The sequence below is a fragment of the Pseudomonas sp. 2995-1 genome, from assembly GCF_002742505.1.
GTDB lineage: Bacteria > Pseudomonadota > Gammaproteobacteria > Pseudomonadales > Pseudomonadaceae > Aquipseudomonas > Aquipseudomonas sivasensis.
Window position 1 is genome coordinate 283500 of sequence record NZ_LJSA01000249.1, and the last position, 57671, is coordinate 341170.

Annotated in this window: 44 protein-coding genes (2 of these 44 cut by a window edge); 28 read left to right on the plus strand and 16 right to left on the minus strand. The window is 61.8% G+C overall.

Translation table 11 applies throughout. The annotated features are described in order from the left end of the window. The 7 genes from lepB to tadA all read left to right on the plus strand — a co-directional run. On the plus strand, positions 1-793 hold the 3' portion of the coding sequence (gene lepB, locus AOA61_RS04105; RefSeq protein WP_032886444.1) for a signal peptidase I. It extends 62 nt beyond the left edge of the window; 793 of the gene's 855 nt are visible here — the last part of the coding sequence; the start codon falls outside the window, past its left edge; it ends in the stop codon at positions 791-793. Between the two features lie 161 nt (positions 794-954). Beyond that, on the plus strand, positions 955-1644 hold the full coding sequence (gene rnc / locus AOA61_RS04110; RefSeq protein ID WP_032886446.1) for a ribonuclease III: 690 nt from the start codon (positions 955-957) through the stop codon (positions 1642-1644). Further along, on the plus strand, positions 1637-2539 hold the full coding sequence (gene era / locus AOA61_RS04115; RefSeq protein WP_032886448.1) for a GTPase Era: 903 nt from the start codon (positions 1637-1639) through the stop codon (positions 2537-2539). The genes rnc and era overlap by 8 nt, the downstream gene beginning before the upstream one ends. A 156-nt stretch (positions 2540-2695) precedes the next feature. Beyond that, the gene (gene recO / locus AOA61_RS04120; RefSeq protein WP_095183914.1) at positions 2696-3379 is read left to right on the plus strand and encodes a DNA repair protein RecO; all 684 of its coding nucleotides are present in this window, start codon (positions 2696-2698) and stop codon (positions 3377-3379) included. Between the two features lie 51 nt (positions 3380-3430). Then, the gene (pdxJ, locus tag AOA61_RS04125) at positions 3431-4174 is read left to right on the plus strand and encodes a pyridoxine 5'-phosphate synthase (protein ID WP_032886456.1); all 744 of its coding nucleotides are present in this window, start codon (positions 3431-3433) and stop codon (positions 4172-4174) included. Positions 4175-4367: 193 nt separating this feature from the next. Further along, positions 4368-5750 (plus strand): multicopper oxidase family protein, encoded by a 1383-nt coding sequence (locus AOA61_RS04130; protein ID WP_095184314.1) that lies wholly within the window; start codon positions 4368-4370, stop codon positions 5748-5750. Beyond that, entirely contained in the window at positions 5750-6247 is a 498-nt protein-coding gene (gene tadA / locus AOA61_RS04135; RefSeq protein ID WP_095183916.1) for a tRNA adenosine(34) deaminase TadA, read from the plus strand. Before AOA61_RS04130 ends, tadA begins: the two co-directional genes overlap by 1 nt. Positions 6248-6341: 94 nt before the next feature. Here tadA and cmoB read toward each other — a convergent pair whose 3' ends face one another. From cmoB to AOA61_RS04165, 6 genes are all read right to left on the minus strand, one after another. Then, positions 6342-7298 carry a tRNA 5-methoxyuridine(34)/uridine 5-oxyacetic acid(34) synthase CmoB gene (cmoB, locus tag AOA61_RS04140; protein ID WP_032886458.1) on the minus strand — a complete coding sequence of 319 codons (957 nt, stop codon included), beginning with the start codon at positions 7296-7298 and terminating at the stop codon, positions 6342-6344. After that, entirely contained in the window at positions 7295-8038 is a 744-nt protein-coding gene (gene cmoA, locus AOA61_RS04145) for a carboxy-S-adenosyl-L-methionine synthase CmoA (protein WP_099601188.1), read from the minus strand. The genes cmoB and cmoA overlap by 4 nt, the downstream gene beginning before the upstream one ends. A 36-nt stretch (positions 8039-8074) precedes the next feature. Next, complete coding sequence (locus AOA61_RS04150; protein ID WP_099601189.1) at positions 8075-8731, minus strand: lysoplasmalogenase; 657 nt, start codon at positions 8729-8731, stop codon at positions 8075-8077. 1 nt (position 8732) lies between these two features. After that, positions 8733-9122, minus strand: a complete 390-nt coding sequence (locus tag AOA61_RS04155) for a protease inhibitor I42 family protein (RefSeq protein WP_032886463.1) — start codon at positions 9120-9122, stop codon at positions 8733-8735. Between the two features lie 250 nt (positions 9123-9372). Continuing rightward, on the minus strand, positions 9373-11793 hold the full coding sequence (gene lon, locus AOA61_RS04160) for an endopeptidase La (protein WP_032886465.1): 2421 nt from the start codon (positions 11791-11793) through the stop codon (positions 9373-9375). A 171-nt stretch (positions 11794-11964) separates the two neighbouring features. Beyond that, the gene (locus tag AOA61_RS04165; RefSeq protein ID WP_099601190.1) at positions 11965-12954 is read right to left on the minus strand and encodes a GntR family transcriptional regulator; all 990 of its coding nucleotides are present in this window, start codon (positions 12952-12954) and stop codon (positions 11965-11967) included. Between the two features lie 336 nt (positions 12955-13290). Between AOA61_RS04165 and AOA61_RS04170 the strand changes: the two genes are divergently transcribed. The 13 genes from AOA61_RS04170 to AOA61_RS04240 all read left to right on the plus strand — a co-directional run bounded on the left by AOA61_RS04170 (position 13291) and on the right by AOA61_RS04240 (position 28771). Further along, the gene (locus AOA61_RS04170) at positions 13291-14613 is read left to right on the plus strand and encodes an amidase (protein WP_099601191.1); all 1323 of its coding nucleotides are present in this window, start codon (positions 13291-13293) and stop codon (positions 14611-14613) included. 11 nt (positions 14614-14624) lie between these two features. Then, positions 14625-15503, plus strand: coding sequence for a polysaccharide deacetylase (locus AOA61_RS04175; protein WP_003210406.1), 879 nt, complete (start codon positions 14625-14627; stop codon positions 15501-15503). Positions 15504-15542: 39 nt separating this feature from the next. Beyond that, a complete protein-coding gene (locus AOA61_RS04180; protein WP_032886468.1) occupies positions 15543-16883 on the plus strand; it encodes an MFS transporter in 1341 nt (446 codons plus the stop codon). A gap of 10 nt (positions 16884-16893) precedes the next feature. Next, the gene (locus AOA61_RS04185) at positions 16894-17655 is read left to right on the plus strand and encodes an SDR family NAD(P)-dependent oxidoreductase (RefSeq protein ID WP_032886470.1); all 762 of its coding nucleotides are present in this window, start codon (positions 16894-16896) and stop codon (positions 17653-17655) included. 168 nt (positions 17656-17823) lie between these two features. Then, positions 17824-18573: an SDR family NAD(P)-dependent oxidoreductase gene (locus AOA61_RS04190; protein WP_099601192.1), complete on the plus strand. Its 750-nt coding sequence runs from the start codon at positions 17824-17826 to the stop codon at positions 18571-18573. 13 nt (positions 18574-18586) lie between these two features. Next, positions 18587-18886, plus strand: coding sequence for a hypothetical protein (locus AOA61_RS04195; protein ID WP_032886473.1), 300 nt, complete (start codon positions 18587-18589; stop codon positions 18884-18886). Then, positions 18883-19857, plus strand: a complete 975-nt coding sequence (locus AOA61_RS04200) for a GTP-binding protein (protein WP_032886474.1) — start codon at positions 18883-18885, stop codon at positions 19855-19857. Before AOA61_RS04195 ends, AOA61_RS04200 begins: the two co-directional genes overlap by 4 nt. Beyond that, positions 19854-21029, plus strand: a complete 1176-nt coding sequence (locus AOA61_RS04205) for a PotD/PotF family extracellular solute-binding protein (protein WP_099601193.1) — start codon at positions 19854-19856, stop codon at positions 21027-21029. The genes AOA61_RS04200 and AOA61_RS04205 overlap by 4 nt, the downstream gene beginning before the upstream one ends. Before the next feature lie 918 nt (positions 21030-21947). Then, complete coding sequence (locus tag AOA61_RS04220; protein ID WP_099601195.1) at positions 21948-24284, plus strand: bifunctional diguanylate cyclase/phosphodiesterase; 2337 nt, start codon at positions 21948-21950, stop codon at positions 24282-24284. 236 nt (positions 24285-24520) lie between these two features. Next, positions 24521-25153 (plus strand): methylamine utilization protein, encoded by a 633-nt coding sequence (locus AOA61_RS04225; RefSeq protein WP_163033162.1) that lies wholly within the window; start codon positions 24521-24523, stop codon positions 25151-25153. Continuing rightward, positions 25137-27485, plus strand: a complete 2349-nt coding sequence (locus AOA61_RS04230) for an EAL domain-containing protein (RefSeq protein ID WP_032891872.1) — start codon at positions 25137-25139, stop codon at positions 27483-27485. Before AOA61_RS04225 ends, AOA61_RS04230 begins: the two co-directional genes overlap by 17 nt. Before the next feature lie 9 nt (positions 27486-27494). Continuing rightward, positions 27495-28352, plus strand: coding sequence for a DUF3034 family protein (locus AOA61_RS04235; RefSeq protein WP_099601196.1), 858 nt, complete (start codon positions 27495-27497; stop codon positions 28350-28352). After that, positions 28352-28771 carry a group 1 truncated hemoglobin gene (locus AOA61_RS04240; protein ID WP_032891871.1) on the plus strand — a complete coding sequence of 140 codons (420 nt, stop codon included), beginning with the start codon at positions 28352-28354 and terminating at the stop codon, positions 28769-28771. The genes AOA61_RS04235 and AOA61_RS04240 overlap by 1 nt, the downstream gene beginning before the upstream one ends. A 185-nt stretch (positions 28772-28956) precedes the next feature. On the opposite strand, the gene AOA61_RS04245 is transcribed toward AOA61_RS04240, so the two are convergent. Beyond that, positions 28957-31368, minus strand: coding sequence for a glucose/quinate/shikimate family membrane-bound PQQ-dependent dehydrogenase (locus AOA61_RS04245; RefSeq protein WP_032891870.1), 2412 nt, complete (start codon positions 31366-31368; stop codon positions 28957-28959). Positions 31369-31813: 445 nt separating this feature from the next. Further along, complete coding sequence (locus AOA61_RS04250; protein ID WP_099601197.1) at positions 31814-33832, minus strand: TonB-dependent receptor; 2019 nt, start codon at positions 33830-33832, stop codon at positions 31814-31816. A gap of 150 nt (positions 33833-33982) precedes the next feature. On the opposite strand from AOA61_RS04250, the gene AOA61_RS04255 reads away from it, so the two are divergent. Then, positions 33983-34216: a VF530 family DNA-binding protein gene (locus AOA61_RS04255; protein ID WP_016977534.1), complete on the plus strand. Its 234-nt coding sequence runs from the start codon at positions 33983-33985 to the stop codon at positions 34214-34216. A 4-nt stretch (positions 34217-34220) separates the two neighbouring features. Continuing rightward, positions 34221-34844, plus strand: coding sequence for a Pr6Pr family membrane protein (locus AOA61_RS04260; protein ID WP_032891866.1), 624 nt, complete (start codon positions 34221-34223; stop codon positions 34842-34844). A 1-nt stretch (position 34845) separates the two neighbouring features. Here AOA61_RS04260 and AOA61_RS04265 read toward each other — a convergent pair whose 3' ends face one another. Further along, entirely contained in the window at positions 34846-35613 is a 768-nt protein-coding gene (locus AOA61_RS04265; protein ID WP_032891864.1) for a siderophore-interacting protein, read from the minus strand. Then, positions 35610-36149 carry a PadR family transcriptional regulator gene (locus AOA61_RS04270; protein WP_032891863.1) on the minus strand — a complete coding sequence of 180 codons (540 nt, stop codon included), beginning with the start codon at positions 36147-36149 and terminating at the stop codon, positions 35610-35612. The genes AOA61_RS04265 and AOA61_RS04270 overlap by 4 nt, the downstream gene beginning before the upstream one ends. A gap of 494 nt (positions 36150-36643) precedes the next feature. Here AOA61_RS04270 and AOA61_RS04275 point away from each other — a divergent pair, with 494 nt between their 5' ends. From AOA61_RS04275 to AOA61_RS04295, 5 genes are all read left to right on the plus strand, one after another. Continuing rightward, on the plus strand, positions 36644-37144 hold the full coding sequence (locus AOA61_RS04275) for a CS1 type fimbrial major subunit (protein WP_099601198.1): 501 nt from the start codon (positions 36644-36646) through the stop codon (positions 37142-37144). 119 nt (positions 37145-37263) lie between these two features. Further along, complete coding sequence (locus AOA61_RS04280; protein ID WP_099601199.1) at positions 37264-39783, plus strand: CS1-pili formation C-terminal domain-containing protein; 2520 nt, start codon at positions 37264-37266, stop codon at positions 39781-39783. A gap of 5 nt (positions 39784-39788) precedes the next feature. Continuing rightward, positions 39789-41033: a hypothetical protein gene (locus AOA61_RS04285; RefSeq protein ID WP_241089526.1), complete on the plus strand. Its 1245-nt coding sequence runs from the start codon at positions 39789-39791 to the stop codon at positions 41031-41033. 62 nt (positions 41034-41095) lie between these two features. Beyond that, positions 41096-41857, plus strand: coding sequence for a pilus assembly protein (locus AOA61_RS04290; RefSeq protein WP_032891860.1), 762 nt, complete (start codon positions 41096-41098; stop codon positions 41855-41857). 5 nt (positions 41858-41862) lie between these two features. After that, positions 41863-42345: a CS1 type fimbrial major subunit gene (locus tag AOA61_RS04295; RefSeq protein WP_032891885.1), complete on the plus strand. Its 483-nt coding sequence runs from the start codon at positions 41863-41865 to the stop codon at positions 42343-42345. A gap of 4 nt (positions 42346-42349) precedes the next feature. Here AOA61_RS04295 and AOA61_RS04300 read toward each other — a convergent pair whose 3' ends face one another. Together AOA61_RS04300 and AOA61_RS04305 are read right to left on the minus strand one after the other, a co-directional pair. Beyond that, positions 42350-47344 carry an NEL-type E3 ubiquitin ligase domain-containing protein gene (locus AOA61_RS04300; protein ID WP_099601201.1) on the minus strand — a complete coding sequence of 1665 codons (4995 nt, stop codon included), beginning with the start codon at positions 47342-47344 and terminating at the stop codon, positions 42350-42352. Positions 47345-47443: 99 nt separating this feature from the next. After that, positions 47444-50566 (minus strand): transglycosylase domain-containing protein, encoded by a 3123-nt coding sequence (locus tag AOA61_RS04305; protein ID WP_099601202.1) that lies wholly within the window; start codon positions 50564-50566, stop codon positions 47444-47446. A 375-nt stretch (positions 50567-50941) separates the two neighbouring features. On the opposite strand from AOA61_RS04305, the gene AOA61_RS04310 reads away from it, so the two are divergent. Continuing rightward, positions 50942-52360 (plus strand): amino acid permease, encoded by a 1419-nt coding sequence (locus AOA61_RS04310; RefSeq protein ID WP_099601203.1) that lies wholly within the window; start codon positions 50942-50944, stop codon positions 52358-52360. A gap of 39 nt (positions 52361-52399) precedes the next feature. Here AOA61_RS04310 and AOA61_RS04315 read toward each other — a convergent pair whose 3' ends face one another. From AOA61_RS04315 to bglX, 4 genes are all read right to left on the minus strand, one after another. Next, positions 52400-53530, minus strand: coding sequence for an OpgC family protein (locus AOA61_RS04315; RefSeq protein ID WP_099601204.1), 1131 nt, complete (start codon positions 53528-53530; stop codon positions 52400-52402). Between the two features lie 282 nt (positions 53531-53812). Then, positions 53813-54097 (minus strand): putative quinol monooxygenase, encoded by a 285-nt coding sequence (locus AOA61_RS04320; protein ID WP_099601205.1) that lies wholly within the window; start codon positions 54095-54097, stop codon positions 53813-53815. Between the two features lie 11 nt (positions 54098-54108). Further along, on the minus strand, positions 54109-55728 hold the full coding sequence (locus AOA61_RS04325) for an FMN-binding glutamate synthase family protein (RefSeq protein ID WP_095183934.1): 1620 nt from the start codon (positions 55726-55728) through the stop codon (positions 54109-54111). A gap of 81 nt (positions 55729-55809) precedes the next feature. Beyond that, on the minus strand, positions 55810-57671 hold the 3' portion of the coding sequence (bglX, locus tag AOA61_RS04330) for a beta-glucosidase BglX (protein WP_099601206.1). The gene runs 403 nt beyond the window's last position; 1862 of the gene's 2265 nt are visible here — the last part of the coding sequence; the start codon falls outside the window, past its right edge; it ends in the stop codon at positions 55810-55812.

The window sequence follows — 57671 nt, forward strand, 5'->3', positions numbered from 1 at the left end:
GCTCGATCTGGTGTTCTTCGCCCCGCGTCGGCGGGCGGCTATCGCGTCCTATCAGGGCAGCGTCAGCCAGCCCGATGTCGTGGTGATCGAGAAACTGAACAAAGAGCCTTTGCTGGTTGAGTACGGCAAGTCGTTCTTCCCGGTGTTGTTCATCGTGCTGGTGCTGCGTTCGTTTCTGGTGGAGCCGTTTCAGATCCCTTCGGGTTCGATGAAACCTACCCTGGACGTGGGCGACTTCATCCTGGTGAACAAGTTTTCCTACGGGATTCGCCTGCCGGTGATCGACAAGAAGGTCATCGAAGTCGGTGATCCGCAGCGCGGTGATGTGATGGTGTTCCGCTATCCAAGCGACCCGAACGTCAATTACATCAAGCGTGTGGTGGGGCTGCCGGGCGACGTGATTCGCTACACCAGCGATAAGCGCCTGTTGATCAATGGCGAGTCGGTGGCCGAGAAACTGCTCGGTTCCGAACCGAACAGCCTGGGCAGCGCCGAGCTGTACCAGGAAAAACTCGGTGCGGTAGAGCACGAAATCCGCAAGGAAATGAGCCGCTACCGCGCCATGCCTGATGGAGAGTGGAAAGTGCCAGCCGGGCACTATTTCATGATGGGCGACAACCGTGACAACTCCAACGACAGCCGCTACTGGGATGACCCGAGCATTCCCAAGGAGCTGCTTGGCATGGTTCCCGACCAGAATATCGTCGGCAAGGCCTTCGCGGTCTGGATGAGCTGGCCGGAACCCAAGCTCAGCCACCTGCCGAACTTCTCGCGTGTCGGGCTGATCAAGTAATACAAGCGGCGCTGTGAACACAGCGCCGACTGCTTTTCTGGGGCTTGGACAATTCCGGCTCCAGGCTGTAACCATCAGGATTTGAATTTGAACACTGCGTCAATCGTCGATGGCCGCCGGTGCCACCCACTAGATATGCAGCAACTAGGTATGGATAAACCGTGACCGTTTCGCTAAGTCGTTTAGAGCGCCAGCTCGGCTACACCTTCAAGGATCAGGAATTGATGATCCTTGCCCTCACACACCGCAGCTTTGCAGGGCGTAATAACGAGCGCCTGGAATTCCTCGGTGACGCCATTCTCAATTTCGCCGCCGGTGAGGCGCTGTTCGAACGCTTCCCGCAAGCGCGCGAAGGCCAGCTGTCGCGATTGCGCGCACGTCTGGTAAAGGGTGAGACCCTGGCCGTACTGGCCCGTGGTTTCGGCCTGGGTGAGTACCTGCGCCTGGGGTCGGGCGAATTGAAAAGCGGTGGCTTCCGTCGCGAGTCGATCCTGGCCGATGCCCTCGAAGCCTTGATCGGCGCGATTTACCTCGATGCAGGTATGGAAACGGCCAAGGAGCGCGTGGTCGCCTGGCTGGCTTCGGAGATTGAAAGCCTTACGCTGGTCGACACCAACAAAGATCCCAAGACCCGCCTGCAGGAATACCTGCAGTCCCGTGGTTGCGAACTGCCACGCTACGAAGTGGTGGATATCCAGGGTGAGCCCCATTGCCGCGTGTTCTTCGTGGAATGTGAAATCACCTTACTGAATGAAAAAAGCCGAGGTCAGGGTGTGAGCCGTCGTATTGCCGAACAGGTAGCGGCCGCTGCAGCACTGATTGCCCTGGGCGTGGAGAATGGCCATGACTGATTCAACCGCAACACGCTGTGGCTATGTTGCCATCGTTGGCCGCCCGAACGTGGGCAAGTCCACGCTGCTGAACCACATCCTCGGTCAGAAGCTCGCGATCACCTCGCGCAAGCCTCAGACCACTCGCCACAACATGCTGGGCATCAAGACCGAAGGCGCCGTGCAAGCGGTCTACGTCGACACCCCGGGTATGCACAAAGGTGGCGAGAAAGCCCTGAACCGCTACATGAACAAGACCGCTTCGGCGGCGTTGAAAGACGTCGACGTGGTGATCTTCGTGGTCGACCGCACCAAGTGGACTGACGAAGACCAGATGGTCCTTGAGCGTGTGCAGTACGTCACCGGCCCATTGATCGTCGCGCTGAACAAGACCGACCGCATCGAAGACAAAGCCGAACTGATGCCGCACCTGACCTGGTTGCAGGAGCAACTGCCGAACGCCCAGATCATGCCGATCTCGGCCCAGCACGGTCATAACCTCGAAGCCCTGGAGCGCGTGATCGCTGGCTACCTGCCGGAGAACGAGCACTTCTTCCCGGAAGACCAGATCACCGACCGCAGCAGCCGCTTTCTCGCCGCTGAACTGGTCCGCGAGAAAATCATGCGCCAGATGGGTGCTGAGCTGCCGTACCAGATCACCGTCGAAATCGAAGAGTTCAAGCAACAGGGCAAGACCCTGCATATCCATGCGCTGATCCTCGTCGAGCGTGACGGCCAGAAGAAAATCATCATTGGCGACAAGGGCGAGCGCATCAAGCGCATCGGCACCGAGGCGCGCAAGGACATGGAATTGCTCTTCGATTCCAAGATCATGCTCAACCTGTGGGTGAAGGTGAAAGGCGGCTGGTCCGATGACGAGCGCGCTCTGCGTTCCCTCGGTTACGGCGACCTGTAAGAACACCGCAGGGCAAAAAATGTGGGAGGGGGCTTGCTCCCGATGGCGGTGAGTCAGTTAATAAATAAGTGACTGACACACTGCCATCGGGGGCAAGCCCCCTCCCACATTAGGTTTGTGTAGTTTTCAAAAAATGCATTCCAGCAGTGAGCACCCATGTCCCAACCCCCCAGCCAACTCGCCTACGTCCTGCACAGCCGCGCCTACCGCGAGACCAGCGCGCTAGTGGATTTCCTCACGCCCCAAGGCCGCCTGCGCGCGGTGTTGCGTAGCGCGCGGGGCAAGGCGGGGACATTGGCGCGGCCCTTCGTGGCGTTGGACGTGGAGTTTCGCGGCAAGGGCGAGCTGAAAAACGTCGGCCGCCTGGAAAGCGTCGGCACTTCCGCCTGGCTCAATGGCGATGCGTTGTTCAGTGGGCTCTACCTCAATGAGCTGCTGATCCGTCTGTTGCCCGCCGAAGACCCGCACCCGGCTGTCTTCGATCACTATGCTGCCACTTTGTTGGCCCTGGCCGAAGGTCGCCCTCTGGAGCCGCTGCTGCGTGCCTTCGAATGGCGTCTGCTCGATGACCTGGGCTACGGCTTCGAGCTGAGCAACGACCTGCACGGCGACCCCGTCGCCGCCGACGGCATGTACCGCCTGCAAGTCGACGCGGGTCTTGAGCGCGTCTACCTGCTGCAACCCGGCCTGTTCCAGGGCACCGAACTGCTGGCCATGAGCGAGGCCGACTGGAGCGCACCCGGTGCGTTATCCGCCGCCAAGCGCTTGATGCGTCAGGCCTTGGCCGTGCATCTGGGCGGACGGCCGTTGGTCAGCCGCGAGTTGTTTCGAAAGCCCTGACCTCCCCGTGTATGCTGTGCACCGTTTCTTTCCCTTTTCAGGAGCGCTTCCGTGACCACCAGCAATCGCATTCTTCTTGGCGTCAACATCGACCACGTCGCCACCCTGCGCCAGGCCCGGGGCACCCGTTACCCTGACCCGGTCAAGGCCGCGCTGGACGCCGAAGAAGCAGGCGCCGACGGCATCACCGTGCACCTGCGAGAAGACCGCCGCCACATCCAGGAACGCGATGTGTTGCTGCTCAAGGACGTGCTGCAAACCCGCATGAATTTCGAAATGGGCGTCACCGAAGAAATGATGCTCTTCGCCGAGCGCATTCGCCCAGCGCACATCTGCCTGGTACCGGAAACCCGCCAGGAACTGACCACCGAAGGCGGCCTTGACGTGGCCGGCCAGGAAGCGCGGATCAAGGCCGCGGTGGAGCGCCTGTCGAAAATCGGCAGCGAAGTGTCGCTGTTCATCGACGCCGACGAGCGCCAGATCGAAGCGTCGCGTCGTGTCGGCGCGCCGGCCATCGAACTGCACACTGGTCGTTACGCCGATGCCACCACGCCGACCGAAGTGGCGGATGAACTGCAGCGCATCATTGAAGGTGTGAACTGCGGCCTCAATGAAGGCCTGATCGTCAACGCCGGCCATGGCCTGCATTACCACAACGTCGAAGCCGTGGCTGCGATCAAAGGCATCAACGAGCTGAACATCGGCCACGCGTTGGTAGCCCACGCGCTATTCGTCGGTTTCAAAGGCGCTGTGGCCGAGATGAAAGCCCTGATCCTGGCGGCCTCCAAGCCCTAAAAAACAATGAAGAACCAATGTGGGAGGGGGCTTGCTCCCGATAGCGGTGTATCAGCCATAAATGTGGTGGCTGACACACTGCTATCGGGAGCAAGCCCCCTCCCACATGAGAAGCCTTACTGTTTAGCCGATGCAGGTGTATCGTATCTGCCCTTTGCAGGCCTTGGGCCTGCGGCAGATACGTGAGGTTGTTGTGTCCCGATCCTTTTCCCGTCGACAAATCCTGGGTGGTCTTGCAGGCCTGGCCGTAGTGGGCGTCGGTGCCGGTGGCGCCTACCGCTACTGGCTGGGGAAAGTCGCTGAATCCGAAGCGGGTCACGACTACGAGCTGATCGCTGCACCGTTGGACGTGGAGCTGGTGCCGGGGCACAAGACCCAAGCCTGGGCGTTCGGCCCCTCGGCACCCGGCACCGAGTTGCGTGTGCGTCAGGGCGAATGGTTGCGGGTGCGCTTTATCAACCACCTGCCGGTCGCGACCACCATCCACTGGCACGGCATCCGCCTGCCGCTGGAAATGGACGGCGTGCCCTATGTCTCGCAACTGCCGGTGCTGCCGGGCGAATACTTCGACTACAAATTCCGCGTGCCCGACGCCGGCAGCTACTGGTATCACCCGCATGTGAACAGTAGCGAAGAACTCGGCCGAGGCCTGGTCGGCCCGCTGATCATCGAAGAGCGTGAACCCACCGGTTTCAAACACGAACGGACCCTCAGCCTGAAGAGCTGGCATGTGGACGAAGAGGGTGCGTTCGTTGCCTTCAGCGTTCCCCGTGAAGCGGCGCGTGGCGGTACGGCCGGGCGGCTGTCGACGATCAATGGCGTATCCCAGGCGGTGATCGACTTACCCGCAGGGCAGATCACCCGCGTGCGGCTGCTCAACCTCGATAACACCCTGACCTATCGCATCAACATCCCCGACGTCGAAGCGCAGATCTATGCGCTGGACGGCAATCCCATCGAACCGCGTCCATTGGGCAAGGAGTACTGGTTGGGGCCGGGTATGCGCATCTGCCTGGCGATCAAGGCACCGCCGGCGGGCGAAGAGCTCTCGATTCGCAACGGCCCGGTGCGCCTGGGCACTTTCCGCTCAGTCGCCAACACCGATGCACCGACCGAATGGCCCCCGGCGCTGCCCGCCAATCCGATTGCCGAACCGGACCTGGCCAATGCCGAGAAACTCAACTTCAATTTCGAGTGGGTCGGCTCGGTCTCGGTCAACGTCGACAATGGCAAGCCGCCGAGCCTGTGGCAGATCAACGGCCAGGCCTGGGACATCACCGACAAGACCTGCGCCGACCGACCGATTGCCAAGCTGGAAAAGGGCAAGAGCTACATTTTCGAATTGAAGAACATGACCCAGTACCAGCATCCGATCCACCTGCACGGCATGAGCTTCAAGGTGATCGCCTCGAACCGCCACAAGGTGATCCCGTACTTTACCGACACCTATTTGTTGGGCAAGAACGAGCGCGCCCGCGTGGCCTTGGTGGCGGATAACCCTGGAGTGTGGATGTTCCACTGCCACGTCATCGACCATATGGAAACCGGCCTGATGGCCGCCATCGAGGTGGCGTGATGCGCCAGATTCGCCCCGCGGCAATCATCGACCGCAGCCGCGACCAAGACTTCATGCGTGAAGCCCTGGCACTTGCCGCCCAAGGCGCCGCACTGGGCGAAGTGCCCGTGGGTGCGGTGTTGGTGCAGGACGGTGAAATCATCGGTCGCGGTTTCAACCGTCCCATCAGCGGCAACGATCCCAGCGCCCATGCCGAGATGGTCGCCATACGCGACGCCGCCCAGGCCATCAGCAACTACCGGCTGGTGGGCAGCACGCTGTATGTGACGTTGGAGCCGTGCAGCATGTGCGCGGGGTTGATCGTGCATTCGCGAGTCGCGCGGGTGGTTTATGGCGCGTTGGAGCCGAAGGCGGGGATTGTGCAAAGCCAGGGGCAGTTTTTTACCCAGGGCTTTCTGAATCATCGAGTGATGTTTGAAGGCGGTGTGCTGGCCGAGGAGTGCGGCACGGTATTGAGCGAATTCTTCAAGGCTCGCCGGGCCAAGCCTCAGATCTAACCAACACCGAATATCAAATGCGGGAGGGGCGGTGCGACGATTCGACTTGCCCCTCCCACATTTTTGATCTTCATTTTTTCAGGGAGATTAGCGGTTACTTCTTGGCGATGATGACCGCCCGCATCGGTGCCGGCAGCCCTTCAATCGTCTTGCTGTGATCCTCGGGATCGAGGAAGTCACTCAGGGACTGATACTTCATCCATTCCGTCCCGCGCTGTTCCTCCACCGTGGTCACGCTCACATCCACGCAACGCACATCGCTGAAACCTGCGCGGCGCAGCCACAGCATCAGCGCCGGCACCGACGGCAGGAACCACACGTTACGCATCTGCGCATAACGGTCTTCCGGCACCAGCACCTGTTGCTGGTCGCCTTCCACCACCAGGGTTTCCAGGACCAGCTCGCCGCCCTTGACCAAGGTGTCCTTCAGCGCCAGCAAATGCTCGATGGGCGAGCGACGGTGGTAGAACACGCCCATGGAAAACACCGTGTCGAAGCCTTCCAGGTTGGCCGGCAAGTCTTCAAACGGAAATGGCAGGTGCCAGGCTTTCGGTTCGGACAGATACCGCTGTACCGCTTGGAACTGGCAGAAGAACAGCCAGTTAGGGTCGACACCTATTACGCTGTCGGCACCGGCGCCGAGCATGCGCCACATGTAGTAACCGTTGCCGCAGCCGACATCGAGGATGCGCTTGCCTTTCAAGTCCAGGTGCGGTGCGACGCGTGACCACTTCCAGTCCGAGCGCCATTCGGTGTCGACGTGCACGCCGAACAGGTGGAACGGCCCCTTGCGCCATGGGCTCAGGCCCATCAATGCGGTGCGCATCTGTGCGCGGGTTTCGTCGTCACAGTCGGTGTCCAGCACCAGGTCATTCAGTAAGTCGACGTCGCTGGGCATGATCTTCGGCAGTGCATCCAATGCACTCTGCCAGCGCTCCAGGTCGCCATGTCCTTTTTCCATTTTGCTGTCGAGCTGCGCTTGCAGGCCTTGGGCCCATACGGCCAGAGGAGTGCCGACCAAATGGCGGGCGAGGGGAGACAGATCAATCATGGCAGGGCAATCAACGAGGCAAAGTTAAGACACTGGAACCACGGCACGACTTTCGAGAACCCGGCTGCCAGCAGGCGTTCGCGGTGTTCTTCGAGGCTGTCGGGCTTCATGACGTTTTCGATGGCGCTGCGCTTCTGGGCAATTTCCAGTTCGCTGTAGCCGTTGGCGCGTTTGAACGCGATATGCAGGTCGGTGAGCAGCGCGTGTTCTTCAAGGTCATTGAAGCGCAGCTTTTCCGAAAGGATCAGCGCACCGCCCGGTAACAGCGCCTGACGAATTCGCGACAGCAAGCTCAGGCGCTCCTCGGGCGCGATGAATTGCAGGGTGAAATTCAACGCCACCACCGAAGCCGGCTGGAATTGCAGCGCGAGGATATCGCCCTCGATCACCTCGACCGGCAGCAACTCCTGGAACATCGAGTCCTGGCCAGTGAGGTATTCGCGGCAGCGCTCGACCATGGCGGCGGAGTTATCCACCGCGATCACTCGGCAGCCGTCGGTACGCACGTGTCGGCGCAGGGCTTGGGTGACAGCGCCAAGGGATGAACCCAGGTCGTAGAGCACGCTGTTGGGTTGGGCAAACTGCGCCGCGAGCACACCGAGGTTTTCGACGATAGTCGGGTAGCCTGGCACCGAGCGCTTGATCATGTCCGGGAATACCCGCACCACGTCCTCGTTAAAGGCGAAGTCCGGCACCTGGGGCAGGGGCTGGGCGAAAAGGCGATCGGGTTCTTTGCTCACGGTTGTTCCGGCGACGAGGGGGGAAAGGCCGGCATTTTAGCCAAGTTGGCCCTCGTGTGCGCGGGTTGTCTGATGGAAAGCAGAGGCGGTGATGCCCCACTGGCCAAGCCAATACGTGGTGATCAGCAAATACGGCGCGGCGTCGAACGCCACCACGAACCGATTGATGCCGATCAGGGCGTCTGAAAACACAAACGACACCGCGCCCGCCGCAGCCAGTAAGGCCGAGCGTTTTGGCACGTCACTGCCCAGCCGCGCGAGCGCGCGCCAGAGCATTGTGCTGATCACCAAGGCGTAAACCACGACGGGAATCAACAAGTCGCCAAGGCCATGGGAAATCAGGATGCTCAGCAGGACGACGCCTACACCAAGCGCCAATACCAACGGTAATACCGCCAAACGACGGCAATCGCTGAAATAGGCCTTGAGGTATGCCAGGTGCGCAATCAGAAACGCGCCGAGGCCGAAGATAAACAAGTCGCCAGGCCAAGCGAGCAACACGTCGCCCACCAGTGAGAAAATCAGCCCGAGGCTGATCCAGCGTCGATAGTCGGTGGGCGGTGCGTCATGCAGCCAGCCCAGCAACGCCAGTACCGGCAGCGGTTTGACCAGCAGGCAGAGCAACATCGCGTGAGTGCTCAAACCGTAGATAAAAGTGGCGGCGCCCATCAACGCGAGTATCAGCCATGGCATATCAGTTCACCGTAAGGGTGCAGTCGAAGGTCTCCACGGGTTCGGCTTCCGGCTCCCACGGCTGCTGGGACGTCAGGCGTAAACGACCCTGGCCGGCGGCAAACGCCTGGAAGCGCCAGGTGGATTGACCACCGCCCCCGATCACGCCGGACTCAGTGCTGCTGTAGACCTCAGGGCTCAGCGCACGCAGCACGCCGCCGGCGGAATCCTGGATGGCCCAGCGGTAGCCGGTGGTGGGGTTGCTCGGCAGGGTGAGGATCAGGTTTTGCCCGGTTTTAAGCTGGAGCGGGCAGGCGCTCTGGTTTTCCACGGTGACGTTTTGCTTCGGCGCACTGGCGCACGCGGTCAGCAGGCAAAGGCTCAGGGGGAGAAGCAGGCGGGCAGCAGTCATGGAGACTCCGTTTATACACGACGAAGGGCGAGCATAACCGAAGATGAGACAAGGTGTGACAAGAGGGATGCGACAGACGTGGGTGCTTGTTGTAGTGAGCGGGCTTGCCCCGCGCTGGGCTGCGAAGCAGGCCCGATACTGACGACCCCATTCCTTCTGAAGGAATGGGGTCTTTTCAAGAGGGCTGCTTCGCAGCCCAGCGCGGGGCAAGCCCGCTCACCACAGAAGCCCTGTTCAGGGACAAGGCGAATTAGAAAAGCACTTTAGCCACATCCGCAAACCGCTTGGCAAAGTGCACCGTCATGCCCTCTTTAAGATACTCCGGCAACTCTTCAAAACTGCCGCGATTTGGCTCCGGCAATATCAGCTCGTGAATCTTCTGACGTCGCGCAGCAATCACCTTCTCGCGCACGCCGCCGATCGGCAATACATGCCCGGTCAGCGTCAGTTCGCCGGTCATGGCCACGCCTTTTTTCGGCGCTTGGTTACGGGCCAGGGACAACAACGCACTGGCCATGGTCACGCCAGCGCTCGGGCCGTCCTTCGGCGTGGCACCTTCCGGCACGTGCAAGTGCACGAAGGCTTCGTCGAAGAACTTCGGATCGCCGCCAAACGACTTCAGGTTGGAGCTGATGTAGCTGTAGGCAATTTCGGCAGACTCTTTCATCACCTCGCCTAACTGCCCGGTGAGCTTGAAGCCGCGGTTCAGTGTGTGGATGCGCGTCGCCTCGATTGGCAGGGTCGCGCCGCCCATGCTGGTCCAGGCCAGCCCGGTGATCACACCGGTACCGGACAGCACTTGCTCATTGCGGAACACCGGCATGCCGAGGGAGCTTTCCAGGTCCTTGTTGCCGATTTTGATCACCGAGTTCGGCGCATCCAGCAACTTGACCACGGCTTTGCGTACCAGTTTGCCCAGTTGTTTCTCCAACTGGCGCACCCCTGCCTCACGGGCATAACCGTCGATCAATGCGCGCAGGGCGCCGTCGCTGATGGTCAGGGTGTTTTTCGATACGCCGGCTTTTTCCAGCTGTTTTGGCCACAGGTGGCGCTTGGCGATGGCGACTTTTTCTTCGGTGATATAGCCCGACAGGCGAATCACTTCCATCCGGTCCAACAGCGGGCCGGGAATTGAGTCAAGGGTGTTGGCGGTGCACACGAACAGCACTTTGGACAGGTCCAGGCGCAGGTCGAGATAGTGGTCGAGGAATTCGACGTTCTGTTCCGGGTCGAGGGTTTCGAGCAGGGCCGAGGCCGGGTCGCCCTGGAAGCTTTGGCCCATCTTGTCGATCTCGTCGAGCATGATCACCGGGTTCATCACTTCAACATCTTTGAGCGCCTGCACCAGCTTGCCCGGCATGGCGCCGATGTAGGTACGGCGATGGCCCTTGATCTCGGCCTCGTCGCGCATGCCGCCGACGCTGAACCGGTAGAACGGCCGGCCCAGGGACTCGGCGATGGATTTACCCACGCTGGTCTTGCCCACGCCCGGCGGGCCGACGAGCAGCACGATGGAGCCGGCGACTTCGCCTTTGTAAGCGCCCACCGCCAGGAACTCGAGGATACGGCTCTTGATGTCGTCCAGGCCGGCATGGTGCTTATCCAGCACCTTGCGCGCGTGTTTCAGGTCGAGCTTGTCCTCGCCGTACACGCCCCACGGCACCGAGGTTGCCCAATCCAGATAGTTGCGGGTGACCGCATATTCCGGCGAGCCGGTTTCCAGGATTGACAGTTTGTTCAGTTCTTCATCGATGCGTTTTTTCGCCTGGGCTGGCAGCACTTTGTCTTCCAGGCGTTGCTCGAATTGCTCCACGTCCGCGCTGCGATCGTCCTTGGTCAGGCCCAGCTCCTGCTGGATCACCTTGAGCTGTTCTTTAAGGAAGAACTCGCGTTGGTGTTCGCCGATCTTGCGGTTCACCTCGGCGGAGAGCTCCTTTTGCAGGCGCGCGACTTCGACTTCCTTGCGCAGCATCGGCAGGACTTTTTCCATGCGTTTGAGCATGGGGACGCAGTCCAGCACTTCCTGCAGCTCGTTACCGGTAGCCGAGGTAAGCGCGGCGGCGAAATCGGTGAGGGGCGACGGGTCGTTGGGGCTGAAGCGGTTGAGGTAGTTCTTCAGCTCTTCGCTGTACAGCGGGTTAAGCGGCAGCAGCTCTTTGATCGCATTGATCAGCGCCATGCCGTAGGCCTTGACCTCGTCGGTCGGCTCGGTGGGCTGGTGTGGGTATTCGACTTCCACCAGATACGGTGGACGATGGTGCTTGAGCCAGGTCTTGATGCGCACGCGGGTCAGGCCCTGGGCCACGAATTGCAGCTTGCCGTTCTCGCGGCTGGCGTGATGCACCTTCACCAGGGTGCCGTACAGCGGCAGGGCGGAGGTGTCGAAGTGGCGTGGATCTTCCGGCGGCGTGTCCATGAAGAACAGAGCGAGTGAGTGGTGGTCGGATTTGCTCACCAGCTCAAGGGTCTCAGCCCACGGTTCTTCGTTGACAATCACCGGCAGCACTTGCGCCGGGAAGAAAGGCCGGTTGTGGATCGGGATGATGTAGACCTTGTCCGGCAGGTTTTGCCCTGGAAGAGCCAGGCCGGTATTGGACGAGGAGGTTTTAGCGTTTTCGGGGTCTGCGTAGTCGTTGAGGTCGTAATCAGGGAATTCTTGCTGGTCGCTCATGGGGCACCTGCATAAGGAAGTATGGAGGTTAGATGGGGCGAGGCAGCAGTGGTTTCAATGGGGGGCGTGAGATAGCAACATATTGCATGAAATTCCTGCGGCGACTTGGTCAATGTGTGAGAGGGCAAGTCAATCGTCGCACCGCCCTGCCAACATTGGCTCCGTGTTGCGTCAGCTGATTTTGTGGAGGTAGGCGGGGAGTGGCTGTTCTGGCAGCACCGATAGCACTTTCAAACGCTGCAACATCCGCTGCCGTGCCCGTTGCAAATGCTCGCGCAGATTCAACGCCGCCGCGTCAAACGCGCCATGCAGCAGCAACTCCAGAATCAAGCGATGTTCGGCGAGCATGGCTGGATCCGCGCCGATCCCCAGCAATCGGTAAAAAATCCGGCTGATGATCATCGGGCTTTGGCCCTGGCGAATCAGCGCGGCAATCTTACGATTCTGCATCCCGGCCAGGCAGCGCTGGTGCAAGTCTTCTTCGATCTGCTCGATGGCTTCCAGGCTGCACTCGGCGCTGTTCTGGGCATCCAGTACCCGCTGCAGCATGGCTTCAAGGACCTCGCGGTCCAGGTTCGGTGCGCTCTGGCGCAGCGCCTCGGGCTCCAGGCAGGCACGTAGTTCGTAATCCTCGGTGACTTCCCGCGCGGTCAACGGCCCGGCCAACCATTGGGAGTAGGGCTCTTTTTCCACCAGGCCACGGTCACGCAGGCGCATCAGCGCTTCACGCACCACCGCTCGGCTGACGCCGTAGTGGTCGGCGGCGGCTTGTTCATCCAAGCGGTAATGGCCGAAGGCAATGCAGGTGGACAGTGCCGCGCCGATCTCCTCGACGATCCGCTCGCCCAGCGGCCGGGTGTCCACCAGTTCAGCCTCGCCGTTGAGACCCAGGTGCGCATGGCTCAGGGGCAGGCGCAGCGGCTCCATGACCAAGCCTTCGGGGTTGATCAGATAACCCCGGCCGTTGAAGCGGCAGATCAAGCCTTCGGCATGCAGCAGGTCCAGCGCCTTGCGCACCGGCACGCGGCTGGTGCCGAACAGTTCGGCCAAGGGCGCTTCCAGTAAAACCAAGCCCTGACGGGCGGTGCCATTGACGATCGCGTCGCGCAACACCTGGTGAATCATCGCGTAACGGGAGGCCGAGGCGGACACTGCTTTCATCACTTTCTCTGGGGCTTGTAGGACGGTGGCCGGGGATTCTCTCATAAGTTGCGCCTGTCACTCTGTGCTACGTCGGTGGCACTTTTTTGGGGCCTGAAAGGTGTGACTGTTACTTTTCTGCACCAAAATGTACTTATTAATAAAAGATACATTATTTCATTGGAGGTGGATCCCAGGTGTGATGCAAGACATTTTTCCATCGATCAAAACCATCTATCCCGCTGCTATGGGCGAAAAACCTTAACCGCGTAAACAGCGCTACGTAGAGACTGGCACGAAAGCTGCCTTTGTAAAATGTACATTTTATGAATATGTACGTTTTATGAGGTTCTCCTGATGTCAGACGCCACATCAATGGCCGAGGATTTCGCCAGCGGTCGCAGCGACCCGGTGCAAGCCCTCGAACAGGCACTCGATCAAGCGAGCCGCTCGGCCAGCGTTTTCATTTCCCTGACCGCCGAGCGCGCCCGCCGTGAAGCCGAAGCGTCCGCGGCCCGTTGGCGAGCTGGCCAGCCCTTGAGCGGGTTCGATGGTGTGCCCGTGGCCTGGAAAGACCTGTTCGACGTGGCTGGCAGCGTCACCACAGCCGGCGCTGCTTACCGGCGCAACGCGCCTGCGGCCTTGCTCGACGCACCGAGCGTGGGCCTGCTTTGCCGCGCCGGGATGTTCAGCATCGGCAAAACCAACCTCAGCGAACTCGCTTATTCAGGGTTGGGCCTCAACCCGCATTTCGGCACGCCGCACAACCCCCATGGCACGGACCAACCGCGCATTCCCGGCGGCTCGTCCTCGGGTTCGGCCGTGGCCGTGGCCGCCGGCATTGTGCCGATTGCCATGGGCACCGACACCGCAGGCTCCATTCGCATCCCGGCGGCGCTCAATGGTGTGGTGGGTTACCGCAGCAGCAGCCGACGTTACAGCCGTGACGGCGTATTTCCCCTGGCTCGTTCCTTAGACAGCCTCGGCCCGCTGACCCGCAGCGTGCGTGATGCGCTGGCCATCGATGACCTGCTCCATGGCCGCACACAGACCCACAGTGCCCGCAGCCTCAAAGGCCAGCGCTTTGTACTGGCGCAGCAGGACGTCGAGCCCGCTGTGCGCAACAATCTGCTGAGTGCCGTGGCGCAACTCAAGGCCCAAGGCGCGCTGATCGAAGATCGTGAATGCCCGACCTTCCAGGCCACTCTGGATCTGATCAAACACCACGGCTGGCTCGGTGCCTTCGAAGCGTTCGCCCTGCACCAAACCCTGCTTGACAGCGCCGATGCCGAGCAACTCGACCCCCGCGTGCGCCGCCGCCTCGAAGCCGCCCGCGCGCTGCCGGCCAGCCAACTTATCCACCTGACCGATGCGCGCCGTCGTCTGCAACAGCAACTGCTCGACGACCTTGACGGCGCGATCCTGATCACCCCCACCGTCGCCCACGTCGCGCCCGCTTTGGCGCCCCTGGAAAACGACGACGACCTCTTCGTGAACACCAACCTCGCCACCCTGCGCCTGACCATGCCCGGCAGTTTTCTGGACATGCCAGGCGTGACCTTGCCCAGCGGCCGCGATGCCCAGGGCCTGCCCACCGGGCTGCTGCTCAGCGCCCCGACAGGAGAAGACGCACGCCTGCTGCGCGCAGCGTTGTCCGTCGAAACCGTAATTAACGTTTAAGGAGACACACCATGGCTAAAGACATCCTCTGTGCATTTGGCGTCGACGTGGACGCCGTCGCCGGCTGGCTCGGTTCCTACGGCGGCGAAGACTCGCCCGACGATATTTCCCGTGGCCTGTTCGCCGGTGAAATCGGCGCGCCGCGCCTGCTCAAATTGTTTGAACGTTACGGCCTGCGCACCACCTGGTTTATCCCTGGCCACTCGATGGAAACCTTCCCTGAGCAGATGAAGGCCGTGGCCGACGCCGGTCACGAAATCGGCGTGCATGGCTACAGCCACGAAAATCCGATTGCGATGACCGCCGAGCAGGAAGAAATCGTCCTCGATAAATCCATCGAGTTGATCACCCAGGTGACTGGCAAACGTCCCACCGGCTACGTCGCGCCTTGGTGGGAATTCAGCAAGGTCACCAACGAACTGCTGCTGAAAAAGGGCATCAAGTACGACCACAGTCTGATGCACAACGACTTCCATCCGTACTACGTCCGCAAGGGCGACACCTGGACCAAGATCGACTACAGCCAGCACCCCGACACCTGGATGAAACCCTTGGTGCGCGGCGAAGAAACCGACTTGGTGGAGATCCCGGCCAACTGGTACCTGGACGACCTGCCGCCGATGATGTTCATCAAGAAAGCCCCCAACAGCCACGGTTTCGTCAACCCGCGTCACCTCGAAGAAATGTGGCGCGACCAGTTCGACTGGGTCTACCGCGAACACGAACACGCGGTGTTCACCATGACCATCCACCCCGACGTGTCTGGCCGCCCGCAAGTGCTCTTGATGCTTGAGCGCCTGATCGAACACATCCAGAGCCATGCCGGCGTGCGCTTCGTCACCTTCGACGAAATCGCCGATGACTTTATCCGCCGCCAACCCCGTACCTGACCCTTAGAAAAAAAGCCCCCCACCTCCGAGGCGCGACTCATGTCCATCTACAACAAGCTTGACCTGACTGGCTGGAAACCCCGGCAACTCACCTCCAAGGAAGTGCGGTTTGCGACCTGGATTGCGTTTTTCGCCTGGGTGTTTGCGGTGTATGACTTCATCCTGTTCGGCACCTTGCTGCCGGAGATCGGCCGGCACTTTGGCTGGGGTGAAGTGGAGCAAGCTGAAATCGCGACGTGGGTGGCGGTGGGCACGGCAGTAGTCGCCTTTGCCATCGGCCCTGTGGTCGATAAGTTGGGCCGTCGCAAGGGCATTATCTTCACCGTGGCCGGTTCCGCGCTGTGCTCGGCGCTGACCGCGATTGGTGGGGCGTGGGGTAAGTCACCGCTGATTCTGATCCGTTCGTTGGGCGGCCTGGGCTATGCCGAGGAAACCGTCAACGCCACGTACCTGAGTGAGCTGTACGGCGCCTCGGAAGACCCGCGACTGACCAAACGTCGCGGTTTCATCTACAGCCTTGTGCAGGGCGGCTGGCCGGTCGGTGCATTGATCGCCGCTGGCTTGACTGCACTGTTGCTACCGATCATCGGCTGGCAAGGCTGCTTTATCTTCGCCGCGATCCCGGCGGTGGTGATTGCGATCATGGCGCGCAAGCTCAAGGAGAGCCCGCAGTTCCAGATCCATGAACGCATCAGCCAACTGCGCAAAAACGGCGCGGTGACAGAAGCACAGAACGTGGCGGCAACCTACGGCGTGGATTACGACGAACACAGCAAGGCCGGCCTGAAAGCTGCGTTCCGTGGCCCGGCCCGCCGCGCCACCCTGGTGATCGGCGCTGCGTTGTTGCTCAACTGGGCGGCGATCCAGGTGTTCAGCGTGTTGGGCACTTCCGTGATCGTCAGCGTGCACCACATCTCGTTCGAGAACTCGCTGATCATCCTGGTGCTGTCGAACCTGGTGGGTTACTGCGGTTACCTCAGCCACGGCTGGATGGGTGACAAGATCGGCCGTCGCAACGTGATCGGCCTGGGCTGGATGCTGGGCGGCCTGTCGTTCGCCGGTATGCTGTTTGGCCCAAGCAACATGGCCATGGTGGTCGGGCTTTACAGCCTGGGCCTGTTCTTCCTGATCGGGCCGTACTCGGCGGCTTTGTTCTTCATCAGCGAAAGTTTCCCCACCAGCATCCGCGCCACCGGTGGCGCGATCATCCACGCCATGGGGCCGATTGGCGCAGTAGTCGCCGGTTTCGGTGCAACCCAGGTGTTGTCCGCCGGCAGCGACTGGCAGACCGCCGCGCTGTGGTTCGGCGCCTTGCCGTGCTTTTTGTCCGGTGTCCTGATGTTTGCCGCGCGCCATGTGCGTCCGGAAACCGTTCAGTAAGGAGTGATTGATGAGTCGTAAAGTTGCCTTGATTACCGGTGCCGCCAGTGGCATCGGCCAAGCCCTCGCCGTGGCGTATGCGCGCAACGGCGTGGCGGTGGTGGGCGGGTACTACCCGGCCGATCCCCATGATCCACAGACCACCGTTTCCCTGGTGGAAGAGGCCGGTGGCGAATGCCTGATGTTGCCGCTGGATGTCGGTGATACCGCCTCGGTCGACGAGCTGGCCGCACAGGCCGTGCAGCACTTCGGCCGATTGGATTACGCGGTCGCCAACGCCGGCTTGCTGCGTCGCGCGCCACTGCTGGAAATGACCGATGCACTCTGGGACGAGATGCTCAACGTCGACCTGACGGGGGTGATGCGCACCTTCCGTGCGGCGACGCGGCACATGAAGGAAGGCGGCGCGCTGGTGGCGATTTCCTCGATTGCCGGCGGCGTGTATGGCTGGCAGGAGCACTCGCACTATGCCGCCGCCAAGGCCGGTGTGCCGGGCTTGTGCCGGTCGCTGGCGGTGGAATTGGCCGGTTTGGGAATTCGCTGCAATGCGGTGATCCCAGGCTTGATCGAGACGCCGCAGTCCCTGGATGCGAAGAACTCGCTGGGCCCGGAAGGTTTGGCGAAAGCCGCGCGGGCGATTCCGCTGGGGCGGGTAGGGCGCGCGGATGAAGTGGCGTCGCTGGTGCAGTTCTTGACCAGTGATGCGTCGAGTTATTTAACCGGGCAAAGCATCGTCATCGACGGCGGCCTGACCGTGCGCTGGCCTGACTGACTGATGTACTTGATCCAAATGTGGGAGGGGCGGTGCGACGATTCGACTTGCCCCCGATGGCGGTGGTTCAGTTAGCCCATCTGTGACTGACCCACTGCCATCGGGGGCAAGTCGAATCGTCGCACCGCCCCTCCCACATTGGAAGTGGAATTTTTCAGGAGTTTTTGCATGAACCAACTGACCAACCGCCGGGCCGTGATCACCGGTGCCGGCAGCGGCATCGGTGCCGCCATCGCCCGCGCCTACGCCGTTGAAGGCGTGCGTCTGCTATTGGCCGACCGCCACGCCGCCAGCCTCGCTGAAACCGCAATCACCTGCCGCAACCTCGGCGCCGAAGTGGTCGAGTGCGTGGCCGATGTGGGCACCGTCGAAGGCGCCCAAGCCAGTGTTGACCGCTGCGTCGAGCACTTCGGCGGCATCGATATTCTGGTCAACAACGCTGGCATGCTTACCCAGGCGCGGTGCGTCGACCTGTCCATCGAGATGTGGAACGACATGCTGCGCGTCGACCTCACCAGCGTGTTCGTCGCCAGCCAGCGCGCTTTGCCCCACATGGTCGCGCAGCGCTGGGGGCGGATCATTAATGTGGCCTCGCAACTGGGCATCAAGGGCGGCGCCGAACTGACTCACTACGCGGCGGCCAAAGCGGGTGTGATTGGTTTTACCAAGTCCCTGGCGCTGGAAGTGGCCAAGGACAACGTGCTGGTCAACGCCATCGCCCCTGGCCCGATCGAAACCCCTTTGGTCGGTGGCATCAGCGACGACTGGAAACGCGCCAAGGCCGCCGAACTGCCCTTGGGCCGCTTTGGCCTGGCGGACGAAGTCGCGCCTACCGCCGTGCTGCTCGCCAGCGAGCCGGGCGGCAATCTGTTCGTCGGCCAGACCCTGGGCCCGAACTCCGGCGATGTCATGCCATGAGTGAGGTGTAGCCATGTGCGGACTCTGCGGATTGCTCGGCGAAGACCTGCACTGGAGTGATCCTCTGGGCGACGAATTGCCCCGGCGCCGCGAGCGCCTGCGCCGTATCGCTGCGATCAACCAGGTGTTGGCGGTGTTCCGACTCAAGGTCGAAGATTTCCAGGGCGCCTCCTATCTGCTGTTGGGCGCCACCGGTAAACAGGAACTGGCGAGCGGCCTGGATCAACTCTGGCAGGCGGCCGAAACCATGCTCGGCCGCCCGCTGGATCCTCTCGATCCACGGCTGTTGGATCACTTGGAGTCAACCCCATGAGCATCGCGCTGAATGTCATTACCGGCTTCCTCGGCAGCGGCAAGACCACCTTGCTCAAACGCCTGCTGCAAGGCGAAAGCCTCGGCGATACTGCGTTGCTGATCAACGAATTCGGCGACGTCGGCATTGATCATCTGTTGGTGGAAGAAGTCGCGCCAGACACCGTGCTGTTGCCCAGCGGCTGCATCTGCTGCTCGATCCGTGGCGAACTCAAGGACGCGTTGCTCGGCCTGTTGCAGCGCCGCGAGCGTGGCGAAATACCAGCGTTCAAACGCGTGATCCTGGAAACCACCGGCCTGGCCGACCCAGCACCGATCCTCGCCACCCTGAACAACGATGTGCAATTGCGTGGACGTTTTCATATCGGTCTGGTGATCACGCTGGTCGATGCCAGCCACGCCGCCCTGCAAGAGCGCCTGCACCCGGAATGGCTGGCCCAGGTGGCGGCTGCGGACCGTTTGCTGCTGAGCAAGACGGACTTGGCGGGCGAGTGCGAGCCCCTGCGCGCGCATCTGCGGGCACTCAATACCGGCACGCCGATCCTCAATACCCATGACATTCACAGCGGCGATCAATTGCTGCTGGGCGAAGGCTTGCGCAGCGCCGAGCCGGCGATGGAAGTCAGCCGTTGGCAACTGCATCAAACCACCACCGCCACCCACGGTGCAGCGCAAGTGTGCAGCCTGACCTTCGACCAGCCGCTGGACTGGGTCGGCTTCGGGGTGTGGTTGTCGATGCTGTTAAGATGCCACGGCGAACGAATCCTTCGCGTCAAAGGACTGCTCAACGTGAACGCCAGCAACGCCCCCATCGTCATTCATGGCGTGCAGCACTGCCTGCATGCCCCGGTCCATCTGCCTGCGTGGCCGGGCACAGACCGGCAATCGCGCCTGGTGTTTATCCTGCGTGGTCTTGACCCTGCGCTGTTGCGGCGTTCTTTTGATGTGTTCTCGCGGCGGTTCGCCGGATGATCACTTTACGCGTCCTCGGCACCTCCGTGACCTTGCTCGAAACCCTGCGCGTACGTGCCGAACAGGAGCTGGGCATTCGCCTGGTGTACCAGGTGCACGACGTTGAACAGGCCCAACGCATTGCGGTGATGCAGCCCGACAGCTACGACCTGTACGACCAGTGGTTTCATAACGTCGACTTCGTGTGGCCGGCCCGGGCGATCCAGCCCATCGACACACGGCGCATCGCGCTGTGGCATGAGATCAACGACCTGCCCAAACGCGGGCGATTGTCGCCCAGCGACCGCCTGGGCAGCGGCAGCGTGCCCAGTGAGCGTTTATTTGTGCAGCACGACGGCAGCCTCGGCAGCACCGTCACCGACCGCATCAGCATGCTGCCCCTGACCCACAACGCCGACAGTTTCGCCTACCGCCCCGAGCGCCTGCCCGAAGGTTTTTGCCACGGCAACGAAAGCTGGGGCTGGCTGCTGGACCCGGCCTGGCGCGCGCGCACAGCGCTGCAAAGTGACGCCGCCATCGGCGCCCTGGACGCCGCACTGGCGGTCCAGGGCGCGGGGCTGGCCCGCTTTAACGACATCGGCAACATGAGCATCGAAGAGATCGACGTGCTTGCTGACATTCTGGTGCGCAAACAGAAAGAAGGGCATTTCGCTGCGTTTTGGTCCGACGATGAAGAGGCTGCGCAACTGATGCTCAGCCCCAGCATCGATATCCAGAGCCTGTGGTCGCCGACCCTGATGCGCCTGCACCGCGCCGGAGTGAAATACCGCCTGGCCGTGCCCCGCGAAGGCTATCGCGCCTGGTTTGGCGGTTTGTCACTGTCGCGCCATGCCCAAGGCCCGGTGCTGGATGCGGCCTATGCCTACCTCAATTGGTGGTTGTCCGGCTGGCCCGGCGCGGTCATGGCCCGCCAGGGTTACTACATCGGCAACCCGGCGCGCAGCCGCGATCACCTGAGCAGCGCCGAGTGGGATTACTGGTACGCCGGCAAGCCTGCGCGGGAGGAATTGTTGGGGAGTGACGGGCTACCGCTGATTGATATTGGCGAAATGCGTGATGGTGGTTCGTATGAGCAACGGATGGGGCATATTGCGGTGTGGAACTCGGTGATGGATGAGCACAACTACCTGGTGCGCAGGTGGGGGGATTTCATGCGGGCGCGTGGTGTTTGATTGAGTGCGTGGGTTGGGGGGCATATCCGTTGCTGCGGTAACGACCGCCTTTGGTTCCGCTCTTACAGCGGGTCACTTTTGGAAAGGCCGGAATGCTGGCCCAGCGTGGTTGACGGGGCGATTCCAGATCAAAAGCAACAGCGCGGCGGCCTTAGAGCCGACCGGGTTCTTAAGCCGAACTCATTCCAAATGTGGGAGGGGGCTTGCTCCCGATGGCAGTGGGTCAGTCACAGCTGCATCAACTGACACACCCTCATCGGGAGCAAGCCCCCTCCCACATTTTGATCTCCACATATCAGATAAGTCCCAGCCTGCTTTAGATCTGCTTTAGATCTGCTTTAGATCTGCTTTAGATCTGCTTTAGATCTGCTTTTGCTTTTGCCTTTGCTCTTACATCCTTTTCGCTGACGAAGTCAGCGGTCTTTTGATCTGCGCTTTTGATCGTGATCTTAGGCGCCCCGTCAAACACGCTGGCCGAACGCAGGCTTGAATCCGTGGGTAACCCGGCAGGACGCCGGGTTAGCCGCACTGGGCCATGGATGGCCCATTGCGGCGGCCCACGGATTCAAGCCGGAGTGCGGGCACACCGAGCCTAGGCGAGGTGCCGAGTGTTGGGGCAAGAGCCCTTTGGTTACTTTGGGGCTTTTCCAAAGTGACCCGCCGTAAGGGCGGAACCAATACCCGCCGTTACCCAAATAACGGATATGCCCCCCAAGCCAACCCTCTGTCGCCAATAAACCGCCACCTAAATCCCCACGTTTATTGAATGCACACCCCCCAACTCCCAGCTAATCTCCTCACACCCAATATCCAACGAAAATGGATATTTTTTTGACGCCAGGTCAGCTGTCGCAAGGAATGCACATGACAAAAGGACGTAGTGGCAGAGAGAGGCGAACACTGCCAGAGGGCACCGCCATGACGTGGCGCCATACGTTCCAAACTCGCATCGCCGGGGTGCTGGCACTGCTGCTGCTGGTGGTCGTCGCCGCCACCTATTTTGCCGTCAAGGCCGCCACCACCCGCGCGGTGGAGAACCAGGCGCAAGTCCAGTTGAAAACCGGAACCCAGGTGTTCGAGCGTCTGCTGGACCTGCGCGGGCGTCGCCTGCAATACGGCCTCGATTGGCTCACCGTCGACGGCCCGTTCAAGCAAGCCGTGGCCGAAGGCAACACGGTATCGATTCTGGCTGCACTGCGTCGGCATGGCTCCGGCGTCCGTTCCAGCGAGGTGTTTGTGCTGGGGCTGGATGGCAAGGTCGTGGTCAGCACGTTGCCCATCCTCACGCGCGGGCAGCTTTTTCCCTATGACACTGCCTTGCGCCATGCGCGGCGCGACGGCCTGCAAATGGTGATTGTCGCCTTGGACGGGCGGCCTTACTTGCTGGTGCAGGATGAAGTCCTCGACCCCCTGCCTATCGCCCGCGTCGTCATGGGCTTTGCCATGGACCAACTGTTCGCCAACGAACTGCGTTCCATGAGCAACCTGGAGGTGTCGTTTCTCAGCGTGCAGGACGGCAGGCCCGGTCCGTTGTTCAGTACCCAGCCTGTCGATTATCAGGCCGGCACCCTCAGCCTGCTCCACGATGCGCCTTTGAACCCAGAGGCACAGATCCGTCCGTTTTACGGTGAGCGTGTGCTCAGCCAAGTGTTGCCGCTGGCCAACACCGGTGACGGCAACGAGGTGCGCGTATTGCTGCAAAGCCCGCTGGACCACGCGCTGGAATCTTTTGCGCCGCTGGACCGGCAGTTCCTCGGGATCGCCCTGGCCGTGCTGGTGGTCTCGTTGGCCGGTGCGTTGTTCCTGGCGCGGCGGGTGTCGCGCCCGCTCAATGCGTTGGTGGAGGCGGCCGGGCGCATTGGCGCGGGGGATTACCGCACGCCGGTGCGGGTGCGCAGCCACGATGAATTCGGCCTGTTGGCCCGTGCGTTCAATGCCATGCAAAGCCGCATCGCCGTGCGCGAACGGCAACTGGCCCATAACGCCCTGCATGACGCTCTCACCGGGTTGCCCAATCGCGCGCTGGCGATGGAGCGCCTGGGCAGCGCGATCAGTGCGCGTCGGCCAGTGGTGTTGCTGTACCTGGGCATCGAAAACTACCGGGTCATCAACGAGGGCTTCGGTCCCGAGGGCGTCGAAGAGATGATGCGCGAGGCCAGCCGGTGTCTGTCCATGAGCCTATTGGCCAGCGATACCGCCGCGCGCATCACCAGCAGCGAATTCCTGTTGTTGCTGGAAAATACCGAGGTTGACCGCGCCGTAGCCCGCGCCGACCGCCTCTACGCGCTGCTTACCGAACCCCAGCGCATCGGCAATGACGAAGTGCGCCACGAGGTGAGTATCGGCATCGCCGCGTACCCCGCCGACGGCCAGTATGTGGAAGAGTTGATCAGCCGTGCGGCCATCGCGCGTCACGATGCAACGACGCTGCCCGGTTATCTACAGATCTACCAGCAGGACCGCGATCTTGCGCACCAGCGCCAGATCAGCCTGATCCGCGACCTGCGCCGTGCGGTCGTCGAAGGTGAGTTGCACCTGTGTTATCAGCCCAAGCTCGACCTCCTGCATGGCCATGTTCGCCAGGCCGAGGCCTTACTGCGCTGGCAGCATCCGACGCTGGGGCTGGTATCGCCCGCCGAGTTCATTCCCCTGGCTGAACGCACTGGCAGCATGGGTGGCCTGACCCAGTGGGTGATCGAAGAGGCTATTCGTCAGATCGGCGAGTGGGCGCAGCGCGGATTGCATATCCAGTTGTCGGTGAATATTTCGGTGGACGACCTGGCCGATGATGACCTGGCGATTCGTGTGACCACCTTGCTGGAACACTACGACGTGCAGGCCCAGCAACTGATTTTCGAGATCACCGAAAGCGCGATCATGCACAACCCGAAGCAGGCCCTCAGCGTGCTGGAGCAATTGCGCGGGTGTGGCATCAGCCTGTCGGTGGATGACTTCGGCACGGGCTATTCGTCGCTGGCGCAATTGCAGCGCTTACCAGTACAGGAATTGAAGATTGACCAGTCGTTTGTGCGCAACCTCGACAGCGCCACGGGCGACGGCGTGATCGTGCGCTCCACCATCGAAATGAGCCACAACCTGGGGCTCAAGGTAGTGGCCGAAGGCGTGGAGTTCGAGCCCAGTCTCAAACTCCTCAAACAGTGGAACTGCGATACGGCCCAGGGCTACCTCATCAGTCGGCCGCTCAATGCCATGGCGTTCGAGATGTGGATGCGCCGCGAGCGCGCGCCGGTCTGAAGCCCGCGTCTATAGTTTTTAGGCCCCAGGCCGATACGCTCTACAAGGCTTGACCGTTTGCACAGTTATTTACCGACCAACGGTCAAGTATCCAGCGCTATTGCATGATGGCATTGTGCCTTGTTTGCGGCATCATGACCGTAACCCACTGTGCCAGGGCTGGCCGCTCATTTTCCATTTTTTGCGGATCGACCATGGCCCGAACTCCTCCCTTGCTCTCCCTGACGCTGATGCTGATGTTGGCCGGCTCTGCGTCGGCGGCCACGCTGGACCTGGTGTTCAAGCGGGCCGATGGCAGCCCGGTGGCGGATGCGGTCGTGACCCTGCAAGGCCCGCCCGGCGCATCGTCGGCCGTGCTCAAGGCGAATATGGACCAACGCGGCCAGCGCTTTGCGCCCCATGTGCTGGCGGTACACACCGGCACTCAGGTGCGCTTCCCCAACAGCGACAACATCCGGCATCAGGTATATTCGTTCAGCGCCGCCAAACGTTTCGAACTACGCCTGTACGAAGGCACTCCCGCCGAGCCGTTGCTGTTCGACAAACCCGGCGTGGTGGTGCTGGGCTGCAATATCCATGATTGGATGCTCGGTTACATCTACGTCACCGATGACCCGCTCTTCGCTGTCAGCGATGCCCAGGGCCAAGTGCACCTGGAGCAGCTGGCGCCCGGTGATTACCACGCCACCCTTTGGCACCCGCAGTTGGCGGATATGCAGCCCTTGGACGGCGGCACCCTGCATGTGCCTGCCGCTGGCCTGAGACACAACGTGGTGCTGGCCCTGGAGCCGGCGTCCGAGGATCTTCCGCCGACGCCAAGTGCCTTTGGCGATGCCTTCAATCGAGCCGCCCGTGAAACTGCGCAGTAGTTTCCAGGCGCGGGTCGCCAGCGTCCTGATCCTGCTGTTGCTGGTGGTGATCGGCGCACTGTATTTCAGCGTCAAGGCTGCCACCAATTCAGCGGTGCGCAGCCAGGCGCTGGCCCAGTTGGATGTGGGCGCGCGGGTTTTCGAGCGCTTGCTGGACGTACGCGGGCGGCGCCTCGCTGACGGCGTGCAACTGTTGGCGGCCGACTTCGGTTTTCGTGATGCGGTGGCCAGTGGCGATTCGGCGACGATGCGCTCGGTGCTGCTCAACCACGGCAAGCGCATCAACGCCAGTGACATGATCCTGCTCGGCATGGACGGCAAAGTCCTGGCCAGTACCCTCAGCGAAGTGCCCGAAGGCTCGACCTTCAAGTATGACCAGTCGCTGCGCGAGGCCCGGCGCAATCGCCAGGTCATGTTGATTGTGCCGCTGCAAGGCAAACCGCACCTGTTGGTGGAAGCCTCGGTGCTGGCGCCGCTGCCGATTGCGCGGGTGGTGATGGGCTTCAGCATGGACGGTGCGTTCGCCGATGAGTTGCGCTCGTTGAGCAACCTGGAAGTGTCGTTCCTGGCGATTGAAAAAGACCAGCCTGGCGAGTTAGTCACCACCCAACCCCAAGAGCTGCGCAGGAGCATCCTTGCATTGATGCAGGGCGATTCCACGCGCCGTGGCGTGTCCACCACCGATCACCTGGAGCAGCGTTTCCTCAATCAGTCGTTGGTATTGGCCAGCGATGAAAACGGCAAAGTCCTGGCGTTGCTGCAAAGCCCGCTCGATGCGGCGATGCAAGCCTTTGTGCCGTTGGATGAGAAGATCCTCGCCATCGCACTGGTCGCGTTGCTGGCTTCGTTGATCGGTGCCTTGCTGCTGGCGCGCACCGTGTCGCGCCCAGTGCAGGCGCTGGCCCTGGCGGCCGAGCGCATTGGCCAGGGCGACTATCAAACGCCCGTGACCCTGGCCCGCAGTGACGAACTGGGGTTACTGGCCCATGCGGTCAATTCCATGCAAAGCGGCATCGCCGAGCGCGAACAGCAGCTTGCCCACAATGCTTTGCATGATCGCCTCACCGGCCTGCCGAACCGGGCACTGGCCATGGAGCGTCTGGGCAGCGCCATTGCGTTGAATCGGCCGGTCGCGTTGATCTACCTGGGCATCGACAACTTGCGCGTCGCCAGCGAAACCGCCGGGACGGATGCGGTGGACCAATTGCTGCTTGCCGTCAGCCGTCGCCTGGAAGCCGTGCTGCGCCCCGGCGATACCCTGGCGCATCTGATCGCCGACGAGTTCCTGCTATTGCTCGAAGGCGCAGGCAGCGACGAGGCGGTGGGCATGGCCGACAAACTCCAACAACTGTTGCTGCGGCCCCAGCGCATCAACGGCCATGACCTGGCGCTGGACTGCCGTTTGGGCATCGCCGCATTCCCAGCCGATGGCGAAAGTCCGCACACCTTGCTTGAACGCGCGGCCATCGCCATGAAAGACGCCGCGCAAATGCCCGGTCGCCTGCAGGTCTATGAACATGGCCGTGACCTCGCGCACCGCCGCCAGATCACGCTGATCCGCGACCTTCGCCACGCGCCCAACCAAGGCCAATTGCTGCTGCATTACCAGCCCAAGCTGGACATTCGCGAGGGCCACGTACGTCAGGCCGAAGCCTTGCTACGCTGGCAGCATCCGCAGTTCGGCATGGTCTCGCCGGCGGAGTTCATTCCCTTGGCCGAGCGCTCCGGCAGTATTCAGTTGCTGACCCACTGGGTGATCGAAGAGGGCATTCGTCAGTTGTGTGAGTGGAACCGCCGTGGCCTGTACCTGCAGTTGTCGTTGAACATCTCGGCGGACGATTTGCTCGGCGATGAACTGGCCCACCGCGTCTCGGCGTTGCTGCGTCGCTACGGTTTGCCGGCTGAGCAACTGGTGTTCGAAATCACCGAAAGCGCAGTAATGCGCGAGCCGGAAAAAGCCCTCAAAGTCCTGCACCTGCTGCGTGATTGCGGCATCAGTCTGTCGGTGGATGACTTCGGCACCGGCTATTCGTCCCTCGCGCACCTCAAGCGTCTACCGGTGCAAGAGTTGAAGATCGACCAATCCTTTGTGCGCAACCTCGATGAAACCAGTGAGGACGCGGTGATCGTGCGTTCCACCATCGAAATGAGCCACAACCTGGGCCTCAAAGTGGTTGCCGAGGGCGTTGAATATGCCCATAGCCTGCGCCTGCTGGAGCGCTGGCAGTGCGACACGGCCCAGGGTTATCTGATCAGTCGGCCTTTGAGCGCCGACGCTTTCGAAGCCTGGGTGGCATTGCCACTCAGTGCGCAAACTTCCCTGGTTCATTGAGTGGCTGACGTGCGTCTTTCTCTACTGATCGGCTGCCTGGCCGCCCTGACTGTGCAAACCACCCTGGCCGACAACGGCCGCCTGATCGCCACTGGCGGTGCCAGCAGCATCGAGGGCACGGCGGGCGGCGGCATCACGCCGTGGGCGGTGCTGGCCGGCTATGGCGAACAGCACGAGTGGGGCGCCACGGCGTTCGCCACCAGCGTCAACCTGCCGGACTATCGGCTGGATGTGGCGGGGCTGGCGTTGGCCTATGACAACCGCGTCGAAGTCTCTTTCGCCCGCCAGCGCTTTGACCTCGGCAGCCTGGTGCACAAGCTGAATCTGCCGGAAGACAACCTTGGCCAGGATGTGCTCGGTGTGAAGGTCCGCCTGTTCGGTGACGTGATTTACGACCGCTTGCCGCAGGTTTCGCTGGGCCTGGAATACAAACACCAGACCAACTTCGACATCCCCCGCCTGGTCGGCGCCAAGCGTGACAGCGACGTGGAGGGCTACCTCGCCGCCAGCCGTTTGTTCATGGGCGCGGCGTTTGGCTACAACGTGCTGGTCAACGGTAACCTGCGTTACAGCCGCGCCAATGAAACCGGCCTGCTTGGCTTCGGCGGCGACCGCCGCGACCGTCGCAGCCTGCTCAAGGAAGGGTCGGTGGCCCTGCTGTTCAACCCGCGCTGGGCGGTGGGCGTGGAGTACCGCGAGAAGCCCGATAACTTGTCGTTCGCTGGCGAAAGCGACTGGGCGGACGTGTTTGTCGGCTACTTTCCCAACAAGCATGTGTCGTTTGTGCTGGCCTACGCGCGCCTCGGCGAAATCGCTACGTTGGATAACCAGAACGGCACCTACCTGTCCGTACAGGGGAGTTTCTAATGCGCCTTTTACCGATTGCGCTGGTACTGCTGCTCAGCGCCTGCGCCCAGCAACCGCCCAAGGACGACAGCCTGTACCGCGACCTTGGCGCCATGCCCGGCATCACGCGGATTGTCGAAGGCATGCTGCTCAACATTGCCCGGGATCAGCGCATCGTCGAACGCTTTCGGCGCGTCGATATCCAGCGCCTGCGCAACAAGTTGATCGAACAGTTCTGTGTTGAAGCAGGCGGGCCGTGCACCTACACCGGTGACAGCATGGCCGAGAGTCACAAGGGCCAGAATGTGAGCCGCAGTGACTTCAATGCGTTGGTGGAGGATTTGATCAAGGCGATGGACAGCGAAGGGATCTCGGTGCCGGTGCAGAATCGGTTGATTGCACGGTTGGCGGTGATGCGCGGTGAAGTGATCGAGCACTAGTTTCATGAGCGCCGGCGGCAAGCGTGGGAGGGGGATTGCTCCCGATAGCAGTGCGCTAGTGACATGAGCATTGGCTGACCCACTGCCATCGGGGGCAAGCCCCCTCCCACATTTTGATCTGTGTTGTTTATGAAAAAGGCGGCTACCTGTGAGGGTAGCCGCCTTTGTTTTGCCGCCGGTAACGCTTAATCCGGCAGTTTGAACGCCATTACGTAGTCACCCTGTTTGGTACCCAGGGAACCATGACCACCCGCCACGACCAGCACGTACTGCTTGCCGTCCTTGCCGGTGTAGGTCATCGGTGTGGTTTGCGCACCCGCTGGCAGGCGGCCTTCCCACAGTTGCTTGCCGTTTTTCACGTCATACGCACGCAGGTACTGGTCGAGGGTACCGCTGAGGAAGGACACGCCACCGGCGGTGGTGAAGGTGCCGCCCAGGCTAGGTACGCCCATGCTCAGTGGGATCGGAACCGGCGAGCTGTCGCGCACGGTGCCGTTCTTGTGCATCCAGATGGTTTTGTGGGTGGTCAGGTCGACCGCTGCCACATAACCCCACGCCGGTGCCTGGCACGGCAGGCCCATTGGCGACAGCATCGCTTCCAGGATCACGCCGTACGGCGCGCCTTTGTTCGGCTGCACGCCTTCGGTTTCGCTGACGCGTGGACCTTGCTTGGCGATGTCGGCAGCTGGGATCAGCTTGGACTTGAACGCCATGTAGCTTGGGTTCACGAAGGCGATCTGGCGCACTGGATCGACAGAAATGCCACCCCAGTCGAACACGCCGAAGTTACCTGGGTAAACGATCGAGCCTTGCAGCGATGGCGGGGTGAACGGACCGTCGTAGCGCATGGATTTGAAATCGATGCGGCACAGCAGTTGGTCGAACGGCGTCACGCCCCACATGTCGCGCTCTTTGAGCGGCGGCGGCATGAAGTTCAGTTCGGACTTCGGTTGGGTAGGGGAGGTACGGTCGCCCGCCACTGCGCCCTGCGGAACAGCCACTTCATGGATCGGCACGACCGGCTGACCGGTTGCGCGATCCAGCACGTAGATGCTGCCTTGCTTGGTCGACGCCATGACGGCCTGCTTCACGCCGGCTTCGGTCTTGATGTCGATCAGCGACGGCTGGCCGCCTACGTCCATGTCCCACAGGTCATGGTGAGTGAACTGGAAGGTCCACTTCACATGGCCGCTGTCGATGTCCAGGGCGGTCAGGCCAGCGGCGTATTTTTCGGAATCGTCGGTACGGTCGCCGCCGTATTGGTCGGGCATCTGGTTGCCCATCGGCAGGTAAAGCATGCCGAGTTTTTCATCCACGGCGAACATGGACCACATGTTCGGCGAGTTACGGGTGTAAGTCTTACCCTCGGCCAACGGGGTGGTGTCGTCCGGGTTGCCGCTGTCCCAGTTCCACACCAGCTTGCCGGTGTGCACGTCGAACGCGCGGATTACGCCGCTTGGCTCGTCGACCGAAACGTTGTCGGTGACGTGACCGCCGATCACGACCAGGTTCTTGGTCACGGCCGGTGGCGAAGTGGAGTAGTAACCACCTGGGGCGAAGCTGCCGATGTTGGCACGCAGGTCGACCTGGCCTTTGTCGCCGAAGTCTTCGCACATCTTGCCGGTGTCGGCGTTCAGGGCGATCAGGCGGGTGTCGGCGGTCGGCACGAAGATGCGTTTCGGGCAGGCATTCGGCGCAGCGGCCGGGCTGGCGCTGCCGGTTGGGCTCTGCTCGGAAGCGTAGACGGCGTCATCGTGATACGACACGCCACGGCAGGTCATGTGCGCCCAACCTTTGAAGTTCTCAGCGCCTTGGCTGCTGATCTTCGGATCGAAGCGCCAGATTTCCTTGCCGGTGTCCGGGTCCAGGGCAATCACTTGGCTGTGCGGCGTGCACACGTACAGCATGCCGTTGACTTTCAGCGGGGTGTTTTCCGCGGTGGTCTCGCCTGGATCGTTCGGGCCAGGGATGTCGCCGGTGCGGTACGTCCACGCCGGAACCAGCTTGTGGGCGTTTTCCGGGGTGATCTGCGCCAGTGGCGAGTAACGATCACCAAAGGCCGAACGACCGTAGGAATTCCAATCGCCATCAGCCTGGGACGGCGCAGCATTGGCCATGCCCGGCACCGCGTCGCGGTCCAGTTGGCCTTTGATCTCACCGGGGTTGGTGAATTGGCTGGCAAGGGCGGCAGCGCCGGCCAACACCACGGCCACGCTCAGCGCGCCAGTGCCCAGCGGGGCAGGTTGGCCACGCAGCAACGGACGGCGAAACCACGGGAGCAGCATGACGATGCCGAGGGCGAACAGCAGTGCCAGACGTGGCACCAACTGCCACCAGTCCAGGCCGACTTCCCACAATGCCCACACGGTACTGGCGAACAGCACCAGCGCGTACAGGCCAAGCGCTGCGCGGCGGGTAGCCAGCAGCAGGACGCCGGTGAGGGCGATGCCGATACCGGCCAGCAGGTAATACAGCGACCCGCCGAGCATCGTCAGCTTAATACCGCCGGCCAGCAGGGCCAGGCCCATGATCAGCAGCAAGACGCCTAGCAACCTGGGCAGCAGGCGGCTTGGGCTTGAAGCACCATCAGTGCTCATAGTGTGTTTCTCCGTGACGTTGGAATAATTGTGTAACCCCGTGCTTCACTCACTGTAGATGACGATTCGGCACAGGCTTGGTTCAGCGTTAATTCGGTTTTTCTGAGGATTGCGAGGGTTATCCACAGGCGCGCGATTTATACCCAGGCGCAGGTCCGTGTAAGACAGCGCTGTCTTGGTGTGTGGGAATATTCAGCAAGATGGGGTCGACCGGGGAGTGAAACGTTTCAGGTTATTGCCGACAAGGATAAAGCGCGGACGCGTCGAGAGAAAGCGCAAATCGCAAGATGCATCATTTCCGATTTGGTAACAGTGACAGAACGTCGCTGCACAATAAGTGTGAGAGGGGGCTTGCTCCCGATGGCGGTGGATCAGACACCGTTGGGTTCTCTGACCGATTGCCATCGGGAGCAAGCCCCCTCTCACAAGGGGTTAGCGGTGTGCGTCAGAAGGTGGTGCGGATGCCGAACTGCACACTGCGACCGGGTGCCGGTGCGATGTCCCGCAGGATCGAGCTGGCATAACGCACAGTCTGGTTGGTCAGGTTTTCACCGTTCACAAACGCTAACCACTGGCTGCCACCGACATTGAAGTGATACCCCGCGCTCGCGCCCAATGTGGTGTAACCGTCGGTGCCGCTTTCGTTATCCGGCACACGGCCCTGGCCTGCCGCGTGTTCCACGTCGATGCGTGCCTGCCAGCGGTCGAGTTCCCACAGTAATCCGCTGTTCAAACGCAGCGGCGCAATGCGCGGCAAGGCGTCGCCGGTGTCGAGGTTGGTGGCGCGGGTATAGTCGCCCGACAGCTCCAAGGCGAATTTGCCGTAGGCGCCTTCGCCGAGCTTGATGTGATCTTGAGCTTCAAAGCCGGCGAAACGTGCACGCACGCCGGAATATTCGTACTCAGGAATGCCATTCGCGTCTTCTTCACCTTCGTCGTTCAGCGTACGACCCGTGCCCAGCAAGCCGATGTAGTTGGAGAAGCGGCTGTAGAACACACCGAAGCTGCCCTTATGCGTGCCATTGTCAAAGCGCAGGGCCAGGTCGCTGGACACGGCTTTTTCTTTCTTCAGGTTGGCATCGCCCAGTTCGTAGGTGCCGGTGGCGACGTGGGCGCCATTGGCGTACAGCTCGTAGAAGGTCGGCGCACGTTCTGTGTAGCCCAGAGTCGCCGCCAGGGACCAGATCGGCGTCAGCGTATACACCGCACCCGAGGACACGCTGCCGGCGGTGAAATCGTTGGTTTTGTCGGCGCCGGCAAAGCGCGCGTTGCCCTTGGCATCCGGCTCGACGCTGGTGTGCTCCAGGCGTCCGCCAAGGCTGAGTGCGAGGCGCTCGGTGGCCTGCATTTCTTCGAGGATAAACAGCGCGCCGGCGTTGGTGTCGGTCTGCGGTACGAAGGCTTCTTCGCCCAGGGCCGAGAACTCGTTGCGGGTCACTTGGGCGCCGACCACGCCATCGAACGGGCCGATGGGCTGGTGACGCGCTTCGACGCGGGCTTCATAGCCTTTGTTCTTGAAGATCGTACCGGTTTCGCCGCCTTCGATTTCGCGGTGCTCGTAGTCGGTGTAGCCCGCGTCGAGTTTCACCGAGGTAAATGGGCCTTGCAGGTTGCGGATCTCGGATGCAAAGGCGTAGTGATCCTGCTTCATGCGGATGCGCACGTTCTGTTCGGCCGGCGAGCCGTAGTTGGCGTCGTAGCTGCTGTAGGACAGCCCGGCGTAACCGTCGTCCCACGTGTAGGAACCGCCCACCGCGCCACCGTCCTGACGTCCGTCGCTGTTGCCCAGGCGACCGTTTTTGCCGGGGCCGTCTTCGCTTTCCGGTGCATGGCGGCTGCGGGCCTGGCCGGGGATTTTCAGGTCGTTGAACTCCCGTGCGTTGGCGTCCAGGTGCAGGGCGAACGTGCCGTTGCCGGCTTCGAGTTTGCCCGCGCTGCTGCGTGTAGTGTCGGCGCCGCCGTAACGCAGTTCACCGGCGCCGTGGATGCCTTCGATGGCTTCGGTGGGGATGCGGTTGTCGAAGGTGTTGACCACGCCACCGATGGCGCTGCCGCCGTACAGCAATGCAGCGGGGCCGCGCACGATCTCGATGCGTTCGACGTTGACCGGGTCCAGCGGCACCGCATGGTCATAAGACAGCGACGACGCGTCCAGCGCGCCCACGCCGTTGCGCAAGATACGAATACGATCGCCGTCCTGGCCACGGATGATTGGCCGGCTGGCGCCTGGACCAAAGTACGAAGACGACACACCCGGCTGCTTGTTCAGCGTTTCGCCAAGGCTGCCTTTTTGTTGCAGGGTCAGGTCATCGCCTTCCAGCACGGTGGTCGGTGAAGCGAGTTGCTCGCTGCCCAGCGGGTTGCCGGTGATGACTTGGGGTTGCAACTCCAGGGCGTGGGCTTCGGAGCTGATCAGCAGGGCGGCGGCAAGCGGGGTCAAGCGCCACAGAGAAGAGAGGGACATCGGACATTCCTTGGCAAAACGACGAAAAGATTTGAAAGTTATAGTTACAATATAACATCTCTTTTTCGCGAGCCACGGGAACTTTTTATCCCTGAGCGGAGGGGGTGATAAGGTGTGCGCCTTCGTGATTACTTTTTTCATAGGCCTGGCATGACCGCGACAAGCAACGACCCCCTTCACGGTGTAACCCTGCAGCACGTCCTCACCACCTTGGTGGAGCACTACGAATGGGAAGGCCTGGCCGAGCGCATTGATGTGCGGTGTTTCAAGAGCGACCCGAGTATCAAGTCGAGCCTGACGTTCCTGCGCAAGACTCCGTGGGCGCGGGAAAAAGTAGAAGGGTTGTACGTAAAGCTGATGCGCACCAAACGTCCGCTGGATTGAATCCATGAAGCGGTTTATAGCGGCGACAGCACTGGCCGGTTGGGTGGGGTTGGCGATTCAGCAATACCTGATTTTCTATTCGCGCTGGTCCAGCGGCGCAAGCTTGCTGGGCGGGCTGATCAACTTTTTCAGTTTCTTCACTGTGCTCACCAACACCCTGGCGGTGGTGGTGTTGAGCTATGCCTTGGTCCAACGGGACTCGGCGGCGAAGCGGTTTTTTCTCAGGCCGGCGATCAGCAGCGGTATCACGGTGAGCATCTTGGTAGTGGGCTTGGCCTACAGCCTGTTGCTGCGGCATTTATGGCAGCCCGAAGGCTTTCAGTTGATCGCCGATGAACTGCTGCATGACGTGATGCCGGTGCTGTTTTTGATTTACTGGTGGCGGTGCGTGCCCAAGGGCAGCCTTCGCCTCAAGCACATCGGCGCGTGGATGATTTACCCGCTGGTGTACTTCGCTTATGCGCTGCTGCGCGGGGATTTGCTCGGGCAGTATCAGTACCCGTTCATCGACGTGGCCACCCTTGGTTATCCACAAGTGTTCGTGAATGCCGGAGGGATTTTGGCGGGGTTTGTGCTGATCGCGTTGGCGGTGGTGGGGCTGGATAAAGTTATCAAGCCCCGACCTTGATTCACGCTTCTTCACTGCCCTCGGCGCGCCAGTAGCCGACGGCCTTTAGGAACGTTTCATCGACCTTGTGCGTATCCAGCAGCACCCGGCGTACCTGGCGCGACACTTTGGTTTCGGTCGCGACGAAGCTGTACAGCGAGCCGCTCGGCAACGTCAGGTTCTGCACGGTTTCAAGCAGATCATCCTGGCCGCGAATGACCCAGATCACCTCGACATCGGCCTGACTGTGCAGGACCTGTTTCTCTGCGGTATTCGCGATCTCGATCACCGCCAGCACCTTTCGCCCGGCCGGCAGTTCTTCCAGGCGACGACCGATGGCCGGCAGCGCGGTTTCGTCGCCGATCAGCAGGTAGCTGTCGAACATATCCGGCACGATCATCGAGCCCCGTGGCCCGCCGATGTACAGGTGCTGACCCACCTTGGCCTGCTCGGCCCAGGTGGAGGCGGGGCCGTCTCCGTGCAGCACGAAGTCGATGTCCAATTCGCCAATGTCCAGGTCAAAACGCCGTGGCGTGTAGTCGCGCATTGCCGGCTGCGGGCCATCTCCCTTGATGCTGAACGTCGGGCTTTCCAGCGCCGCTTGCTCGGCGGCATTCTGCGGGAACAGCAGCTTGATGTGATCGTCGCTGCCCAGGCTGACAAAGCCCGCCAATTCCGGCCCGCCCAGGGTGATGCGGCGCATGCGCGGGGTGATGTCGACCACGCGCAGTACGTCGAGGCGGCGGCGTTTGATTTCGTGGGTCACGCGGTGGATGGCTTGTGTATTCATTGGGCTTTCCCGTCGGCAATGGCTTGGGCGGTGCCGTTGAGCAGCGCCGCGACACGAACGATTTCTTCCGGGCTCCAATGCCCGTGGTGCGAATGCAAGGCGTGACGCAGGTTGTGCACCGCCTCGTGGATTTCCGGCGGGCGATCCTGGCCGCGCAGCGAGCGCTTGCTCACCTCCATGCGCTGGCGAATGCCGTCGAGGGCCACCGCCTGTTCGCTTAAGAAGAGACGACCGGCGTCGGTGATTGTGTAGCGTTTTTTTCCAGCGTCGGCGTCACCGCTGATCAATTCGCTCTCTTCGAGGAAGGTCAATGTGGGGTAGATCACCCCGGGGCTTGGGCTGTAGGCGCCGTCGAACAGGGCTTCGATCTTGCGGATCAGGTCGTAGCCGTGGCAGGGCTGTTCGGCAATCAATGCCGGCAGCAGCAATTTCAAATCACCCGGGGCGAATACCCGTGGGCCGCGGCCGGCACGTTCGCGGCCTGGACGTTTCTCGAAGCCGTCACCGGGTTCACGGTGGGAATGATGGTCTCTCATTGTCATGCTCTCCTTGTGTGGATAAGACATAACGTAAGATATATCTTATTGGGTGCATAGCCACAGACGACCAACGGTCAGTGTGGCCTATCGCACATTGCAAGCATTTGGATTGACTTATTAGTGGTGCGGCGATCCAACTAAGATTAGAGTTGGAACTCGTACTTTCAAAGAGGCTTTTATAACTTCTGTTTTTTATGTGTGGTGTTTTTCCTACGGAATATTCACAACGAACGTTGTTGAATAACTCATGTAGTCCATGTCTTACGGAGGAAATTAAAGTTTTGGCAAAGTGCCATATTTTTCTGTATTTGCCCGTATACATTGGCTACGAAGGCATGGGAAGCAGCCTGCATACCTGTTTTTAAAGTTAGTGGATCATTCCTCTCGCGTTGCACTCACTTACGTCTCGCTGCAGCGGACCTCATTGTGTGTTGAATTCACTGTTCAACTTTCAATGGGGCACTAACTTGTCCTCAAAACAGGAACTCATCATGTTAAAGAAGTTTGCAATTGCTGCTCCATTGGCCTTTCTGGCATTGAACGCCTCGACGGCCTTCGCTGCCGGCGAAGCCAACCACACCGTCAACATCAAGGCGAATATCCCTACCACGGTGTTCCACGCGCAGCCACGTGATCCGAACTTCGGCCGCGACGAAACCCTGACCTACAACATCGTCAGCGGTGAGCTGGCGCCGTTGAGCGCTATCTACGACCTGAAGAACACCAGTGGTTCGGTCCACGCCTACATCGAAGGCGGCCCGGCTGTTCTGTTCAACGGCAACGTCGCGCAGAACATCCCGCTGACCACCACCCTGCACGGCGTTGAACTGACCGGCACGCCAAAAGAAGTGGTGAACGAAGCCGACTCCACCCCGGGCGTGGGGGCTGAACTGCGCATCGTGGCAGCTAAGCCTACGGCCACCCAGCGTGGTGCCTACACCTCCGCTGTGGCGCTGGTGTTCGATGCGGTGCCGCCAACGCCAGCACCTTGATGGTGTAGGTGCCCGCCGGGCTTTCTTGCCCGCGGGCATTTGCGTTCGGGCCGGCCGATTTTCCCCCATTGGTCGGCCTGTTTTTTATCAAGTCTCCTGGCCCTCAGAGAGTTCCTTTCATGTTCCCGATGACGCCCATCGCGGTTGCGCTTGCGCTAGTGATTTGTACGAGTGCCTTGGCCGCGCCCACGTCAGGCACCGTCACGCCTGGCAGTTTGTTGACCCAGGCTCAGGGTTTGCCTGCCGGGTTCGGCGACCATTTTTTCGACGTACCGCTGGCGGTACAGGTCGAACTGGATCAGCAACCCCTGGGGGAAGCCTTGATTGTGCTGTCCCAGGACGAACGGGTGACGCTGCTGGAGTTCACCGATACCGGCGACAGCAAAGTCCCCGCCACCACCCGCGACACCTGGCAAGCCTTGCTGGAGAACGGCGTCGGCCTTGGCGCATGCACCCAGGCGTGCCCGCAGCAACTGGTGTCAGTGCACTACAACCTGGAAAGCTCGCTGCTGTCGATCATCACCCAGAACGTCGAACACACCAGCGACGCACCGCGTTTTCACGCGCAGCCCGAAGGCGGTAGCCGTGGCTTGATCATCAACAACCAGCTCAACCTCAACGGCGGCCAGGAAGAAAACCTGGGCGGACGTTATGGTTTGCAGGCCAGTGCCAGCCTGGGCAATTGGACCCAGGTGTTCAACTTGCAGCTGGCGCGCCAGAGTGGCGACGAAGAACAACTGCGCCATGCAATCCATGAGCTGTATACCCAGCGAGAACTGGAAGGCCAGTTTTTGCGCCTGGGCCATTTCACCCCCAATTCCGACGGCCTGACCCGGCAGTTGCGCAGCTTTGGCGCCAGCCCGGATACCGCGTTAGGCGTCATGTACGGCAGCTCCGACAGCCTGGCGATCAACAATGCCAAGGCCAGCGTTTACCCGATCTACGTCACCGCCAATCGCCAGGCCGCCGTGGAGATTTACCGCAACGGTCTGCTGATCAACACCCAGGCGGTCGCGGCCGGTTTGCAGACCCTGGATACGCGGCCGTTGCCCGGCGGCATCTACGAAGTCGAAGTGCGCCTGGTGGAAGACGGCCTCACCGTCAGCACCTCCCAAGAGCTGGTGTACAAACCCAGCAACTGGCGCAACGTCGATGACCGCTGGCGCTACAACGTGTTTGCCGGGCGCGAAACCAAGCTGTTCAGCAACTGGGATGAACAGTCTTCCGGCTCGATCACCGCGGGTGCCTCGGTCAATTACCTGGTGCATCCCCGGGTGATTCTCGGCCTGTCGGCGCGGGAAGTGCGTGAGCAACTGCAATACGGCGGTTCGGTGGACTGGACGGTGGCTAACAACACCAGCCTCTACACCAACCTCTACCAGACCCGCGAACACGGCACCGGCCTGGACGTTCAGGGCCTCTACACGTTTGGCGCCACCAACCTGGTGCTCAGCCATAACCGCAGTTGGCTCGACACCCGCGACACCTTCGAGACCCTGCCCGACGGCACCCGCCTGCGGCGCAACACCTTTGTTGGCCAGACCAGTAACTCGGCACTCTCGGTGAACCACCGGGTCGACGCGCGCAATTCCTGGAACCTGCGCCTGTCCCACAGCGAGGGCAATGCCGAAGGCGCAGGGCTCGACCTGGGCTGGAGCCGCCGCGACACCTTGTGGGGCAGCGACGCCAACTGGCGTTTCTCGGTGTTCGACCGACCGGGCACGTCCGGCACCAACGACAAGCGCAACCGCGGCGTGGACCTCTCTGTGAGCCTGGCCCTGGGCGGAGATGGCCGGCAGATTTCCGGCAGCATCGGCACCCGCACCGCGCGGGACGGCGGTCGCGATAACAATGCGTCGGTCACCGTTCGCCAGGACCTCACCGACCACCTGCTGCAAAGCGTCTCGGCCACCGCCATCACCGACACCTATGGCGTCGGGTTCTCGGGCATGGCCAGTTTCGACAGTGATGTGGTCAGCGGCGACGGCTTCATCCAACGCAGCTCGTTCAACGGCGACCTCAGCGGCGGCCTGAACCTGCACAGCACCTTCGTTGCCGGTGGCGACCAGATGCTGATGACCAGCCAGTACCAGAGCAATGGCGCGGGCATGATCGTCGACGTCGAAACCGATCTGGATGAGATCACCCTGCGTGCCGACGACTTCAGCGGCGGCGGCGCCATCCTGCGTCCTGGGCGCAACTTCGTACCGGTGGCGGCCTACAAGAGCAGCACGGTGAACTTCGACTTCGACGGCAACCATCCACCGGCGGCCAATATCCAGCCGGCGCGAACTACCTACCACCTGAACAAGGGCGGGGTGGACTACCGGAAAATTACCGTCATGAAAACCGTGTCGGTACTCGGGCGCCTGCTCGATGCCCAGGGCCAGCCGCTCAGGGGGCATCACGTGATCAACCACGCCAGCCGTGGGGTCAGCGAGGCCGACGGGTTCTTCTCCATGGAAATGAGCGCCAGCTCGCCAACCCTCGAAGTGCGCTACCGCAACCAATTGCTGTGCCAGTTCCGCCTGGACCCGGCCACCTCCGCCAATGAACAGGACGTGTTGATGATCGGTGACCTGCGCTGCACGCCGGACACCCTCGCCGAACACATATCCAGCACCCAGACCGCAGGTTGAGTGCCATGACGAGAACACTCACGATGAAACCCTTCAACACCTTGATCATGGCCATGGGCGCGTCGCTGTTGTTCAGCGCCAGCGCCTCACTGGCGGACGAGAACATCACCGCGCGGTTCCGGCCTGACCCGGCCAACCCGATGAAGAATGACTTTGAAAACACCACGCCGATCAGTTCGATCTGCGCGGCGCATATTCCAACCCAATGCAAGGCGTTGGGGATTTTCAGCCTCAGGGACAACGAGCTCAGGGCGCAATCCAATCAGCCGATCCTGGCCGAACACGAGGATGAGCGCCAAGGTTTCATGGTCAAGGTGCCGTCGGACTGGCGTGACCTGTCAGTGACCCATGCCGCAACAGGGGAAACTGAAATTGTCCAGTTGCGTATCGCCGGCATCGGTGCAAATTGGCGTATACCCAGACCGCCAGGCGTATCGACCTGGGCCAAACCCGGATTCAGTTGGCAAAGTCAGTGGCTGAATCCACCAAGTCCCTGTCGGCGTACCGGCCACCTTGCCGCGGGTGTCAGGGACGCCTCCTATTTTTGGCTGACGCCTGAAGGGGCTGGCCCTTGCGGTCTTAAGCCTTCCCACGATCTGAGCTATATGAACGTGGCCACGATGGAATACGCCTACGAACTCAGGACCCCCAACCCCCTGACCATGTCCGGTGGCCAATACTACGGCAGCATCACCTACACCATGGGACCGGGTGGCGATTACGATTTTGGTGACGTCCTGGTCCTGAATAAAAACGCCATCACGTTCAACTTCACCCTGAGCGTGGAGCACGACCTCAAAGTCGACCTCCCACCCGGCGGCAACCGCATCGAACTGATCCCCGACGGCGGCTGGCAAGCCTGGCTCAACCGTGGACGCTCGCCCACGCGGCTGTACCGCGACCAGACCTTCCGCATCGCCGCCAGTTCGCGTTTCAAGATGCAGCTGGAATGCTCGATCGTCATGGGCAACACCTGCGGCCTGCGCAATGCCAATGGGGATGAGGTGCCGTTGCAGGTCGCCGTGACCCTGCCCAGCGGCATCGATGGGCGCGGTAACCAGGCCGTGCTCAAGCGCCCGTTGCGCCTGGACGGTGACGGCACCGAACTGTTCCAGCCGCTGTTCTACGTGAACGACCGCCCGGGCACCTTGCACTTCGAGGTGTTGCGCGACGACATGGCCGACATGCTCAACCAGCCGGGCAGTACCTATTCGGGCGTGGCGACCGTGATCTGGGACTCGGAAATTTAGATCGGCCCCACTCCAACGGCGGGCCAGGCCCGTCGCAGTCAATCAACGAGGCGAAGTAAACGATGAAACAAGCAGTGTTATGGATCGGGTTGTGCCTGATGTCGCTCACCGTCCAGGCCGGGCCGCTGATCAACGTCGGGGTGGTGTACGACTACCTCGAAAGTGATCGCAGTTCCTACCTCAAGCGCGTGTTCAATGGCGGCACCAGCACCGCGTTCATCAAGGTCAACGTGTTGGAAATTGTCTACAACGCAGATGGCACCACCCGCGAAATTCCGGTGCCCTCGATCATCGATGACAAGGGCGTCACGACCAGTCGCGACGGCCTGATGGCCAGCCCGTCGCGACTGATCGTGCCGGTAAACGGCCGACAGGGCACGCGCCTGTTGTACATGGGCCCGCGCGACAAGGAACGCTATTTCCGCCTGCGCTTTATCCCCGTGGTCCCGGAAAAGGACGACAACTTCGGTATCAGCGACGAGGAGCGCGCCGACTACAAGGATCACCTGGCGGCCGGAATCAACGTGATGGCCGGCTACGGCACGGTGTTTTTCGTACGGCCCAAGGATGCGCGGTTCGACACCCGCATCAACGAGAGGCCTGACCAATACCAACTGCGTAACGCGGGCAACAGCACCGTGGTGCTCGACGAGTTCCACGACTGTTCGGTGACCAACCCCACTGACTGCGTGCCCACCACCAAGCACCACATCCTGCCCGAGCGACAACTGACGTTCGAGAAAAAACCGGGCCGTCGCTACAGCTTCGTGCTGGTGGAAGGGCTGGATAAAAAACCGCTGAAGGTCGAGAAGACTAACGGGTGATCATGATGTTCAAGCAGCTGACAAGATTCGGTGTACTGGCGGCCTGCATGCTGGCGGGCGCACCCACCTCGGCGATCCAGGAACGTCACTCGTTCGATGTCTCGGTGACCATCCCGGTAAACGAGGCCTATGTGCTGCCGTCCGAACCTGACTGGATGGGCCAGGACCAACTGCTGGCGTGGAACCTGGTGACCTCGCAACTGAGCCGCCTGCGCAAGAACTTCGACGTCAAGCACCTCAACGGCGGCGTCGCGGCCCGCCTTGGGGCCGAGCCGTATTTGTTTAACGGGCGTAACCGTATCGACCTGCAGGTGCAGTTCAACCAGGTAGCGCTGACCCTCGACCCGGTGGAAGTGGTCGGCGCCGCTGAAGCTCGAGTGGGACGCCGGGCCGAGCTGGACATCGCCGCCGTAGAGCCCGAAGGCGGCTATCGCGGCGGCGAGTACTACGGCACGGTGCACCTGGTGTTCGATTTCCTGGCGCCGTGATTGCCTACTCGGTGCTGGCTTTGAGCAAGGCTTCACGGGTCAAACGCCGCGCCAGCTCGTTATAGTCATGCTGGATATGGTCGTAGAAACCCAGCACCGTGCTGTCTGAAAACGCCTCTTCAGTAAGCACCACGCTGTACGGGATCACCAGATCGTCGGCCAGGCGGGTCAACTGCTCGCGCACACTGTCCGTCGGCGCAGCGACCCATTGCTCGTGCAATTCGAGCAGGTCCTGCAGGTGGCTGCCGGCCTCCGTGCGCAGCCTGCGCTGGGCGTTGAAGGCGCCCAGATAGGCCTCGTGCAGATAATCGCTCCAGAACGGCTGCTCCAGCAGGCCATTGATCAGACCATCGCCCTGTTGCAACTGGCGAATGGCGTGCGCCGCTCGGTCGAGATGGGCCTGAGTGACCTGGGCCGTGTTGCGATACACCATGTGTTCAGACAGCCATGGCAGGTCCAGGCGTGCCTTCAGCCCAGTTTGATAGGCGAGGTACACCTGCACGTCATCCACCTGGCCTTGACCGATGCCCAGTGTTTGTCCCAGGCCGCCTTCGTTGATCGGCAGGGTACGGCGCCGCACTTCTTCGCGGGCCAGACGGTTGACTTGGTCCAGGCGCCAGGCTTGTCGCGCCAGTTTTACCAGGCGGCTTTCGCGCTGGAGCAAAGCCTGTGGGGCGTCGTCCTTGAGGATCTGCTCAAGCAGGGTTTCGACGCCCATGCGATTGAAGATATGCGCGCCGGCATCCGCGCAATTGGGCGGCGTCGCGGCCAGGCTGAAGATGCGTTCACGAAAGCTCGGGTTCTGGTCCACCGTGAACAGCAACTGCCACACCCGGATGGCCAAATCTTCCCGCCCCTGCTGGAACAGTTGCGCGTCGATCTCGGTCTGGAACTCCACGGGTGGACGCAGCAGTTTGAACAGGTCAAACAAGCCCTGGGAGCCATGCTCCTGTTCCACGTCCTCCCAGACTTTGATGGCCTCGTCGCGCGCGTCGCCGCTCAAGCCAATCAGCCAGTATTCACGGTCGGACGGCTTGCTGCGCGGCGTGGTGCGGTAGGGATCGAAACCGAAGGCACGCCGATACGCGACCACGCGATCTTCGTCTGCCGGTTCCAGGCGGCTGCGGTCGAGCCAACTGCTGGCGACGATGCGGGCGCCCACCGAATCTTCGGCGAACGGTGGAACGCTGGCGATTCGGGTGTGGATCAGGTCCAACTCAGGGATGGCCAGCCTTGGACTGTCGAGGCCCGCCGGCCATTGGCTGATGCCGGTCCTGCGCAAGGTCAGTCGCCGCAGTTCGGGCAGCGGGCCGATGTCCGGCGGCACGCTCATCAATGCGTTGCCCTCCAGGTTCAGCGAGCGGAGCAAGGGCAGGTGCTTGAGTGCCTCGTAGTCGTAGCGGCCCCATCGGATCGGGTTGTCGCGCAGGTTCAGCGCGGTCAGTGCTTTCATGTCGGTCAGTTGGGACGGCACACCGGTCAGTTCATTCTCGGACAGGTCGACGATGCGCGTGGCGGGGAAATTGTCGAGAAAGCCCATTTCCTCGTCCTTCAGACGCGTGCCGCTCAGGTTCAGGCGGGTGACATGGCTGAAGTCCGCCCGCAGCGGCTCCATGTGTTGCACGTAGCGCCCCAGCACCAGATTGCTCAAGTCCAGGAGCGTGCCGCGCGGCTGTGGTTGTGGCGGCAACATGCGCAGGTAGGCGCCGTCTTCCCAGCAGCTTTGCAACTCTTTGATGATCAGCCCGCGCATGAGCAGCTCGTTTTGCGCGAGCACGCTGCCGACCGCGCCGAGAGGACGCTGTTTGCGGAGGCTGCGCAGGTCTTCGCCCAGCAACCGGTGGTCGGCCTCCAGCGTGCCCAGCAGCGCCTTACCTTGCGCAGTGTCGAGGAACGGCGAGACGCTGGCGATCTCTTCTGCGTTCAGTCGTGGGCACAGCTTGGTCAGGGTCTCTGCGGGCGTCGGTGCCGGGGTGGGTTGCCTGCGAAACAGGCGGCGGAAGGCCTCGAAGCCAGGTTTCTGCAGCAGGCGTTGGGTGCTGCGGTCGTCGGCCAGGCGCCCGGTCGGCGGTTCCAGCAGGGTGCGGCGCACGGCCAATGGTTCAAGTTTCGCCCTGAGCCAGGCTTTGAGGTTTTCACCCTGGCCAGGGCGCAAATCAACAGCCCCGTCAGGAAGCACACGCAATAGCGCTTCGAAAAAAAGGTAGTGCGCGGGCGGTGTCGACGCCGGTACCCCGTGGATCCGGTAGCGGCCCTGACCTTGGTAGATCAGGACTTTCTGTGTGGTGGACGCCTCCGGGCCTACCCGACACCGCAAGGCGCCCTCCGGCGATTGCTCATGGATGGCGATACTCAGGTCCCCCAAAGCATCGGTGTTCAGACGCAGGAGATTGAGGACCATGCGCTCGGTGTCCGGCGTCAGCAGGGCATCGTCATGCAAACCCTCACTGGCGTGACTGGCGCGGACTTCGTTGGCCAGTTCCCGGGCGAGGTTTTTCAGGCGCAGAGGGATGCGCTGTTCACGGCTCATCACGTCCAGTTCCTGGGGCGATGTGCGCAGTAGCAGCGTCGTCACCAGCTCTGCGGGCAACTGCGGGAACTGCTGTTGAATCAGTTGACCGTGAGGGGTGTCGAGCACTTCGCGTGCGCTGTAGAGGTGATTGAACATCGCAACAGTGTGTGGCGTGAGCCGATCGGCCAATTGGTTGCGCAGCGCCGCGACCCGCGCGGTTTGGGTCTCGGGCAGGGGCGAGGGCAGCAGGGCGTCGAGTTCCTTTTCGCTGAGAAACGCGAGGACTTGCTCTGGCAACGAGCCAGCCTGCACCTGCGCATGGCTGATGTTCAGGGTGTCGGCGGGCAACGCATCGGCGGCGCCATAACGCATGGCGTAGCCGCTCAGGTCCGGTTCGATGAACACGTCGATGGCTTTGTGCGACGGCCAGCCAGGTAACTCAGTGGTGGTTTGCACCGACCAGTTGGTCGGCAGCTCGGCCGGGGCGCCGGTGCGGATGCGCTGGGGTGTCTGTTCGACGTGCCGACGCAGTTGCAGGCGCTTGAGGCTGTCGGCCAGCAGTGGCGGAGGAGGGGAGCGGTCGGCATACATCATGCGCAGGGCGCCGTCGTGAGTTCCGCTGGTGGCGCAGGCTTGTGCCCGTTGCGCGGGAGTGAGGCCTTCCACCAGAAGAGGACCAAGGCGCTCGTGCAGCGCCGCGCTGTCCCAGGTGCGCGGGTCTTCACCTTCATGCAGCCAGGCGCCGTTGTCATTGTGTTCGAGTCGCGGGGAATAGGCCTCGGGGCGGGTCGGGTGCTGGATGCGGTAGGTGTCACTGGCGGCCTCGTGCGCGACCACGTAATGGCGGTCCTTCAGGCGCAGGATGCGTTGGTCCTGATGCTCGTGAAGACCCAGCGCGTCGGGCTGTGCATCGGCCGGCAATTGCAGATCATGCCGGGCATAGGGCGCCAGATCCGGGTTCCACAGGCGTGGTTGCCCGTTGACCTCGACCACCCGCAGATCATCGACGAACAGCGAGCGCCGCAACGCACCGCCCACGGCGGCACCGGCGGCAAACGTGCCCAGTTGCACCACCTCGCTGGTCACGCTCACCACATGTTCGGCGGCTTCGCGATATTGGCCCTCGGCCAGGTCGACGACCCCTTCAATGATCTCGCTGCTCAATTGATAAACGGTGTAGGCCAGCATCAACTCACCGAGAAACGGCACGAACGGCGTGATCACCATCAGGGCGGCGTTGAAGATATCCGTGATCATTTTCGTGGCGTTGTCCCACCAGGCCCAACGCTCGGCGCTGTCGGCATCGGAGGTGGACACCGCCATGCTGCGCCCGTCATTGAGGATTTTATTCAGCGCCTGCTGGTAGCGGTGTTCCCACAGCTCTGCGTCGATCCTGATGGCTGAAAACGGCAGCCGTTGGCCCAGCCCGGCAAAGAAGTGCCCGCGTTGGTTATGCCCGACAAACTCGCTGAAGAACTGCTGGTAGGTTTGCTGGCCGCGTGACGGGATCGCTGCGTTGGCGTGCAGCTTGCGTGTCAGATCCGTCATGAACGCCACGCTGGAGTCGTATTCCTTGACGGGACTTTCGGGGTCATGAGGGATGTAGGCGATCAGTTTCGACACGCTGGACACGCGGTCCAAATCCGCCGCAATCAGCAGTATGCCGGCCAGTGGCGCATCCAGGATGTTCAAACGGTAGAACTGCAGCACCCCGCGCTCGCCGCGCAGCGCTTGCAGCAGCACTGCGCACGCCGCGGGCCCCAGGTCCTTTTTCAGCACGGCCAATTGCGCGGCAGCCTTGAGCGCGGCCTTTTGGCTGGCAATGATGCGGGTCTTGAGCGTGGCGCGCAGGGCGAGGTCGGTCGGCAACAGATGCTGGTTCAGGTGCTGTTGATAGCGGGCGCCGAGGTTCAGTTCGCGGCACAGCGTCTTGAACTGCAGAAGGGGCATTCGCTCGGCCAGTGGCAGGATGTCGAAGTGGCCTCGGGCGTCCGGTTGGGTGATATAGCAGGAGTCTTTTTCAAAGCTTTCACCGGCGGCGAAGTTATGCAACGCGGCATCCAGCAACGACACCCTGCGGGTGGTCACCCCCTTGGAAATATCCAACGCATACCAGGGCAGTTGCGTGGGGATATACAGGTTGAGGTAGGTGGTTTTGACGTTCAGGTCCAGGCCGTGTTTTTCGCGGATGGCCTCCTGCAACAGCGGCTCGGAAAAACCATACAGGTCCTGCACGTCGCGAAGGTGTTGGTCCACGGCGTTTTGTGCGCGCCAGCCCTCGGCATTCGCCAACTGTAGCGTGGTGTGTTGATCGGGCGAGGCGCTGGCGTACCAGTCCGGTCGGGACAGCGTGGTGCTGTTGAACGGGCTGATTCGGGCGGGGACGGCGGTGGTGAGCCAGTCGGGAATTCTCTGCTGGATCAGCGCGTAATGAGGCCCCTTGTAGGGCGTTGCCAGAGGACTGGCAGGAGGGGGGGATTCGGGCATGCGATGGCGCTCGCTAAGGGATTCGAAGCCATTAGCGTATCCACTGAAGACTAGAACAAAAGCTCAAAATCCTGGGCGGTTCGGTGCGTTGAGCACCCGTTATTCGAATGAAAGATGCGCATAACTAACACCCTGTTTCGGCGGTTGGCACAGGGTCTGCGCGTCGGGTTGCAGGTAAGGCGTGAGGATCGGTGCCATACCCTTGAGCACCTGCACCGGCAGCGCCGACGTGAACGTGAATTGCTGCGCCGAACTGCCCGGAACGAATGCGGTGAGGGTGCCGAAGTGGTGCTCGCCGATATAGAACACGAACGTCGCGGTGCGGTTGATGGACTTGGAACTGAGCACACGCCCACCGGCGCCGATGGCTTCGATGCGGTTGTCGCCGGTACCGGTCTTGCCGCCCATGATCAAGGGTGTGCCGTCAGTCAGCTTGAAACTGCCGGCCACGCGTTTGGCGGTGCCGGCGTCCACCACTTGCGACAACGCGCCACGCAGGGCGGTGGCGACTTCGCTGGGCATGACGCGTTTGCCGCGATCGGGGTTGTTGACCAGGCGGGTTTCATAGGGCGTGTCGGCGGCAAAATGCAGGCTGTCGATGCGCAGGGTCGGTTCGCGTACGCCGTCATTGAGGATGATCCCCACCAATTCCGCCAGCGCAGCGGGGCGGTCGCCGGAGCTGCCGATGGCCGTGGCCAGCGATGGCACCAGATGGTCGAAGGGGTAGCCGACTGCCTGCCAGCGCTGGTGAATATCCAGAAACGCTTCGATTTCCAGCATGGTGCGGATGCGACTGTCACGGGCGCTCTTGTGGCGGCTCTTGAACAGCCAGCCATAGACTTCCTGGCGCTCATGCTCACTGGCGGCGACGGCCTGGGTGAAGGTGGCGTCGGGGTGTTCCAGCAAGTAGCCGAGCAGCCACAATTCCAGCGGATGGACCTTGGCGATGTAGCCTTGGTCCGGCAGGTCGTAGGCGCCCGGGCCGTAGGCCTGATAGAGCTTGGTCAGGCGCTCGTCGCTGAGTTTTTCCGGTTCCTTGCTCTTGAGGTGAGCGCGCACGAACCCGTTGAAACTCTGCTGGCTGGCCTGGGGCAGCAGGTAGCGGTGCACGGCGGCCAGGCGTATGGCGGTGGGGTGCATGCTGTCGAGGAAGGTGTCGAGCCGCGCCTGGGTGTCCTTGTTGCGGTAGCGTTTCCAGAAACGCAGCAGAAAGGTGGTGCCCTCACGGTCGGCGAACTGGGCCAGGTATTCCTGGCGGCGCGGGTCGCTGTCGTCCTTGAGCAACTCGGCGCTGTTGTTGGGGCCGTGGTAGGTGCTGTAACGCACTAGGTCGCGCATCAGGCGAATGAACGGCAGGTTGATCGACTCGCGCAGGGCATCGCGCAGGCTCGGGCTGCGACCATTGTCTTCGTTGCGAAAATTGTGGAAGCGGTGCAGGCCGCCACCGGTGAAAAAGCTCTCGCCAGGGCTGGCGGAATACTGCCGGTCGAGGGCTGCGTCGAGCATCTTCGCGAGGCTGCGGTCGGTGCTTTGCGCCAAGTAGTCCACGGCCCAGCGCGACAGGCGATCCTGCTCGTCGACGCTGACTTTTTTCAGTGCGGCGGCGGGCTGTGCGCCATAGCGATCATGCAGTTCGCTGATGATCTGCAAATAGGTGGTCAGCACCCGTAGCTTGGCGGTGGAGCCCAATTCCAGCTTGCTGCTCTCGTTGATGTCGAAGGGTTGGTCGGTGTTGTCGGTCTGCACACGCACCCGTGCGCCGTCGGCGGTCATCTCGTAGAGGGTGAAGCTGTAGCGCACTTGCGCGGTGCTGGCCGGCGTCAGCAGCCGTGGCCCGAGCAGACCCAGTTGCGCGGCGAAGGCAGGGTCAGCGAGCTGCTTGAGGTAGGCGGTGGCCTGGGTTTGCAGGTCGTTCTGCAAGGTGCTGGTGGCGGCCAGATCGAGGCGGTCGAGGTCGTACAGCGATCGGTTGAGCAGCGCGGCCAGGCGACTGCGCGCAACGCTGATGCCCTTGTTGGTCTCGACCGGTTGCAAGGTCGGTTGCTGCTGCCAGTCGCGGTACGTCACCTGACTCGCCAGCGCGGCATCGGCCAGGGCCGGTTCGATGACGCCGTTCTGTTTGAGCAGACGCAGGTGGCTGTCGGTCAGGTCCGCAAGTTCCGGGCGGCCTTTGGACAAGTAATGGGACGGCCGGCGCTGGGCAATCATCAGCGACAATACTTCGCGCAGGGCCACACCTTTTTGCTCGAGGTTGCCAGTGCCGGTGTCGGCCAGCAGCGCATTGGTGCGCTTGAAGTCGGCGCCGTACCACACCCGCAGACCTTCGGCCATGCCGTGCACTTCACCATGGCCAGGCACAGCGGACAGCGGCACGCTGTTGAGGTAATCGCGCACGATGTTCTGGCGCGCGAGCAAGGTCTGCGGGCCGTCCTGGTAGGCGCGCACGCTGGCAGAAAACATCTGGCGCAGCTTCTCGCTACCGGACAGGGTCAGGCCGTCGGGGGAGTGGCGGTATTTTTCCAGTTGGGTGGCGAGGGTGCTGCCGCCGGCGCTTTGCCCGGGCAGGTGCAGCACGCGGGCGACTTGCGACCACCCGGCCTTGGCGAAGCGCGGCCAATCCACCGCCGGGTTGGCCTGGGGCTGTGCGGGGTCCAGCAGGTCACGGTTTTCGATGAACAGCAGGCTGCTGACCACCACCGGCGGGATCGCGGTGAAGTCCGGGTAAAACTGCTGGGGGTAGCTGAACTGGTACAGCGGCGTGGAGCGGCAGTCCTTGATCGACAGGCCGGCCTGGATTTTTTCGGCGTAGGGCACAAACAGCCCGTGGGCGGTGTAGTCCATCAAGGCGTCGGAAAACTGCGCCTGGCTCTGGATCAGGAAATTGCGCTTGAGCAGGCGTGGCAGGAATTCATCGATGGCGCTGTAGCCCAGGCGTTTGTCGAAGGGCCCTTCACCGGGGTAAACGATGCGGTCGCTGGCGCCGGGCTCCACCGTGTAGCTGAGGGTCGTGGCCAGACGGCTCAGTTCGCGGGACTGCCAGTCGGCGCTGCGCATTTCGCGCTGGGCGACATACGCTGCGGCGATCAGCGCGATCACCAGTAGCAGCCACACCATTCGCCACCTGTACAACCGCTTGCGGGGGCGTCGTGGCAATGGCTGTTCATCCTCGCTGTCGGCAGGCGCCGCAGCTTTGGTTGAATCGGTTTGCCATAAAGCGCCCATAGTCGATTGATCCCATCCCGGCAGATTGATCGGACTTGTCTCAAGCGTAGACGCTGATTGGCTTGCGTGAGGAATTTGTCGACCGGGCCGGGCATGGGCAAAGCCCGATGACAGCGTAGGTGGCTTGAAGGGTCGCACCAATGGTGTGCGATACTCCCACCGCTAAATCGTATTAAGGCGGCAATTCCCGCTGAATATTGCCTTTTATAGAGTGAAAATCACTGGGTTGAGCTTTTTATACTGCATCCCCCCGATCTGGCCCCGCCGGACCGGTTTGCCCACAAGGTGAACCGGCGATGGCATGTCACGGCAGACCCGCCGCGACGTGCTGGACTCGGAGGCTCATATCCAATAACAAGACGAGGTTGTATCCCTATGCCAGTCGGCAACCACCTGCCCCATGGCGAGACCGCTTCGGGCGGCCCGCTCAAACGCGAACTGGGTGAGCGGCATATCCGCCTGATGGCGCTCGGCGCCTGTATCGGTGTCGGCCTGTTCCTCGGCTCGGCCAAGGCCATCGAAATGGCCGGCCCGGCCATCATGCTCTCCTACATCATCGGCGGCCTGGCCATCCTGGTGATCATGCGCGCCCTCGGCGAAATGGCCGTGCATAACCCGGTGGCCGGCTCGTTCAGTCGTTATGCCCAGGATTATCTCGGCCCGTTGGCGGGCTTTCTGACCGGCTGGAATTATTGGTTCCTGTGGCTGGTGACCTGTGTGGCCGAGATCACCGCCGTGGCGGTGTACATGGGCGTGTGGTTCCCCGACACCCCGCGCTGGATCTGGGCCCTGGCGGCGCTGATCAGCATGGGCACCATCAACCTGATCGCGGTAAAAGCCTTTGGTGAGTTCGAGTTCTGGTTCGCGCTGATCAAGATCGTCACCATCATTGCCATGGTGATCGGCGGCGTCGGCATCATCGCCTTCGGCTTTGGCAACGACGGCGTGGCGCTGGGGATTTCGAACCTGTGGGCCCATGGCGGCTTCATGCCCAATGGCGTGCAGGGTGTGCTGATGTCACTGCAGATGGTGATGTTCGCCTACCTCGGCGTGGAGATGATCGGCCTCACCGCCGGCGAAGCGCGCAACCCGCAGAAGACTATTCCGAGCGCAATCGGGTCGGTGTTCTGGCGCATCCTGTTGTTCTACGTGGGCGCGTTGTTCGTGATCCTGTCGATCTACCCGTGGAATGAAATCGGCACCCAGGGCAGCCCGTTCGTGATGACTTTCGAGCGTCTGGGCATCAAGACCGCAGCGGGCATCATCAACTTCGTGGTGATCACGGCGGCGCTGTCGTCGTGCAACGGCGGCATCTTCAGCACCGGGCGCATGCTCTACAGCCTGGCGCAGAACGGCCAGGCGCCGGCCGCGTTCGCCACCACGTCGAGCAACGGCGTGCCGCGCAAAGCCTTGCTGCTGTCGATCTTCGCCTTGCTGCTCGGCGTGCTGCTCAACTACCTGGTGCCGGAGAAAGTTTTCGTCTGGGTCACGTCCATCGCCACCTTCGGCGCAATCTGGACTTGGGTGATGATCCTGTTGGCCCAGCTCAAGTTTCGCAAGAGCCTGAGCCCGGCCGAGCAGAAAGCCCTGAAGTACCGCATGTGGCTGTACCCGGTCAGTTCGTACCTGGCGCTGGCGTTCCTGGTGCTGGTGCTGGGCCTGATGGCGTACTTCCCGGACACCCGCATCGCGCTGTACGTCGGTCCAGTCTTCCTGGTGCTGCTGACCGTGTTATTCTACGTGTTCAAGCTGCAACCGAACACCGCCAACGCGGCGCCAGTGCACTCCGCCTGACGCCTGGCAAGGCCCGCTGCGTGCGGCGGGCCTTACCCTTCAGCTGGCCTGTGTGACCAGCTTGTGCGACTGATCCAGGCGCTTGTTGAATTCCAGCCACAACCCCAGCATCACCATCAATGAAGCGCCGACCAGCGCTGTCAGCAGTTGCATCAGCAGCGCATCGCCAGCCATCGCATTGACCATGTCGGCCAACGGCGCCAGCACGACGCCCAGGCAAAACACTTCCAGTGAATAACGGCCCATGCGGCAGGTGTGCTGCGCCAGCCAGTTGTCGGTCCAGCCGCGTCCGGGCAACAGCTTGGCGGTGACATACGCCAGTGTGAGGAAGTGCAGCAGGCGCAGCGGCGACAGGTCGGTCTTGCTGATTGGGTAGATCAGATCGCTGACCGCCGATGGCATCCACGTATCGTGCACTTCGGGCCAGCGCCACGACAGTGTCAGCACCGCTGCAGCCAGGGTGTAGATCGCCGCCGCCATGAACAACGGCTGTCGGCGCAGTGGCCGCAGTTCGGCCGGGCGCTCGCGGCTGGCATGAATCGCCGCCGCGCCACCGAGGATGAACAGAAACTGCCAGGTCACCGGGTTGAAGTACCACACGCCGTCGGCAATCGCCCGCAGGTTCCAGCCCATCCACGGCGCCAGCAGGTACACCGTCATCGACGCGCCCACCACCAGCCAGGTCTTGCGCAGCAACAGCGGCAACACCAGCGGCAAACCACCGAGCAGCACGATATACAACGGCAGCGGGTCCATCAGGTTGGGCTTGAAACGCAGCAGAAGTTCATCGGTCAGCGCCTGCTGCGGGTGGGTGACGAAGTGCGTCAGGCCCATCTCCTCGACGAGGTCGCGGGTTTCCACATGGCTGTTGGCGAAGAACACGATGCCCATCAGCATCGCCAGCAAGAAGATGTGCACCACGTACAACACCCAGGTACGGCGCAGGATCTTCAGCGTGGCGAACCAATAGCCATCACGCTGCAGGATCTTGCCGTAGGCCAGCACAGCGGCGTAGCCGGCGAGGAACACGAAGACTTCGGCCGCATCGCTGAAACCGAAATTGCGTAGGGTGATCTGGCCGAGGGGATTGTGGGGAACGTGATCCCAAAAAATGAAGATCAACGCCAGGCCCCGAAAAAAATCGATGCGCGGGTCGCGTCCGTTCAGCATGGCAGCGGGCTCTTTGACGAAAGGTTTAGTAATGACAGGCGCAGGCGCGAATTGTCGTGCGCCGCAGGTCGGGCGGGCGCAGGTTGGCGGTATTTCCAAGCAATTGCAAAGGCTGGATATTACTGAATGTCTCTAGACGTCAATGATCTCTGACGTGCCCTGGGTATCGGGGAGTACAGCATGAGAGGAGGCTGCTTTAACAAGGTACAACTGAACCGTCTCTCCGGGGATTTCGTTAACAACGATGCCCTCGGTGGTCCGGTTCAGTCTGGAAAGGCTGGGTCAGAACGCATCCATCAACAGCACTTTGCATGGCTTGGCCTGGTGCTCGTTTATCTGCGGCACCAGCCGGGTAAAGTGTTCGGTCTGGCAATGCGTGTCGAGCGCGGCCTGGTCGGGCCATTGCTCAATGAAAATGAAGTGCCCGGGGTCGTCCTGATCGACAAACAGGTCGTAGGCGATGCACAGCGGTTCCTGGCGGGTTTTTTCCACCAGTTCGGCGTACCAGGGACGTACCGTGTCGAGGTGTTCGGGCTTGATGAAATCTTCAGCGATGACCTTCAGCATGGTTAGCGTCCTTAAGCCGCGGCTACGTCGTGGGGCTCAAAACTGTCCGCACGCGCCATCTGCCACATCCGCGAATAGAATTCGCCGTTCACCTCGCCGGTGAGCAACTCGCCTGGCTTGAGGAACACATGCAACTGCGAGAACAACTTGATCTCGGTCGCCGACATGCGCCGCACCAGGTGCTTGGCCGACAGTTGCGACGGATGATCCAGGCCTGCCGCCGCGAGCATCTCGGCCAGGGCCTTGAGGGTGTTGCGGTGGAAGTTGAATACGCGCTGGGCCTTGTCCGGCACCACCAGGGCGCGCTGGCGCAGCGGGTCTTGGGTGGCGACGCCGGTGGGGCATTTGTTGGTGTGACAGCTTTGCGATTGGATGCAGCCGATGGCGAACATGAAGCCGCGCGCCGAGTTGGCCCAGTCGGCGCCGATGGCCAGGACGCTGGCGATGTCGAAGGCGCTGACGATCTTGCCGCTGGCGCCGAGCTTGATCTTGTCGCGCAGGTTCAGGCCCACCAGGGTGTTGTGCACAAACAACAGGCCTTCACGCAGCGGCACGCCGATATGGTCGGTGAACTCCACGGGCGCCGCGCCGGTGCCGCCTTCTTTGCCGTCTACCACGATAAAGTCCGGGAGGATGCCGGTTTCGAGCATGGCCTTGGCGATGCCCATGAATTCCCACGGGTGGCCCAGGCAGAACTTGAAACCTACCGGCTTGCCGCCGGACAGCTCGCGCAGTTGGGCGATGAATTGCATCAGTTCGATGGGCGTGGAGAACGCACTGTGGCGCGACGGCGAGATGCAGTCTTCGCCCATCAGGATGCCACGGGTCTCGGCGATTTCTTTAGTCACCTTGTGCTTGGGCAGGATCCCGCCATGGCCGGGTTTTGCGCCCTGGCTCATCTTGATTTCGATCATGCGCACCTGTGGGTTCTGCGCCTGCACGGCAAAGCGCTCCGGGTCGAAGCGGCCGTCGCTGGTGCGGCAGCCGAAGTAGCCGCTGCCCAGTTCCCAGGTCAGGTCACCGCCGTTTTCGCGGTGATAGGGGCTGATGCTGCCTTCGCCAGTGTCATGGGCGAAGTTGCCCAGCTTGGCGCCCTGGTTGAGCGCGCGGATGGCGTTGGCACTCAATGATCCAAAGCTCATCGCCGATATGTTGAACACTGACGCCGAGTACGGCTGCGTGCACTGCGGACCGCCGACCATCACGCGAAAGGCGCTGGGGTCACTCAACGGCGCGGGGCGCATGGAGTGGCCGATAAATTCGAAGCCCGCCTGATACACGTCAATCAGGGTGCCGAAGGGCTTGTCGGCGGTTTCGTTCTTGGCCCGCGAGTAAACCAGTGAGCGTTGCGAACGCGAGAAGGGCAGGGCGTCGCTGTCGGACTCCAGCAGGTACTGGCGGATTTCCGGGCGGATGGCTTCTACCAGGTAACGGATATTGCCCAGGATCGGGTAGTTGCGGCGCACCGCGTGGGGACTTTGCAACAGGTCGAAGATACCGATCAGGCTCAACACGCCGGTGACCAGGGTGATGGGCCACAGCCATTCGTGTTGGATAAAGGGAAGGCTGGCGAGGGTGAAAATGACGCACACGGCAAAGAAGGCGTAACGGCTTAGCAAGGACAGGCTCATACGGTTTCCTTGGGTTCGGACTCTCAGGTCGATCCGGCATTCTGCGCCAGTAAGGAAAGCCCGGACAACCCACAGTGGTATTCAGCGAGCGCGTGTGGGGGGCTCGGATGGGCCTGAGGCAGAGAGTTCACGGCTGTCCGTGACCTCGAACCGAGCCTGATGGGTGGTGGTCGAATCGCCGCCGACGAAGACGGTAAAAGTGCCGGCCTCTATTACCGGCGAAAAATGTTGATTGAGCAGTGCGAAGTCCTGTGGGCCAAGATTGAAGTTCACGCTGCGCGTCTCACCGGGCGCCAGGTGGATTTTGCGAAAGCCGCGCAGTTGGCGGACTGGGCGAGTGACGCTGGCGACGTCGTCGCGCAGGTACAGCTGGACGATTTCATCACCGGCGCGCTGCCCGGTATTGGTGACGTTCACGTGTACCGTCAGGGACTCGGTGGACGCTAGCCGCTCGGCGCTGATCCGAGGCGTGTCATAGCTGAACGAGGTATAGCTGAGGCCGAAACCGAAGGGATACAGCGGCGTCCAGAGTTCATCGATGTAGCCGGACTCATAACCGCCGGCACCGGTGGGCGGGCGGCCGGTGTTTTTGTGCGCGTAGTAGAGGGGGATCTGCCCCACGTTACGGGGGACGGTGATCGGCAGTTTGCCGCTGGGGTTGATGTCACCGAACAGAACATCGGCCACCGCGTTGCCCATTTCACTGCCCAGGAACCAGGTTTCCAAAAGTGCCGGCGCCTCGCGCACGGTCTTCGAGAACACGAGCGGGCGGCCATTCATCAGCACGATGACCACGGGCTTGCCGGTGTCCAACAGGGCACGCAACAACGTGTCCTGGGCACCCGGCAGGCCCAAGTCCGTGCGACTGCGAGCTTCACCGCTCTGATCGGCGCGCTCACCGAGCACCGCGATCACCACCTCGGCATCGCGGGCGGCCTGCAGGACTTCTGCCAGGTCATCAACCGCGTTGCTGATGGGCGATGCACCGCCCAGGTAAACCACCTCGGTGTCGGGGGCGACGGCATGGCGTATGCCCTGCAAGACCGTGATCGAATCTTCAGGATGAGCCGCCAAGGCCCAGGGGCCGATCGTGGCTTCGGCATCCGTGGCCAGGCTGCCGACCACCAGCACGTTGCGCAGGTGCTTGGACAGGGGCAGCAGTGCGTCGTTGTTTTTCAGCAGCACAATGGATTTCTGCGCAGCCTCTCGGGCCAGGGCCCGGTGCTGCGGTGTCAGGGTATTGGCTCGCTGCCGCGCCTCATTGCTGTAGCGGTAAGGGTCATCGAACAGGCCCAGGCGTTGTTTAGTCTGGAGGACGCGGCGCACCGCAGCATCCACTGCGGCCATGGGGATCTGGCCAGTGCGCACCAGTGTCGGCAGGTATCGGCGGTACATCTGGCTGGCCATGTCGACGTCCACGCCGGCGGTGAGTGCCAGCCGCGCCGTGTCGGCCGGAATATCCGCTACGCCATGCTGACTCAACTCCCAGATCGCGTTGAAGTCACTGACAATCAGGCCGGTGAATCGCCATTGATTGCGCAGCACCCCGGTCAATAACGCGGTGTTGCTGTGCAGGGGTGTCCCGGCTATTTCGTTGAACGAGGGCATGATTGCATCGACGCCCGCCGCGACGGCCGCCCGGAAAGGCGGTAAGTGCACTTCCTGCAAGGTGCGTTCCGACACGTCGGCGACGTTATAGTCCCGCCCACCCTCGGCCGCGCCGTAGGTGACGAAGTGTTTCGCGGTCGTCAGCATGAACGAGCTGTCGTGCGGCCCCGCACCGTGGAACCCCTTTACCTTGGCACTGGCCAGCGCTGCGCCCAAAAACGGATCTTCGCCGGTACTTTCCACCACACGGCCCCAGCGCGGGTCGCGGGCGATGTCGACCATGGGCGCGAACGTCCAGTGCACGCCGCTGGCCGTCGCTTCAATGGCAGCCGCGC

What these genes read in the sequence shown, in the direction of transcription:
- AOA61_RS04155 (WP_032886463.1), bottom strand. Translation starts at nt 9,122, where the DNA reads ATGACTGCTGCCCGCCTGCTTCTCCCCCTGAGCCTTTGCCTGCTGACC.
- AOA61_RS04300 (WP_099601201.1), bottom strand. Translation starts at nt 47,344, where the DNA reads ATGCCCGAATCCCCCCCTCCTGCCAGTCCTCTGGCAACGCCCTACAAG.
- cmoB (WP_032886458.1), bottom strand. Translation starts at nt 7,298, where the DNA reads ATGATTGATCTGTCTCCCCTCGCCCGCCATTTGGTCGGCACTCCTCTG.
- AOA61_RS04255 (WP_016977534.1), top strand. Translation starts at nt 33,983, where the DNA reads ATGACCGCGACAAGCAACGACCCCCTTCACGGTGTAACCCTGCAGCAC.
- AOA61_RS04270 (WP_032891863.1), bottom strand. Translation starts at nt 36,149, where the DNA reads ATGAGAGACCATCATTCCCACCGTGAACCCGGTGACGGCTTCGAGAAA.
- AOA61_RS04180 (WP_032886468.1), top strand. Translation starts at nt 15,543, where the DNA reads ATGTCCATCTACAACAAGCTTGACCTGACTGGCTGGAAACCCCGGCAA.
- era (WP_032886448.1), top strand. Translation starts at nt 1,637, where the DNA reads ATGACTGATTCAACCGCAACACGCTGTGGCTATGTTGCCATCGTTGGC.
- AOA61_RS04190 (WP_099601192.1), top strand. Translation starts at nt 17,824, where the DNA reads ATGAACCAACTGACCAACCGCCGGGCCGTGATCACCGGTGCCGGCAGC.
- AOA61_RS04250 (WP_099601197.1), bottom strand. Translation starts at nt 33,832, where the DNA reads ATGTCCCTCTCTTCTCTGTGGCGCTTGACCCCGCTTGCCGCCGCCCTG.
- AOA61_RS04325 (WP_095183934.1), bottom strand. Translation starts at nt 55,728, where the DNA reads ATGAGCCTGTCCTTGCTAAGCCGTTACGCCTTCTTTGCCGTGTGCGTC.
- AOA61_RS04295 (WP_032891885.1), top strand. Translation starts at nt 41,863, where the DNA reads ATGTTCAAGCAGCTGACAAGATTCGGTGTACTGGCGGCCTGCATGCTG.
- tadA (WP_095183916.1), top strand. Translation starts at nt 5,750, where the DNA reads ATGCGCCAGATTCGCCCCGCGGCAATCATCGACCGCAGCCGCGACCAA.
- AOA61_RS04285 (WP_241089526.1), top strand. Translation starts at nt 39,789, where the DNA reads ATGACGAGAACACTCACGATGAAACCCTTCAACACCTTGATCATGGCC.
- AOA61_RS04170 (WP_099601191.1), top strand. Translation starts at nt 13,291, where the DNA reads ATGTCAGACGCCACATCAATGGCCGAGGATTTCGCCAGCGGTCGCAGC.
- AOA61_RS04265 (WP_032891864.1), bottom strand. Translation starts at nt 35,613, where the DNA reads ATGAATACACAAGCCATCCACCGCGTGACCCACGAAATCAAACGCCGC.
- AOA61_RS04280 (WP_099601199.1), top strand. Translation starts at nt 37,264, where the DNA reads ATGTTCCCGATGACGCCCATCGCGGTTGCGCTTGCGCTAGTGATTTGT.
- lon (WP_032886465.1), bottom strand. Translation starts at nt 11,793, where the DNA reads ATGAGCGACCAGCAAGAATTCCCTGATTACGACCTCAACGACTACGCA.
- recO (WP_095183914.1), top strand. Translation starts at nt 2,696, where the DNA reads ATGTCCCAACCCCCCAGCCAACTCGCCTACGTCCTGCACAGCCGCGCC.
- AOA61_RS04195 (WP_032886473.1), top strand. Translation starts at nt 18,587, where the DNA reads ATGTGCGGACTCTGCGGATTGCTCGGCGAAGACCTGCACTGGAGTGAT.
- AOA61_RS04165 (WP_099601190.1), bottom strand. Translation starts at nt 12,954, where the DNA reads ATGAAAGCAGTGTCCGCCTCGGCCTCCCGTTACGCGATGATTCACCAG.
- AOA61_RS04320 (WP_099601205.1), bottom strand. Translation starts at nt 54,097, where the DNA reads ATGCTGAAGGTCATCGCTGAAGATTTCATCAAGCCCGAACACCTCGAC.
- AOA61_RS04200 (WP_032886474.1), top strand. Translation starts at nt 18,883, where the DNA reads ATGAGCATCGCGCTGAATGTCATTACCGGCTTCCTCGGCAGCGGCAAG.
- AOA61_RS04220 (WP_099601195.1), top strand. Translation starts at nt 21,948, where the DNA reads ATGACGTGGCGCCATACGTTCCAAACTCGCATCGCCGGGGTGCTGGCA.
- AOA61_RS04205 (WP_099601193.1), top strand. Translation starts at nt 19,854, where the DNA reads ATGATCACTTTACGCGTCCTCGGCACCTCCGTGACCTTGCTCGAAACC.
- AOA61_RS04305 (WP_099601202.1), bottom strand. Translation starts at nt 50,566, where the DNA reads ATGGGCGCTTTATGGCAAACCGATTCAACCAAAGCTGCGGCGCCTGCC.
- AOA61_RS04310 (WP_099601203.1), top strand. Translation starts at nt 50,942, where the DNA reads ATGCCAGTCGGCAACCACCTGCCCCATGGCGAGACCGCTTCGGGCGGC.
- AOA61_RS04315 (WP_099601204.1), bottom strand. Translation starts at nt 53,530, where the DNA reads ATGCTGAACGGACGCGACCCGCGCATCGATTTTTTTCGGGGCCTGGCG.
- AOA61_RS04275 (WP_099601198.1), top strand. Translation starts at nt 36,644, where the DNA reads ATGTTAAAGAAGTTTGCAATTGCTGCTCCATTGGCCTTTCTGGCATTG.
- AOA61_RS04240 (WP_032891871.1), top strand. Translation starts at nt 28,352, where the DNA reads ATGCGCCTTTTACCGATTGCGCTGGTACTGCTGCTCAGCGCCTGCGCC.
- AOA61_RS04245 (WP_032891870.1), bottom strand. Translation starts at nt 31,368, where the DNA reads ATGAGCACTGATGGTGCTTCAAGCCCAAGCCGCCTGCTGCCCAGGTTG.
- AOA61_RS04185 (WP_032886470.1), top strand. Translation starts at nt 16,894, where the DNA reads ATGAGTCGTAAAGTTGCCTTGATTACCGGTGCCGCCAGTGGCATCGGC.
- AOA61_RS04175 (WP_003210406.1), top strand. Translation starts at nt 14,625, where the DNA reads ATGGCTAAAGACATCCTCTGTGCATTTGGCGTCGACGTGGACGCCGTC.
- AOA61_RS04225 (WP_163033162.1), top strand. Translation starts at nt 24,521, where the DNA reads ATGTTGGCCGGCTCTGCGTCGGCGGCCACGCTGGACCTGGTGTTCAAG.
- AOA61_RS04150 (WP_099601189.1), bottom strand. Translation starts at nt 8,731, where the DNA reads ATGCCATGGCTGATACTCGCGTTGATGGGCGCCGCCACTTTTATCTAC.
- AOA61_RS04260 (WP_032891866.1), top strand. Translation starts at nt 34,221, where the DNA reads ATGAAGCGGTTTATAGCGGCGACAGCACTGGCCGGTTGGGTGGGGTTG.
- AOA61_RS04290 (WP_032891860.1), top strand. Translation starts at nt 41,096, where the DNA reads ATGAAACAAGCAGTGTTATGGATCGGGTTGTGCCTGATGTCGCTCACC.